General features: G+C 54.0%; 48 protein-coding genes. 25 read left to right on the forward strand and 23 right to left on the reverse strand.

Annotated features, from left to right (window positions below; translation table 11 throughout):
• Positions 1-1,047: recombinase family protein (locus tag D5066_RS21770; protein ID WP_133300925.1), on the reverse strand; the 1,047-nt coding region annotated here is incomplete at its 3' end.
• A gap of 43 nt (positions 1,048-1,090) precedes the next feature.
• Here D5066_RS21770 and rimO point away from each other — a divergent pair.
• Positions 1,091-2,398: a 30S ribosomal protein S12 methylthiotransferase RimO gene (rimO, locus tag D5066_RS21775; protein WP_119917188.1), complete on the forward strand. Its 1,308-nt coding sequence runs from the start codon at positions 1,091-1,093 to the stop codon at positions 2,396-2,398.
• 60 nt (positions 2,399-2,458) lie between these two features.
• Here rimO and gsiD read toward each other — a convergent pair whose 3' ends face one another.
• The 5 genes from gsiD to iaaA are packed head-to-tail and all read right to left on the reverse strand — an operon-like array spanning position 2,459 to position 8,681.
• Positions 2,459-3,370: a glutathione ABC transporter permease GsiD gene (gene gsiD / locus D5066_RS21780; RefSeq protein ID WP_119917189.1), complete on the reverse strand. Its 912-nt coding sequence runs from the start codon at positions 3,368-3,370 to the stop codon at positions 2,459-2,461.
• A gap of 1 nt (position 3,371) precedes the next feature.
• Positions 3,372-4,292 carry a glutathione ABC transporter permease GsiC gene (gsiC, locus tag D5066_RS21785; RefSeq protein WP_061098770.1) on the reverse strand — a complete coding sequence of 307 codons (921 nt, stop codon included), beginning with the start codon at positions 4,290-4,292 and terminating at the stop codon, positions 3,372-3,374.
• A gap of 5 nt (positions 4,293-4,297) precedes the next feature.
• Positions 4,298-5,836 (reverse strand): glutathione ABC transporter substrate-binding protein GsiB, encoded by a 1,539-nt coding sequence (gene gsiB, locus D5066_RS21790; protein ID WP_119917190.1) that lies wholly within the window; start codon positions 5,834-5,836, stop codon positions 4,298-4,300.
• 23 nt (positions 5,837-5,859) lie between these two features.
• Positions 5,860-7,731, reverse strand: coding sequence for a glutathione ABC transporter ATP-binding protein GsiA (gene gsiA / locus D5066_RS21795; protein ID WP_119917191.1), 1,872 nt, complete (start codon positions 7,729-7,731; stop codon positions 5,860-5,862).
• An 11-nt stretch (positions 7,732-7,742) separates the two neighbouring features.
• Positions 7,743-8,681 carry a beta-aspartyl-peptidase gene (gene iaaA / locus D5066_RS21800; RefSeq protein WP_119917217.1) on the reverse strand — a complete coding sequence of 313 codons (939 nt, stop codon included), beginning with the start codon at positions 8,679-8,681 and terminating at the stop codon, positions 7,743-7,745.
• 188 nt (positions 8,682-8,869) lie between these two features.
• On the opposite strand from iaaA, the gene moeA reads away from it, so the two are divergent.
• Both moeA and moeB read left to right on the forward strand, forming a co-directional pair.
• The gene (gene moeA, locus D5066_RS21805) at positions 8,870-10,102 is read left to right on the forward strand and encodes a molybdopterin molybdotransferase MoeA (protein ID WP_119917192.1); all 1,233 of its coding nucleotides are present in this window, start codon (positions 8,870-8,872) and stop codon (positions 10,100-10,102) included.
• Position 10,103: 1 nt separating this feature from the next.
• Positions 10,104-10,856 (forward strand): molybdopterin-synthase adenylyltransferase MoeB, encoded by a 753-nt coding sequence (gene moeB, locus D5066_RS21810; protein WP_119917193.1) that lies wholly within the window; start codon positions 10,104-10,106, stop codon positions 10,854-10,856.
• A gap of 85 nt (positions 10,857-10,941) precedes the next feature.
• Here the strand turns inward: moeB and fsa are convergent, their stop codons facing one another.
• The gene (fsa, locus tag D5066_RS21815) at positions 10,942-11,604 is read right to left on the reverse strand and encodes a fructose-6-phosphate aldolase (RefSeq protein WP_119917194.1); all 663 of its coding nucleotides are present in this window, start codon (positions 11,602-11,604) and stop codon (positions 10,942-10,944) included.
• 128 nt (positions 11,605-11,732) lie between these two features.
• Between fsa and D5066_RS21820 the strand changes: the two genes are divergently transcribed.
• The 4 genes from D5066_RS21820 to D5066_RS21835 all read left to right on the forward strand — a co-directional run bounded on the left by D5066_RS21820 (position 11,733) and on the right by D5066_RS21835 (position 17,456).
• Positions 11,733-12,632 carry a glycyl-radical enzyme activating protein gene (locus D5066_RS21820; RefSeq protein WP_119917195.1) on the forward strand — a complete coding sequence of 300 codons (900 nt, stop codon included), beginning with the start codon at positions 11,733-11,735 and terminating at the stop codon, positions 12,630-12,632.
• A 4-nt stretch (positions 12,633-12,636) separates the two neighbouring features.
• The gene (locus tag D5066_RS21825) at positions 12,637-15,069 is read left to right on the forward strand and encodes a formate C-acetyltransferase/glycerol dehydratase family glycyl radical enzyme (protein ID WP_119917196.1); all 2,433 of its coding nucleotides are present in this window, start codon (positions 12,637-12,639) and stop codon (positions 15,067-15,069) included.
• 165 nt (positions 15,070-15,234) lie between these two features.
• The gene (locus D5066_RS21830) at positions 15,235-16,050 is read left to right on the forward strand and encodes a Cof-type HAD-IIB family hydrolase (RefSeq protein ID WP_119917197.1); all 816 of its coding nucleotides are present in this window, start codon (positions 15,235-15,237) and stop codon (positions 16,048-16,050) included.
• 149 nt (positions 16,051-16,199) lie between these two features.
• Positions 16,200-17,456 carry a DUF1479 domain-containing protein gene (locus D5066_RS21835; RefSeq protein ID WP_119917198.1) on the forward strand — a complete coding sequence of 419 codons (1,257 nt, stop codon included), beginning with the start codon at positions 16,200-16,202 and terminating at the stop codon, positions 17,454-17,456.
• Here D5066_RS21835 and D5066_RS21840 read toward each other — a convergent pair.
• A complete protein-coding gene (locus D5066_RS21840; RefSeq protein WP_119917218.1) occupies positions 17,453-18,526 on the reverse strand; it encodes a LacI family DNA-binding transcriptional regulator in 1,074 nt (357 codons plus the stop codon). The two genes, D5066_RS21835 and D5066_RS21840, sit on opposite strands and share 4 nt — an antisense overlap.
• Before the next feature lie 288 nt (positions 18,527-18,814).
• Here D5066_RS21840 and D5066_RS21845 point away from each other — a divergent pair, with 288 nt between their 5' ends.
• Together D5066_RS21845 and D5066_RS21850 are read left to right on the forward strand one after the other, a co-directional pair.
• Positions 18,815-20,116, forward strand: a complete 1,302-nt coding sequence (locus D5066_RS21845) for an MFS transporter (protein ID WP_080327800.1) — start codon at positions 18,815-18,817, stop codon at positions 20,114-20,116.
• 17 nt (positions 20,117-20,133) lie between these two features.
• Complete coding sequence (locus D5066_RS21850) at positions 20,134-22,497, forward strand: glycoside hydrolase family 31 protein (protein WP_133300926.1); 2,364 nt, start codon at positions 20,134-20,136, stop codon at positions 22,495-22,497.
• 82 nt (positions 22,498-22,579) lie between these two features.
• Here the strand turns inward: D5066_RS21850 and D5066_RS21855 are convergent, their stop codons facing one another.
• Positions 22,580-24,175, reverse strand: a complete 1,596-nt coding sequence (locus D5066_RS21855; protein WP_119917200.1) for an ABC-F family ATPase — start codon at positions 24,173-24,175, stop codon at positions 22,580-22,582.
• A 34-nt stretch (positions 24,176-24,209) separates the two neighbouring features.
• Here D5066_RS21855 and D5066_RS21860 point away from each other — a divergent pair, with 34 nt between their 5' ends.
• The 3 genes from D5066_RS21860 to D5066_RS21870 all read left to right on the forward strand — a co-directional run bounded on the left by D5066_RS21860 (position 24,210) and on the right by D5066_RS21870 (position 27,336).
• Complete coding sequence (locus tag D5066_RS21860; RefSeq protein ID WP_119917201.1) at positions 24,210-25,706, forward strand: recombinase family protein; 1,497 nt, start codon at positions 24,210-24,212, stop codon at positions 25,704-25,706.
• Between the two features lie 94 nt (positions 25,707-25,800).
• Positions 25,801-26,103 (forward strand): hypothetical protein, encoded by a 303-nt coding sequence (locus D5066_RS21865; protein ID WP_119917202.1) that lies wholly within the window; start codon positions 25,801-25,803, stop codon positions 26,101-26,103.
• A gap of 237 nt (positions 26,104-26,340) precedes the next feature.
• On the forward strand, positions 26,341-27,336 hold the full coding sequence (locus tag D5066_RS21870; protein ID WP_119917203.1) for a hypothetical protein: 996 nt from the start codon (positions 26,341-26,343) through the stop codon (positions 27,334-27,336).
• 69 nt (positions 27,337-27,405) lie between these two features.
• On the opposite strand, the gene D5066_RS21875 is transcribed toward D5066_RS21870, so the two are convergent.
• Positions 27,406-27,711, reverse strand: a complete 306-nt coding sequence (locus tag D5066_RS21875; protein WP_032667125.1) for a helix-turn-helix domain-containing protein — start codon at positions 27,709-27,711, stop codon at positions 27,406-27,408.
• 589 nt (positions 27,712-28,300) lie between these two features.
• Between D5066_RS21875 and D5066_RS22865 the strand changes: the two genes are divergently transcribed.
• The gene (locus tag D5066_RS22865; RefSeq protein ID WP_133300927.1) at positions 28,301-28,606 is read left to right on the forward strand and encodes a hypothetical protein; all 306 of its coding nucleotides are present in this window, start codon (positions 28,301-28,303) and stop codon (positions 28,604-28,606) included.
• Positions 28,603-28,977 carry a hypothetical protein gene (locus D5066_RS22870; protein ID WP_133300928.1) on the forward strand — a complete coding sequence of 125 codons (375 nt, stop codon included), beginning with the start codon at positions 28,603-28,605 and terminating at the stop codon, positions 28,975-28,977. Before D5066_RS22865 ends, D5066_RS22870 begins: the two co-directional genes overlap by 4 nt.
• 446 nt (positions 28,978-29,423) lie before the next feature.
• Here D5066_RS22870 and D5066_RS21880 read toward each other — a convergent pair whose 3' ends face one another.
• Entirely contained in the window at positions 29,424-30,065 is a 642-nt protein-coding gene (locus D5066_RS21880) for a recombinase family protein (protein ID WP_119917204.1), read from the reverse strand.
• Between the two features lie 205 nt (positions 30,066-30,270).
• Between D5066_RS21880 and D5066_RS21885 the strand changes: the two genes are divergently transcribed.
• The gene (locus D5066_RS21885; RefSeq protein WP_119917205.1) at positions 30,271-31,587 is read left to right on the forward strand and encodes a DNA methyltransferase; all 1,317 of its coding nucleotides are present in this window, start codon (positions 30,271-30,273) and stop codon (positions 31,585-31,587) included.
• Between the two features lie 79 nt (positions 31,588-31,666).
• Here the strand turns inward: D5066_RS21885 and D5066_RS21890 are convergent, their stop codons facing one another.
• On the reverse strand, positions 31,667-32,566 hold the full coding sequence (locus D5066_RS21890; RefSeq protein WP_119917206.1) for a hypothetical protein: 900 nt from the start codon (positions 32,564-32,566) through the stop codon (positions 31,667-31,669).
• Positions 32,567-33,187: 621 nt separating this feature from the next.
• Between D5066_RS21890 and ldtB the strand changes: the two genes are divergently transcribed.
• Positions 33,188-34,108 (forward strand): L,D-transpeptidase, encoded by a 921-nt coding sequence (ldtB, locus tag D5066_RS21895; RefSeq protein ID WP_080327803.1) that lies wholly within the window; start codon positions 33,188-33,190, stop codon positions 34,106-34,108.
• Between the two features lie 42 nt (positions 34,109-34,150).
• Here ldtB and D5066_RS21900 read toward each other — a convergent pair whose 3' ends face one another.
• From D5066_RS21900 to mntR, 9 genes are all read right to left on the reverse strand, one after another.
• On the reverse strand, positions 34,151-34,867 hold the full coding sequence (locus tag D5066_RS21900; RefSeq protein WP_080327804.1) for a GntR family transcriptional regulator: 717 nt from the start codon (positions 34,865-34,867) through the stop codon (positions 34,151-34,153).
• Positions 34,868-34,882: 15 nt separating this feature from the next.
• Positions 34,883-36,205, reverse strand: a complete 1,323-nt coding sequence (locus tag D5066_RS21905; protein ID WP_119917207.1) for a PTS sugar transporter subunit IIC — start codon at positions 36,203-36,205, stop codon at positions 34,883-34,885.
• A 51-nt stretch (positions 36,206-36,256) separates the two neighbouring features.
• The gene (locus tag D5066_RS21910) at positions 36,257-37,633 is read right to left on the reverse strand and encodes a glycoside hydrolase family 1 protein (RefSeq protein WP_119917208.1); all 1,377 of its coding nucleotides are present in this window, start codon (positions 37,631-37,633) and stop codon (positions 36,257-36,259) included.
• A 148-nt stretch (positions 37,634-37,781) separates the two neighbouring features.
• The gene (locus tag D5066_RS21915; RefSeq protein WP_119917209.1) at positions 37,782-38,822 is read right to left on the reverse strand and encodes an aldo/keto reductase; all 1,041 of its coding nucleotides are present in this window, start codon (positions 38,820-38,822) and stop codon (positions 37,782-37,784) included.
• Positions 38,823-38,924: 102 nt separating this feature from the next.
• The gene (locus D5066_RS21920) at positions 38,925-40,448 is read right to left on the reverse strand and encodes an efflux transporter outer membrane subunit (RefSeq protein ID WP_119917210.1); all 1,524 of its coding nucleotides are present in this window, start codon (positions 40,446-40,448) and stop codon (positions 38,925-38,927) included.
• Positions 40,448-42,019 (reverse strand): DHA2 family efflux MFS transporter permease subunit, encoded by a 1,572-nt coding sequence (locus D5066_RS21925; protein ID WP_119917211.1) that lies wholly within the window; start codon positions 42,017-42,019, stop codon positions 40,448-40,450. Before D5066_RS21925 ends, D5066_RS21920 begins: the two co-directional genes overlap by 1 nt.
• Entirely contained in the window at positions 42,016-43,110 is a 1,095-nt protein-coding gene (locus D5066_RS21930; protein ID WP_080327810.1) for an HlyD family secretion protein, read from the reverse strand. Before D5066_RS21930 ends, D5066_RS21925 begins: the two co-directional genes overlap by 4 nt.
• Before the next feature lie 101 nt (positions 43,111-43,211).
• On the reverse strand, positions 43,212-44,321 hold the full coding sequence (locus D5066_RS21935; RefSeq protein WP_119917212.1) for an anion transporter: 1,110 nt from the start codon (positions 44,319-44,321) through the stop codon (positions 43,212-43,214).
• Positions 44,318-44,791 (reverse strand): manganese-binding transcriptional regulator MntR, encoded by a 474-nt coding sequence (gene mntR, locus D5066_RS21940; protein ID WP_023335001.1) that lies wholly within the window; start codon positions 44,789-44,791, stop codon positions 44,318-44,320. Before mntR ends, D5066_RS21935 begins: the two co-directional genes overlap by 4 nt.
• A 184-nt stretch (positions 44,792-44,975) precedes the next feature.
• Between mntR and mntS the strand changes: the two genes are divergently transcribed.
• Both mntS and D5066_RS21950 read left to right on the forward strand, forming a co-directional pair.
• On the forward strand, positions 44,976-45,104 hold the full coding sequence (gene mntS, locus D5066_RS21945; RefSeq protein ID WP_014831181.1) for a manganase accumulation protein MntS: 129 nt from the start codon (positions 44,976-44,978) through the stop codon (positions 45,102-45,104).
• Between the two features lie 279 nt (positions 45,105-45,383).
• Positions 45,384-46,967, forward strand: coding sequence for a phosphoethanolamine transferase (locus D5066_RS21950; RefSeq protein ID WP_119917213.1), 1,584 nt, complete (start codon positions 45,384-45,386; stop codon positions 46,965-46,967).
• A 117-nt stretch (positions 46,968-47,084) separates the two neighbouring features.
• On the opposite strand, the gene ompX is transcribed toward D5066_RS21950, so the two are convergent.
• On the reverse strand, positions 47,085-47,603 hold the full coding sequence (ompX, locus tag D5066_RS21955; RefSeq protein WP_028012448.1) for an outer membrane protein OmpX: 519 nt from the start codon (positions 47,601-47,603) through the stop codon (positions 47,085-47,087).
• A gap of 355 nt (positions 47,604-47,958) precedes the next feature.
• Here ompX and rhtA point away from each other — a divergent pair, with 355 nt between their 5' ends.
• From rhtA to ybiO, 6 genes are all read left to right on the forward strand, one after another.
• Positions 47,959-48,846, forward strand: coding sequence for a threonine/homoserine exporter RhtA (gene rhtA, locus D5066_RS21960; RefSeq protein WP_080327813.1), 888 nt, complete (start codon positions 47,959-47,961; stop codon positions 48,844-48,846).
• A 299-nt stretch (positions 48,847-49,145) separates the two neighbouring features.
• On the forward strand, positions 49,146-49,649 hold the full coding sequence (gene dps / locus D5066_RS21965; RefSeq protein ID WP_008501171.1) for a DNA starvation/stationary phase protection protein Dps: 504 nt from the start codon (positions 49,146-49,148) through the stop codon (positions 49,647-49,649).
• Between the two features lie 361 nt (positions 49,650-50,010).
• On the forward strand, positions 50,011-50,754 hold the full coding sequence (gene glnH, locus D5066_RS21970) for a glutamine ABC transporter substrate-binding protein GlnH (protein WP_080327814.1): 744 nt from the start codon (positions 50,011-50,013) through the stop codon (positions 50,752-50,754).
• A gap of 93 nt (positions 50,755-50,847) precedes the next feature.
• Positions 50,848-51,507 carry a glutamine ABC transporter permease GlnP gene (gene glnP, locus D5066_RS21975; protein WP_003858462.1) on the forward strand — a complete coding sequence of 220 codons (660 nt, stop codon included), beginning with the start codon at positions 50,848-50,850 and terminating at the stop codon, positions 51,505-51,507.
• Positions 51,504-52,226 (forward strand): glutamine ABC transporter ATP-binding protein GlnQ, encoded by a 723-nt coding sequence (glnQ, locus tag D5066_RS21980; RefSeq protein WP_028012446.1) that lies wholly within the window; start codon positions 51,504-51,506, stop codon positions 52,224-52,226. Before glnP ends, glnQ begins: the two co-directional genes overlap by 4 nt.
• Positions 52,227-52,351: 125 nt before the next feature.
• Positions 52,352-54,565, forward strand: a complete 2,214-nt coding sequence (gene ybiO, locus D5066_RS21985; protein ID WP_119917219.1) for a mechanosensitive channel protein — start codon at positions 52,352-52,354, stop codon at positions 54,563-54,565.
• A gap of 30 nt (positions 54,566-54,595) precedes the next feature.
• On the opposite strand, the gene rlmF is transcribed toward ybiO, so the two are convergent.
• Positions 54,596-55,507: a 23S rRNA (adenine(1618)-N(6))-methyltransferase RlmF gene (rlmF, locus tag D5066_RS21990; protein ID WP_165853367.1), complete on the reverse strand. Its 912-nt coding sequence runs from the start codon at positions 55,505-55,507 to the stop codon at positions 54,596-54,598.
• Positions 55,508-55,750: 243 nt separating this feature from the next.
• On the opposite strand from rlmF, the gene D5066_RS22000 reads away from it, so the two are divergent.
• Positions 55,751-55,984 (forward strand): YdgH/BhsA/McbA-like domain containing protein (locus D5066_RS22000; protein ID WP_119917216.1); only part of this gene is annotated, 234 nt, incomplete at its 3' end.

Below are 55,984 nucleotides of genomic sequence, written 5' to 3' on the forward strand. Positions count from 1 at the left end.
TTCAACTAATTGAGCTGATATGGACCAGCCAGAACAGTTTTTCTGTAGGTGAACCCCATTCGTACAGATGTAGCGAGCACTACCATGATTCATGAAGGAATGCATCGTTCCTCCACATTTATTACACCGTAACACCTGTAGCCCTGACAACAATTTGATTTCTTCTGCTTTGTCTTTCTTAGCTTTGTAGTTGTTTTGTTGCTTACGTTCAGCCAGCGTTAAAAACTCTGCTTCATCTTTACACAACCACGGATAGTAGTTATCAAGTTTGTAAGTAGCACCACCGACATTGATAGTCCTTTCCCCAATCAACGCACGATTATCACGCATTTTCTTTAAAACTTGATAATCCCACTCCTTACCCTTTAAACCGTTAGGATATTTTTCATCGAGATAACGCTTTACTGTATAGATGCCATTCCCATCTAAAAACATGTCTATAGCTTCGCGGGCGATACTCCAGTAAACCGGATGTTCTTTAACCGCTTCATATTGCGAACCTGAATCATCTATCCAAAACGGATGGCGACCAACTGACTTAATGTTTATTGGCAATCCTGCTTTATGACGTTCGACCAAAGCAACAACATTGCCTATAGTCCTGTTTGATTTCGTTTCTGATTCTTCATTGGCACGACTGAACAACAGTAGTGAAATCATTAATTCTGTTGGGTTTTTGTTTACAGAATCAAGTGTATATACCCGCTGATCCATGCCTGTGACGAGTGTCAAACCTAACTCTAACAATTCAATAAACAGTTTCTGTGCAGTAGTTACATTCTGTCTTGTAATGCGGTCCAGATTTTCCACGTATAGCCAGGAATCAGAGGCAATAGCTCCTTGTTTAACTGCATCTATAAAATCCCCTAATTTTCCTGTGCTGGTATTCTTGCCACGAAAAGCACTGACGCCTGGATCTTCGATCTCAACCATTTCCAGCCCAGCATCAGCCGCATATGCTTTCGCGGCTGCAAGCTGCCTGTTTCTGGTTGTCCCTTTGTCCTGGCGATCTGTTGACCACCTGATGTAGCTATAAAGTTGCGGCATCTATATAATCCCCGGCAATGTGAGCAACTGATTGTACAAAAAAATGTCTAAGATTGGATTTATATCATTAGGGTGCCCGAAAAACCTGGTGGATTCAGAACGCATCCTGACCGAACTGCGCACCGAGGGCTATGACGTGGTGCCAAGCTACGACAACGCCGATATGGTGATCGTTAACACCTGCGGGTTTATCGACAGCGCGGTTCAGGAGTCCCTGGAAGCCATCGGTGAAGCCCTGACGGAAAACGGCAAAGTGATTGTTACCGGCTGCCTGGGCGCGAAAGTGGACCAGATCCGCGAAGTGCACCCGAAGGTGCTGGAGATCACCGGCCCGCACAGCTACGAGCAGGTGCTGGAACATGTTCATCACTACGTGCCAAAACCGAAGCACAACCCGTTCCTGAGCCTGGTGCCGGAACAGGGCGTGAAGCTGACGCCGCGTCACTACGCCTACCTGAAAATTTCCGAAGGCTGCAACCATCGTTGCACCTTCTGCATCATCCCATCCATGCGTGGCGATCTGGTGAGCCGTCCGATTGGCGAAGTGCTGGCGGAAGCGAAACGTCTGGCTGACGCGGGCGTGAAGGAGCTGCTGGTCATCTCCCAGGACACCTCGGCCTATGGCGTGGACGTTAAACACCGCTCCGGTTTCCACAACGGCGAGCCGGTGAAAACCAGCATGGTGGGCCTGTGTGAGCAGCTGTCTAAGCTCGGTATCTGGACGCGTCTGCACTACGTCTACCCTTACCCGCACGTTGACGACGTGATCCCGCTGATGGCGGAAGGCAAAATTCTGCCGTACCTGGATATCCCGCTGCAGCACGCCAGCCCGCGTATCCTGAAGCTGATGAAGCGTCCTGGCTCCGTTGACCGCCAGCTGGCGCGCATCAAGCAGTGGCGTGAGATCTGCCCGGAACTGACCCTGCGCTCCACCTTCATCGTCGGCTTCCCGGGTGAAACCGAAGAAGATTTCCAGATGCTGCTCGACTTCCTGAAAGAAGCGCGTCTCGACCGCGTAGGCTGCTTCAAGTACAGCCCGGTAGAAGGTGCAACCGCCAACGAGCTGGCGGATCAGGTGCCGGAAGAGGTGAAAGAAGAGCGCTGGAACCGCTTCATGCAGCTGCAGCAGCAGATCTCTGCTGAGCGTCTGCAGGAGAAAGTGGGCCGTGAGATCATGGTTATCATCGACGAGGTGGACGAAGAAGGCGCGATTGGCCGCAGCATGGCGGACGCCCCTGAAATCGACGGCGCGGTGTACCTGAACGGCGAAACCAGCGTTAAGCCGGGTGATATTATTCGCGTGAAGGTTGAAAACGCGGATGAATATGACCTGTGGGGTAGCCGGGTTTAATCTCACCCCTCTGTTGTAGGCCGGGTAAGGCGTAGCCGCCACCCGGCACATTTCACTGCACTACCCCTTTATCCTCGGATCCAGCGCATCGCGCAGCCCGTCACCCAGCAGGTTAAACGCCAGCACGGTCAGAAAAATCGCCAGACTCGGGAAGATCGCCACGTGTGGCGCAATCACCATATCCGCCCTCGCCTCGTTCAGCATCGCGCCCCACTCCGGCGTCGGAGGCTGCGCGCCTAACCCCAGAAACGACAGGCTCGCCGCCGAAATAATCGACACGCCGATACGCATGGTGAAATAGACCACGATGGACGACACCGTACCCGGTAGAATATGGCTGAACAGAATGGTAGCGTCGCTCGCCCCCATACTGCGGGCGGATTCGATAAAGGTCTGCTGCTTCAGCACCAGCGTGTTGCCGCGCACCAGACGGGCAAACGCCGGAATCGAAAAGACCGCGACCGCAATGATGACGTTCGCCATGCCGCTGCCCATGATCGCCACCACGGCAATCGCCAGCAAAATGCCGGGGAAAGCAAACAGCACGTCACAGATGCGCATGATGATGCGGTCCCACCAGCCCTCATAATACCCGGCGACGAGCCCCAGCACGGTACCGATAGCCGCGCCGATCAGCACCGCGACGACTCCGGCGGCGAGCGAGATCTGCGCACCCACCAGCACGCGGCTAAAGATATCGCGGCCAAGCGAGTCCACGCCGAACCAGTGCAGCATTGAGGGGCCGTCGTTTAGACGGTCGTAGTCAAAATAGTTTTCCGCATCAAACGGCGCCACCCACGGCGCAATCACCGCCACCACAATCAGCAGCAGGACAAAGAGCCCCGCCGCCATCGCGACCGGCTGACGGCGAAAACGCCGCCAGAATTCAGACCACGGGGTGCGGACATGCTCCGGTTTGAGTCCCGGCATCGCGTTCAAAACGGCCTGACGCCGCCAGTTCAACAATCGCATCTTACTTATACCTGATGGCCGGGTTAATGGCGGCGTAGAGCACGTCAACCACTAAGTTGATAAGAATAAATTCCAGCGAGAATAGCAGGACTTCCGCCTGTATCACCGGGTAGTCACGCATCTCGACGGAATCGACCAGCAGGCGTCCCAGCCCCGGCCAGTTGAAGACCTTTTCCACAACGATAGAGCCGCCGAGCAGGAAGCCAAACTGCAGCCCCATCATCGTCACCACCGGGATCATCGCATTGCGGAACCCGTGCTTGAGAATGACCCACTTCTCGCTGACCCCTTTCGCCCGCGCGGTGCGAATATAATCTTCGCTCAGCACGTCAACGAACGAGGCGCGGGTAAAGCGGGCCATCACCGCCGACACGGCAGCCCCCAGCGTCATGGAAGGCAGGATGTAATGCTTCCAGGTATCGGCCCCGACGGTCGGCAGCCAGCCCAGTTCAACGGAGAAGATCTGCATCAGCAGCATCCCCAGCGCGAACGCCGGGAAGGAGATGCCGGTCACCGCCAGCGCCATGCCGAGCTTGTCCGGCCAGCGGTTGCGCCAGACGGCCGCAATAATCCCCGCGCCAAGCCCAAACACCACCGCCCAGCCCATGCTGGCAATCGTTAACCAGAACGTCGGCATAAAGCGGCTGGCAATCTCCTCCGACACTGGACGGCGCGACACCATCGAGATACCAAAATCGCCCTGCAGAACATTGCACATATAGTGCAGAAATTGCATATACAGCGGCTGGTCGAGGCCCAGCTGTTTACGCACCAGCTCAATGACGGTGGCATCCGCTTCGGGCCCTGCAACCAGGCGCGCCGGATCGCCCGGCAGCATATGGACAAATAAAAACACCAGCACCGCCACAATCAGCAGCGTCGGAATAAGCCCCAGCAGGCGTTTACAAACATAATTCAGCATGAGGTTTATTTTAGATCCGCATCGTCAAAGCTAAAGCCCGTATCCGGCATGATGTAGAACCCGGTCAGCGCTTTGTTATGGGCTGAGACCAGTTTCTCCACCACCAGCGGCACCCACGGCGACTCTTTCCAGATAATGTCCTGCGCGTCTTTGTAGAGGCGGGCTTTCTCTTCCGGTTTCGTCGTTTTCAGGGCATCGGCCAGGTCTTTGTCCACCTGCGGATTACTGTAAAATGCGGTGTTGAACAGGGTTGGCGGCCAGTTCTGCGAGGCAAACAGCGGCGACAGCGCCCAGTCGGCTTCCCCGGTCGAAGCCGTCCAGCCGGTGTAGAACATCCGCACGCCGCTCTCTTTCTGTCCTTTCCCCTCAACCTCTGCCGCACGCTGTCCGGCATCCATCGCGGTGACCTGCGCCTTAATACCGACCTGCGCCAGCTGCTGCTGGGTGAACTGCAGCACCTTCTGGGCGGTACTGTGATTATGCGACGACCACAGCGTGGTGCTGAAGCCGTTCGGGAAGCCCGCCTCTTTCAGAAGCTCGCGCGCTTTGGCCGGATCGTACGGCCACGGCTGATAGCTTTGCGCATACGCAATAGACGGCGGCAGCACGCCGGTCGCAGGAGTGGCATAGCCCGCAAAGGCGACCTTCACCAGCGCCTGACGGTTAATGGCATAGTTGATGGCCTCACGCACCTTCGGGTTATCGAACGGTTTTTGCGTAACGTTCATGCTGATGTAGCGCTGCATGATCGACGGGCTGGCGACCAGCTCCAGCTTGCTGTTTTTCTGCAATATCGCGGCCTGCTCATACGGGATCGGGAAGGCAAACTGCGCCTCGCCGGTTTGCAGCATCGCCGCGCGGGTATTGTTGTCCACCACCGGGTGCCAGGTGATGGTGTCGAGCTTCGGCAGCCCCTGCTGCCAGTAGCCAGCGAATTTCTTCACCTTCACAAAGTCGGTCTGATTCCAGGTCACCAGCTCATACGGGCCAGTACCGACCGGGTGAAAACCGATCTCTTTACCGTATTTTTTCAGCGCGGCGGGGGAAATCATCGCCGTCGCCGGATGCGCCAGAATGTTGATAAACGCCGAGAATGGCTCTTTCAGAGTAATTTTTACCGTCGCCGGATCCACCGCCTCGGTGCTGGCGATATTTTTATACAGGTTATAGCGCTTGAGGCTGTTTTGAGGATTGCTGGCACGGTCGAGGTTGACCTTCACCGCCTCCGCATTGAAATCAGTCCCGTCCTGGAACTTCACGCCGGAACGGAGCTTGATGGTATAAACCAGCCCGTCGTCGGACACGGTGTACCCCTCCGCCAGCACATTTTTCAGCTTCATCTCTCTGTCGAGACCAAACAGCCCCTGATAGAACGATTTCGCCACCGCCTGGGAGAGCGTGTCGTTGGCGTCGTACGGATCGAGCGTGGTGAAATTGGAGCCGACGGCAACCACCACATCTTTGGCAGCGAACGCGGGGGCAGCGGCCAGGGCTGCCGTCATGCTCGCGGCTAACAACCATCTACGCGCTACAAATGTAACCATTGTGTTCTCCAGCCTGTTGTAAGTTATAACCGCGAAAACGCATTGTCCTGACGCGGGGGAGCGACGAAATGACCTGGCCCGACCTCGCGCAGCGTCACGCGCTCCACGGCCTCGCCGCGTTTACGAATATTGCTCGGCATTTCATCCTGCAGCAGCACGCGCTGGCCGTGACGGTGCGCGGGATCGGCAACCGGGACCGCCGCGATCAGCTTGCGGGTGTACGGGTGCTGCGGGTTCTCAAACACCGCCCTTCGCGGGCCAATCTCCACGATTTGCCCCATAAACATCACCGCCACGCGATGGCTGATGCGTTCTACTACCGCCATATCGTGCGAGATAAACAGGAAGGCGATTCCCATATCCCGCTGTAAATCCAGCAGTAAGTTGATGATTTGCGCCCGGATAGAGACATCCAGCGCCGAGACCGACTCATCGGCAATCACCACTTTCGGGTTAAGCGCCAGCGCGCGGGCGATGCAGATACGCTGCCGCTGTCCGCCGGAAAACTCGTGCGGGTAACGCCAGGCATGTTCCGGCTTCAGGCCGACGCGCTCCAGCAGCCAGGCCACGCGGCGCTGTGCCGCTTCGCCGTCGAGCAGGTTATGCACCCGCAGCGGCTCCATGATCGAGTACCCTACCGTATGTCGCGGATCGAGGGAGGCATACGGATCCTGGAAGATAAACTGAATATCCCGGCGGACCGCCTGTAATTTATTATCCGGCAGGATGTCGATACGTTCACCGTTAAAGGTTATCGTCCCCTCCTGCGTCTCCACGAGCCTGAGCAGCGCCCGCCCGGTGGTGGATTTCCCGCAGCCGGATTCCCCTACCAGCGCCAGCGTTTCACCCGGCCAGAGATCGAAACTGACGTTTTCCACCGCATGCACTTCGCGCTTCAGGCGGTTGAAAATTCCGCTGCGCAGCGGAAAGCGGGTCACCAGATTGCGTACTTCGAGTATCGGTTTGCCCGGCACCACGGTGTCCTGCTCGCGTTCATCCTCCTGCGGCTCTGTCGCCTCCAGGGAAATCAGCGGAAAGCGGCGCGGCAAATCGCTGCCGTTCATCGCCCCAAGGCGCGGCACCGCCGCCAGCAGCGCGTTGGTGTAAGGATGCACGGGCGCGTGGAAAATCTGCTCAACCGGGCCAGTTTCCACCGCGCTGCCCTTGTGCATCACCAGCACCCGATCGGCGATATCGGCGACCACGCCCATATCGTGGGTGATGAAAATCACCCCCATCTCCATCTCCTGCTGCAGCACTTTGATGAGCTGCAGGATCTGCGCCTGAATCGTCACGTCCAGCGCCGTTGTCGGTTCATCGGCAATCAGCACCGCCGGACGGCAGGAAAGCGCCATGGCAATCATTACCCGCTGGCGCATGCCGCCGGAAAGCTGATGCGGATAGCGTCCCAGAATGGCCTGAGCCTCCGGAATGCGTACCAGCTCCAGCATTCGTCGGGCCTCTTTGAGCGCCTCATCGCCGCTCAGCCCCTGATGCAGCCGTATGGACTCGGCAATTTGCTCCCCGACCGGGAAAACCGGGTTGAGCGAGGTCATCGGCTCCTGGAAGATCATCGCAATATCCGCCCCGCGCACGCCCTGCATCTGCGCGTCACTCAGCTCGTTGACATCAATGACCTGACGGTTACGGCGGCGCAGGAGCATTTTCTCACTGCTGATTTGCCCGCCCGTCTGTTCCAGCAGGCGCATCAGCGCCAGCGCGGTGACCGATTTACCGGAACCGGACTCGCCAACAATCGCCAGCGTCTCGCCGCGCCTGAGCGAGAACGATAAATTTTGTACTGCGGGGATGAACTGCCGCTCTTCCTGAAACGCAATATTCAGTTGGTGGACAGCCAGCACTTCGCAGTTGTCCAGCTCTTCACGATGCGGCACGCGTAGCCCCCTTATTCACGATAGATGCCCGTACTCGGCTCATCACCGGCATAACCCCAGGCGCGGTACATACCTTCGCTGTTGAACGGCAGGGACACGTTGCCCTCACGATCCACCGCAATCAGCCCACCGACGCCGCCCAGCGCAGGCAGCTTCTCCATCACTACGCGCTCGCAGGCCTCGTTCAGGCTCAGTCCGCCGTAATCCATCAGCGCGGTGATGTCGTAGGCCGCGAGGGCGCGTATAAATACTTCCCCGGTGCCGGTACACGACACCGCCGCCGTGGCGTTATTGGCATAGCACCCTGCGCCAGGCAGCGGGCTGTCGCCGACGCGCCCGGGGAGCTTGTTGGTCATACCGCCCGTTGACGTCGCCGCCGCGAGGTTACCGGCTTTATCAAGCGCCACCGCGCCGACCGTGCCCATTTTGGTGGTTTCATCCAGCGGCGCAGCATGGTCAAGCTGCGTCATGCCCGCCGTGCGGTCTTCCAACAGCTGCTGATAGCGTTCTTCCGTGGAAAACAGATCCGGCGATACCGGTTCCATTCCGTGCTCAAAGGCAAATTTCTCCGCCCCGGCGCCCGCCAGCAGAACGTGCGGGCTCTCCTCCATCACCAGACGCGCCGCCAGCACCGGATTTCGCAGATGGCTCACGCCCGCCACGGCGCCCGCCTTGAGGGTGACACCGTCCATCACGCAGGCGTCCAGCTCGTGGGTTTCATCCCGGGTAAAGACCGAACCGATTCCGGCATTAAAGAGCGGACACTCTTCCAGCAGACGCACCGCTTCGGTGACCACATCCAGCGCGCTCTCGCCCGCTTCCAGCATTTTCTGGCCCGTTTCCACAATGGCGTACAGCGCGTCAATGTAGCGCTTTTCCTGCTCGGGACTGAGCTGTGCACGGGTGATTGCCCCTGCGCCGCCATGAATTGCGATTACCGCATTAACCATTCGCATCACCCGTTAGCCTGATTCGCGGCTTTTTCTATAAATATCATTATCGTCGATGAAACTTCAGATGATTTTTGAATATAGAAAGACGCAACAGTGATGTAAAGCGTACAGCCATCGGGTCATACAGTTAGCCGCACTTTTCTGCCATAATGGGCGCTTTCGTTGTTACTCCGCAGGAGCCCACCATGGATTTTACCGCCGGACTGATGCCGCTTGAGACGGCACTCTCGCAGATGCTTGACCGTATTTCTCCGCTGCATGACGTTGAGACGCTGCCGCTTGTGCGCTGTTTTGGTCGTATTGCCGCGCGCGATATCGTCTCGCCGATGAACGTGCCGGGGTTCGATAACTCCGCGATGGACGGTTACGCGGTGCGCCTGGCGGATCTCCAGACGGGTAACGCCCTGCCGGTGGCGGGTAAAGCCTTTGCGGGCCAGCCGTTTGGCGGCGAATGGCCTGCGGGCACCTGCGTGCGCATTATGACCGGCGCGCCGGTTCCGGCTGGCTGCGACGCCGTGGTGATGCAGGAAGAGACCGAACAGACCGACGACGGCGTGCGTTTTACCGCCAGCGTTAAAGCGGGGCAGAATATTCGCCGTACCGGCGAGGACATTACCCTTGGCGCAACGGTCTTTGCCGCCGGACAGAAATTGACGGTCGCTGAGCTGCCGGTGCTGGCGTCGCTCGGCATTGCCGATGTCGACGTTGTCCGCAAGGTGCGCGTGGCGGTCTTCTCTACCGGCGACGAGCTGCAGCTTCCGGGCCAGCCGCTGCAGGACGGTCAGATTTACGATACCAACCGCCTGGCGGTGCACCTGATGCTGGAGCAACTGGGCTGCGAGGTGATTAACCTGGGCATCATTCCTGACGATCCGGATAAACTGCGCGCGGCGTTTATCGAGGCGGACAAATCCGCCGACGTGGTTATCAGCTCCGGCGGCGTATCGGTTGGCGAAGCGGATTACACCAAAACCCTTCTTGAAGAGCTGGGCGAAATCGCCTTCTGGAAGCTGGCGATTAAACCGGGTAAACCGTTCGCGTTTGGCAAGCTCACACACAGCTGGTTTTGCGGCCTGCCGGGTAACCCGGTCTCTGCGGCACTCACCTTCTACCAGCTCGCGATCCCGCTGCTGGCGAAGCTTTCAGGCAACAAAGCCAGCCCGCTGCCGGAACGCCTGCGCGTGCGTGCCGCCACGCGTCTGAAAAAATCACCGGGTCGCCTCGATTTCCAGCGCGGCATTCTGGCGCGCAACGCGGACGGCGAGCTCGAAGTGAGCACCACCGGCCACCAGGGCTCGCACATTTTCAGCTCCTTCAGCCAGGGCAACTGCTTTATCGTGCTGGAGCGCGAGCGCGGCAGCGTAGAGCCGGGCGAGTGGGTTGAGGTTGAGCGCTTTAACCACCTGTTCGGAGGCTGACATGACGGTGGAGCTGAGCGACCAGGAGATGCTGCGCTACAACCGCCAGATTGTGCTGCGCGGGTTTGATTTCGAGGGCCAGGAAGCGCTTAAGGCAGCCAATGTGCTGGTTGTCGGTCTTGGCGGGCTGGGCTGCGCCGCCGCGCAGTACCTTACGGCGGCGGGCGTGGGCAGGATGACGCTGCTGGATTTCGATACCGTGTCGGTGTCCAACCTGCAGCGCCAGACGCTGCACAGCGACGCGACGGTGGGCCAGCCAAAAGTGGAATCCGCCCGCACGGCGCTGGCGCGCATCAACCCTCATTGTGAATTCACCCTGATTGACGCAATGCTGGATGACGACGCGCTGTCCGCGCAGATTGCGCAGCATGACCTGGTGCTGGACTGCACCGACAACGTGGCGATTCGTAACCAGCTGAACGCGGGCTGTTTTGCCCATAAAACCCCGCTGATTTCCGGGGCGGCGATCCGCATGGAGGGGCAAATCAGCGTCTTTACCTACGCGGAAGGTGAACCCTGCTACCGCTGCCTGAGCCGCCTGTTTGGCGAAAACGCGCTAACCTGCGTCGAGGCGGGCGTGATGGCGCCGCTCGTCGGCGTGATTGGCTCACTGCAGGCGATGGAGGCGATCAAAGTGCTGGCGCGCTACGGCACGCCAGCGGCGGGGAAAATCGTGATGTATGACGCGATGACCTGCCAGTTCCGCGAGATAAAGCTGATGCGTAACCCGGGGTGTGAGGTTTGTAGCAAATAAAAAGTCGGGTGGCGGCTCCGCCTTACCCGACCTACAACGGCTCGAACGTAGGCCGGGTAAGCGCCAGCGCCACCCGGCAACAGCATTAGATAGACTTCCGTCCAAACGCCCCCTGCCAGTCCTGCTCAAACTTCACAATCGCCGCATCCACAGCCGGAGAGGTAATAAACTGCTGCGCCACGTCCAGCGGCAGCGTGATGGACTCGCAACCTGCCAGCAGGCAGTCCAGCGCCTGACGCGGGGTTTTAAAGCTCGCGGCCAGCACCTTTGACTGCGGGGCGTGCAGCGTCAGCAGCTGTTGCAGTTCAATCACGGTCTGGATCCTGTCCCCACCCTGCGCGTCCACGCGGTTAACGTAAGGGGCGACATACTCTGCTCCCGCCAGCGCGGAGAGCATCCCCTGCGCGGCACCGTACACCGCCGTGCCCAGCGTCGGGATCCCTTCGGATTTCAGCATCTTGATCGCCGCCAGCCCTTCCGCAGTCACCGGCACTTTCACCACCAGGTCGTTAATGATGGCGCGCAGCTTGCGCGCGTCTTCCACCATCCCTTCGGCTGTGGTCGCCATCACCTGCGCGAACAGACGACCTTTGCCGCCCAGCGCGTCGTGCAGTGCGGGCAGCAACTCGTCGAGCGGCGTTTTACCTGTCGCCACAATGCTTGGGTTAGTGGTCACACCCGCCAGCGGGAAGATAGGCGCCAGCTTTTTGACTGCCACAACGTCAGATGTGTCGAGATAAAGTTCCATGATGTCACCCTCAAAATTAGCCTGCACTTACCCTATCACGACAAAACCTGCTCAGTAGTTGACCTGCATCAAGATTACTTTCATTCGAAAGTAATTTAATCTTCATATGCAAGATGAGAGGCAAAATCATGATCTTCAATATTCAGCGTTACTCTACCCACGATGGCCCCGGCATTCGAACCGTGGTGTTCCTGAAAGGATGCTCGCTGGGCTGTCGCTGGTGCCAGAACCCGGAAAGCCGCTCCCGCAGCCGGGACGTGCTGTTTGACGCGCGTCTGTGCCTGGAGGGCTGCGACCTTTGCCAGCTGGCGGCGCCGGGCTGTATCGAACGCGCGCTGAACGGGCTGGTCATTCACCGTGAGAAGCTTGATGACGCTACGCTCAACGCCCTCACCGACTGCTGTCCAACGCAGGCGCTGACCGTCTGCGGTGAAGAGAAGCAGGTGGATGAGATCATGGCCACCGTGCTGCGCGACAAACCTTTCTACGACCGCAGCGGCGGCGGGATCACCCTCTCCGGCGGCGAACCGTTTATGAACCCAAAGCTGGCGCACGCCCTGTTTAAGGCCAGCCATGAACAGGGTATCCACACCGCCGTGGAAACCTGCCTTCACGTGCCGTGGCATTATATCGAGCCGTCATTACCCTATGTCGATCTGTTCCTCGCCGACCTGAAGCATGTGGATAGCGCGGTGTTTAAACAGTGGACCGACGGCTCGGCCAGGCGGATCCTGGACAACCTGAAACGCCTTGCCGCGGCCGGGAAAAAAATCACCATCCGCGTGCCGCTGATCCAGGGCTTTAATGCGGACGAAGCGTCCATCACCGCCATTACTAACTTCGCCGCCGACGAGCTCGGCGTCGGGGATATTCATTTTCTGCCGTATCACACGCTGGGCATGAACAAATACACCCTGCTCGGCCAACCCTACTCTGCCCCTGACAAACCGCTGGATAACCCTGCCCTGCTGGACTTCGCACAGCAGTACGCCTGCCAGAAAGGGTTAACCGCGACCTTACGAGGATAAACCTATGACCACCCTGAATCTCAACACCCTCAGCGAACGTATTAAAGCGCATAAAATGGCGCTGGTGCATATCGTCAAGCCGCCGGTCTGTACCGAGCGCGCACAGCATTACACCGAAATGTACCAGCAGCACATGGACAAGCCGATCCCGGTGCGTCGCGCGCTGGCGCTGGCGCATCACCTGGCGGAACGTACCATCTGGATCAAACACGACGAGCTGATTATCGGCAACCAGGCCAGCGAAGTGCGCGCCGCGCCGATTTTCCCGGAATACACCGTCTCCTGGATTGAGAAAGAGATTGACGATCTGGCGGACCGCCCGGGCGCGGGCTTTGCGGTAAGCGAAGAGAACAAGCGCGTGCTGCATGAGATCTGCCCGTGGTGGCGCGGCCAGACGGTGCAGGATCGCTGCTACGGCATGTTCACCGACGAGCAGAAAGGCCTGCTGGAAACCGGCATTATCAAAGCCGAAGGCAACATGACCTCCGGCGACGCGCACCTGGCCGTTAACTTCCCGCTGGTGCTGGAAAAAGGCCTCGACGGCCTGCGCGCCAAAGTGGCCGAGCGCCGCTCGCGCATCAACCTGACGGTGCTGGAAGACCTGCACGGCGATCAGTTCCTGAAAGCGATTGATATCGTGCTGGAAGCCGTGAGCCTGCACATTAAACGCTTCGCCGATCTGGCACGTGAGATGGCATCTACCGAGACCCGCGAAAGCCGCCGCGACGAGCTGCTGGCGATGGCGGAAAACTGCGACGTGATTGCCCACGAGCCGCCAAAAACCTTCTGGCAGGCGCTGCAGCTGTGCTACTTCATTCAGTTGATCCTGCAGATTGAGTCCAACGGCCACTCCGTGTCGTTTGCGCGTATGGACCAGTACCTTTACCCGTTCTACCGCCGCGACGTGGAGCTGGACCAGAGTCTGGACCGCGAGCACGCCATCGAGCTGCTGCACAGCTGCTGGCTGAAGCTGCTGGAAGTGAACAAGATCCGCTCCGGCTCCCACTCCAAGGCCTCCGCCGGTAGCCCGCTGTACCAGAACGTCACCATCGGTGGTCAGAAGCTGGTCAACGGTGAGCCGATGGACGCGGTGAACCCGCTCTCCTACGCGATTCTGGAATCCTGCGGTCGTCTGCGCTCCACCCAGCCAAACCTGAGCGTGCGCTACCACGCGGGCATGAGCAACGACTTCCTCGATGCCTGCGTACAGGTGATCCGCTGCGGCTTCGGGATGCCCGCGTTCAACAATGATGAAATCGTGATCCCGGAATTCATCAAGCTCGGCGTTGAACGCGACGACGCCTACGACTACGCGGCCATCGGCTGCATTGAAACCGCCGTGGGCGGCAAGTGGGGCTACCGCTGCACCGGCATGAGCTTTATCAACTTCGCCCGCGTGATGCTGGCCGCGCTGGAAGGCGGACGCGACGCCACCAGCGGCAAAGTGTTCCTGCCGCAGGAGAAAGCGCTCTCCGCCGGTAACTTCGATAACTTCGATGAAGTGATGGCGGCGTGGGACAGCCAGATCCGCTACTACACCCGCAAATCCATCGAGATCGAGTATGTGGTAGACACCATGCTGGAGGAGAACGTCCACGATATTCTCTGCTCGGCGCTGGTGGACGACTGCATCGAACGCGCGAAAAGCATCAAGCAGGGCGGCGCGAAGTATGACTGGGTTTCCGGCCTGCAGGTGGGTATCGCCAACCTCGGCAACAGCCTGGCAGCGGTGAAAAAGCTGGTGTTTGAGCAGGGCGCTATCGGTCAGCAGCAGCTGGCGGCGGCGCTGGCGGATGACTTCGACGGGCTGACCCACGAGCAGCTGCGCCAGCGCCTGATCAACGGCGCACCGAAGTACGGCAACGACGATGACAGCGTGGACATGCTGCTGACGCGCGCCTATCAGACCTATATTGAAGAGCTGAAGCAGTACCACAATCCGCGCTACGGCCGCGGCCCGATTGGCGGTAACTACTACGCGGGCACGTCGTCTATCTCCGCGAACGTGCCGTTTGGCGCGGCAACGATGGCGACGCCGGACGGACGTAAGGCGCATACCCCGCTGGCGGAAGGGGCAAGCCCGGCTTCCGGTACCGACCACCTCGGCCCGACGGCGGTCATCGGCTCGGTCGGTAAACTGCCTACCGAGGCAATACTCGGCGGCGTGCTGCTGAACCAGAAGCTGAACCCGTCGACGCTGGAAAACGACAGCGATCGCCAGAAGCTGATGGTGCTGCTGCGCACCTTCTTCGAGGTGCATAAGGGCTGGCATATTCAGTACAACATCGTCTCCCGCGACACGCTGCTGGACGCGAAGAAACACCCGGACCAGTACCGCGACCTGGTCGTGCGTGTGGCGGGTTACTCGGCGTTCTTCACCGCCCTGTCGCCGGATGCGCAGGACGATATTATTGCGCGTACTGAGCATACGCTGTAAAAAAACGCCCGGTGGCGCTGCGCTTACCGGGCCTACAATTCTCCCCGTAGGCCGGGTAAGGCGAAGCCGCCACCCGGCTTTCTGACTTTCATTCGAAATTAAATTTGTGCTCCCCGTCACCTTGTTATTAGAATGTTTCAAAACGCAGTGACCCAGGAGCACAGTATGACCGTTAAAGTTATCGTCACCGATATGGACGGAACTTTCCTTGATGATGCCAAGCAGTACGATCGTGACCGCTTCCAGGCACAGTTTGAGCAGCTTAAATCCCGCGATATTGAATTCGTTGTCGCCAGCGGTAACCAGTATTACCAGCTCATCTCCTTCTTCCCCGAGCTGAAAGAGCAGATCTCCTTCGTGGCGGAAAACGGCGCGCTGGTGTTCGACCACGGCGAACAGATTTTCCACGGCGAGCTGACCCGCCATGAGTCGCAGATTGTTATTGGCGAACTGCTGAAAGACAAAGGGCTGAACTTTGTGGCCTGCGGGCTGGAGAGTGCCTACGTCAGCGACCAGGCCCCTGAAGCGTTCGTGGCGCTGATGTCAAAGCACTACCACCGCTTAAAGCGCATCAGCGATTACCGCGAAATTGACGACGTGCTGTTTAAGTTCTCCCTGAACCTGCCGGACAGCGATATCCCGAACCTGGTCGATAAACTGCACGTCTCCCTGGACGGCATCATGAAGCCGGTCACCAGCGGTTTCGGTTTTGTCGATTTGATTATCCCCGGCCTGCACAAGGCCAACGGCATCAGCCGCCTGCTGAAACGCTGGAAAATCTCCCCGCAGGAGTGCGTGGGCATTGGCGACAGCGGCAACGATGCCGAGATGCTGAAGCTGGTGAAATACGCCTTTGCGATGGGCAACGCAGCAGAGAGCATTAAAGACATTAGCCACTACTGCACCGACGATAACAACCATCAGGGCGCGCTGAACGTTATTCAGGCCGTGCTCGACAACCACTCTCCTTTCGACGCCTGATCCTTTCCTTGCCGGAGCCCCGCTCCGGCCTCTCACTCTTTTTCCATCCTGTGGCTTGCGTCAAGTTTTTAAACTTGCATTAACTTATTTTTAACTTAAAGTATCACTTGTAGACATTTTTACTTTCGAATGAAAGATGCGAGGCAGTTATGACCTTTACCAGTGAAACGTTGCCAGCGGATCACAAAGCGGCAATCCGTCAGTTAAAACGTGAGTTACGCGCGCAGATCGGCGACGTGCAGGCGGTGTTTAATAAGCTCAGCGATAAAATTGCCACCCGCGTGGCGGAGATCAACGCCCTTAAAAACAAAGGTGAATCCGTCTGGCCGGTGATTCCGTTTGCCGATGTGAAAAACGGCACGATGACAGAAGCACAGCGCGAAGCGGTAAAACGCCGCGGCTGCGCGGTGATTAAAGGTCACTTCCCGCGCGAGCAGGCGCTGGCGTGGGATCAGTCGATGCTCGACTACCTCGATCTGAACAAGTTTGACGAGGTCTACAAAGGGCCAGGCGATAACTTCTTCGGCACCTTAACCGCCTCCCGTCCGGAGATTTACCCGATCTACTGGTCGCAGGCGCAGATGCAGGCGCGCCAGAGCGAAGAGATGGCGCAGGTGCAGTCGTTCCTGAACCGTTTATGGACATTCGAGAGCAACGGCAAGCAGTGGTTCGACCCGGACGTGAGCGTCATTTATCCGGACCGCATCCGCCGCCGCCCGCCGGGAACGACCTCCAAAGGGCTGGGCGCGCACACCGATTCCGGCGCGCTGGAGCGCTGGCTGCTGCCGGCCTACCAGCAGGTGTTTGCCCGCGTGTTTGACGGCAACGTCGAGAAATACGATCCGTGGAACGCCGCGCACCGCACCGAAGTGGAAGAGTACACCGTGGATAACACCACCAAGTGCTCGGTGTTCCGCACCTTCCAGGGCTGGACGGCGCTGTCGGACATGATCCCCGGACAGGGCCTGTTGCATGTGGTGCCGATCCCGGAAGCGATGGCGTACATTCTGCTGCGTCCGCTGCTGGACGACGTGCCGGAAGATGAACTCTGCGGCGTCGCGCCGGGGCGCGTGCTGCCGATTTCCGAGAAGTGGCACCCGCTGCTCATCGAAGCGCTGACCAGCATTCCGGCACTCGAAGCGGGCGATTCCGTGTGGTGGCACTGCGACGTGATCCACTCCGTCGCGCCGGTGGAAAATCAACAGGGCTGGGGCAACGTGATGTACATCCCCGCCGCGCCAATGTGCGAGAAAAACCTCGCCTACGCGAAAAAGGTCAAGGAAGCGCTGGAAACCGGCGCGTCGCCGGGAGACTTCCCGCGTGAAGATTATGAAAAGAGCTGGCAGGGCCGCTTTACCGTGAACGATCTCAACATCCACGGCAAGCGCGCGCTGGGCATGGCTTAACTGTCGTACAGCCCTTCCCGCTCCACGGCGGTGCGTCGTTTCCCCTGACGTATCCGCCGTACCGATTCCCGCACGGCCAGCGTGCCGTTTAGCAGTAACGTTCCTACCGGCGCGTCCGGGCGCATCAGCCTCTGCTGGAGCATATGCACCGCTTCCGTTCCCAGCTCATCGCGGGGAACATGCACCGCCGTTAAGGGCACATCCTGAATCGCCGCCAGGTTAAAGCCGTCAATGCTCATCACCGAGACGTCCTGCGGCACGCGCAGACCGTGGTTTTGCAGCGCGCTGATGGTGCCCGCCGCCATAAAGTCACCCCCGACCAGGAACGCCGTCGGCAGGTCTTTTCCCTGCTGTTGGTTAAGCCACTCACTCACCAGCTGCTCCGTCTCTCTGGCGCTGAAGCTTGGCACTACCAGCAGGTCGCGCCTGTCGTTAAACCTGAGGTTATGGGCGTGCCACGCGTCGCGGATCCCCGCCAGGCGCAGCTCCATGGTGTAGCGACGCAGGCACAGCACGTTCATCACCTCGCGGTGCCCCATCTCGAACAGGTACTCTGCCGCCCGCTCGCCGATGGCGCGATGATCCGGCGCGACGGCAGGGAGGCGCATGTGGCGGTCCCGGCAGTTGATCAGCATGCAGGGTTTTCCCACGTCCACCGCCAGATCGTGGATATGCGGATCGTCGATACCGAGCAGAATCGCCGCCTGGGTATCGGGCTCGTTCATGCGTGCCAGAAACAGCTGGGCATCGCTGTCGTTCTCCTCCAGCGCGCAGTAGCGCAGGCGAACCTCGTGCGAGGCCAGCCCTTTGCTCACGCTCTGGATCACGCGGTAGTAAAAGATGTCGGACCGCTCGTCAAAGGCACGCTGAGGAGCAAAAACCACCAGGCTGTTAAGCAGCAAGCGCCCCGCCGCCATGCCGTCCATCACCCCCAGCTCCCTCGCGCACGCCAGTACCTTAGCCCGCGCCTTTTCACTGGTATTCGCTTTTCCCGCCAGCACGCGCGAGACGGTGCTGATGGAGAGCTGCGTCCGGGCCGCAATTTCGGTGATTTTTAGCCTTTTGTCCATTTTGTGATCTGGCTCCATTTGCGAAATGAAAAAATTTTCATAGCGTATCCATCAGGCAATAACTGACATAAAAGCCATCATGCCAGAGGGTTAAGGTCAGTTATGAGAAATTTTGCACAAAATCCGCTATTGCCTGCTCATTTTCTCCCTTAAGGTGAACTTGTCACACAACTTCCATACTAGTTGTATACCAACTTAAGTATTCTAAACGGATAGAAATCAAAGGCATAACAATCTGTGTGACACCTGAACCTCCGTCCCCTTACCGTCCGTCTTGTGGAGAGTAAAATGAGTCAGGACATTAATAACACCGTTGCGACCAGCAAAACCCGTCGCGTCATCAAGAACCTGCGCTGGTACGTGCTGGTGCTGTTCTTACTTGGCGTCACCGTTAACTACATCACCCGTAACTCGCTGGGGATCCTCGCTCCGGAACTGAAAGAGAGCCTCGGGATCACCACCGAGCAATACTCCTGGATCGTCGGCGCGTTCCAGATCGCCTACACCATTTTCCAGCCCCTGTGCGGCTGGCTGATCGACGTTATCGGCCTCAAGATTGGCTTTATGGTCTGCGCCGGGATCTGGGCGCTGATGTGTATCTTCCACGCGGGCGCCGGAAGCTGGCTGCATCTGGCGATTCTGCGCTTCTTTATGGGCGCCTCAGAGGCCGCCGCCACTCCGGCGAACGCTAAAACTATCGGCGAATGGTTTCCGAAATCGGAGCGTCCCGTTGCCGCCGGCTGGGCGGGCGTGGGCTTCTCCATCGGCGCGATGCTGGCCCCACCTATCATCTACTTCGCGCACGCCTCATTCGGCTGGCAGGGTGCGTTTATGTTCACCGGCGTGCTGGCGCTGCTGTGGGTGATCCTCTGGTGGGTGTTCTACCACAACCCGGAACAGCACCCGAACCTGAGCAAGGACGAACTGGCGTTTATTAAGCAGGATAACGAACCCGCACCGGTCAAGCTGCCCTTCCTGACGGCGCTGAAAACTGTATCGAAAAACAAACGTTTTTACGGTATCGCCATTCCGGCCTTTATGGCGGAACCGGCCTGGGCGGTGCTGAGCTTCTGGGTGCCGCTGTACCTCGCCAAAGAGCACGGCATGGATCTGAAGCAGATCGCGATGTTCGCCTGGCTGCCGTTCCTCGCCGCCGACCTCGGCAGCGTGGCAAGCGGCTACCTGACGCGCCTGTACACCCGCTGGTTCGGCTGCACCCGCGTGAACTCGGTCGTCGCAAGCTCCGTCACCGGCGCATTCCTGATGATTTCTCTCGCTGTCGTCGCCGTGACCCGCGACCCGTATATCACCATCGTGCTGATCTCCATCGGCGGCTTCGGGCACCAGATCATCTCCTGCATGCTGAGTGCCCTGGTCGTTGAGTCGTTCGACAAAGGCCAGATGGCGACCGTCAACGGCATGCGCGGCTCGGCGGCGTGGATCGCCAGCTTCCTGTTCTCGCTGTTAATCGGGGTGACCGCCGACAAAATCGGCTTTAACCCGCTCTTTATTGCCATGGGCTTCTTTGACCTGATTGGCGCTGTCTTCCTGGTAGCATTTATTGCTGAACGTCGCGCCAAGCGCGCCTGATAGTGGATGTATTGCATATGAAAACCCTGAAAAACTGGACCGTTGATACGCAGTCGGCGAACCATCTGGAACTGCTGGTGGATAACCAGCACCGCCTGTGCCTGTATGTGCTGGAAGAGAACCTGTTCCGCGTGCTGATTAAGCGCAAAGGCGAGCTGGCGCTGGACCGCACCTGGAGCATCGCGCCGGAACAAGACGTGCCGTGGGAAGGCCGCCGTCGTGACGACTTGAGCGGTTTCTCCTGCCCGGCCTGGACGCTGACGCAGCAGGACGACACATTAACCGTAGCGACTGAACAGCTGCGCGTGACCGTCCACCAGCCCCTGTGGCTGGAGTGGCACTACCGCAATGACGCAGGCGAGTGGCAGCCGCTGGTCAATGACCGTCCGACCAGCGCCTACCTGCTGAACGCCCACGGCGACGGCGTGGCGCACTACCTCAGCCGCCGTAAGGACGAGCGTTTCTACGGCCTGGGCGAGAAAGCGGGCGATCTGCAGCGCAACGGCAAACGTTACGAGATGCGCAACCTTGACGCGATGGGGTACAACGCGGCCAGCACCGACCCGCTGTACAAGCACATCCCGTTCACTATCACCCGCCGCGATGACGTGAGCTACGGCCTGTTCTACGACAACCTGAGCAGCTGCTGGCTGGATCTGGGCAACGAGATCGACAACTACCACACCGCCTACCGTCGCTGGCAGGCGGAAGCGGGTGATATTGATTACTACATCTTTACCGGCAAGCGCGTGCTGGACGTGACCAAAGCCTTCGTACGCCTGACCGGGAAAACGCTGTTTGGGCCGAAGTGGAGCCTGGGCTACAGCGGCTCGACCATGCACTACACTGACGCGCCGGATGCGCAAAACCAGCTGATGAACTTCATCCGCCTGTGCGAAGAGCACGCCATTCCGTGCGACTCGTTCCAGCTCTCGTCCGGCTATACCTCCATCAACGGCAAGCGCTACGTCTTTAAGTGGAACTACGACAAGGTGCCGCAGCCGAAGGTGATGAGCCAGGCGTTCCACGATGCGGGGCTGAAGCTTGCGGCCAACATCAAGCCGTGCCTGCTGCAGGATCATCCGCGCTATAACGAAGTGGCGGAGAGCGGCCTGTTCATTCGCGATTCAGAAACCGATGCACCCGAACGTTCCAGCTTCTGGGATGACGAAGGCTCGCACCTCGACTTTACCAACCCGCAGACGGTGCAGTGGTGGCAGAACGGCGTCACCACGCAGCTGCTGGAGATGGGTATCGACTCCACCTGGAACGACAACAACGAATATGAAGTGTGGGACGGGGAAGCCCGCTGCTTTGGCTTCGGCAAGGAGATCGCCATCAAGCACATTCGCCCGGTGATGCCGCTACTGATGATGCGCGCCTCGCTGGAAGCGCAGCAGCGTTTCGCGCCGGAAAAACGTCCGTATCTCATCTCCCGCTCCGGCTGTGCCGGGATGCAGCGCTACGTTCAGACCTGGAGTGGCGATAACCGCACTAACTGGGACACCCTGCGCTATAACATCCGCATGGGGCTGGGCATGAGCCTGTCCGGGCTTTTCAACGTCGGCCACGACGTCGGGGGTTTCTCCGGCGACAAGCCGGACGCAGAGCTGTTTGTGCGCTGGGTGCAGAACGGCGTGATGCATCCGCGCTTTACCATTCACTCGTGGAACGATGACCACACCGTGAACGAGCCGTGGATGTACCCGGGCGTCACGCCCGCCATTCGCGGCGCGATTGAGCTGCGCTACCGCCTGCTGCCGTACCTCTACACCCTGCTCTGGCAGGCGCACGCCGACGACGAGCCGATGCTGCGCCCGACCTTCCTCGACCACGAGCACGACGCGCAGACCTTCGAAGAGTGCGATGACTTCCTGCTGGGCCGCGACCTGCTGGTGGCCAGCGTCGTTGAAGCCGGGCAGCGCAAGCGCCGCGTCTGGCTGCCGGATAACGAAACCGGCTGGTACGATTTTTACACCCACGCGTGGTATGCGGGGGGCCAGTCGATCGTCCTCGATGCCCCGCTGGAACAACTTCCGCTGCTGGTGCGCGCCGGTGCCGCTCTTCCGCTCAGCGAGCGCATCCGTCACGTGAGCGCCGATAAAGACGATACCCGCGAGCTGAAGCTGTTCCCGGTGAAGGGCGTGGGGACAACCTCAGGAATGCTGTTTGAAGACGACGGCGAAAGCTGGGGCTACCAGAACGGCAATGCGCTGTGGGTGGAGTGGGAAATGGTGTGCGACGGCGCAACCATCAACCTGAAGGTCAACGCGCGCGGGGACTATCGTCCGGCGTGGAAGGCGCTGAAGGTGTCGTTGCCGGTAGGGGAAAAACGTACGCTGCTGGTGAACGGGGTTGAAGGGGGCGAGTGGGTGCTCTGAACAATGCCGGGTGGCGGCTTCGCCTTACCCGGCCTACAAACTGATCCGTAGGCCCGGTAAGCGAAGCGCCACCGGGCTTTTTTTAGCCGTCGATACCTTTACTGCGCAGGTAATCTTCGTAGTTACCGGTGAAGTCCACCACGCGCTCTGGCGTAATTTCGATCACGCGGGTCGCCAGCGAGCTGACGAACTCACGGTCGTGAGAGACAAAGATCAGGGTGCCCTGATACATCTCCAGCGCCATGTTCAGCGACTCAATAGATTCCATATCCAGGTGGTTGGTCGGTTCGTCCATCACCAGAATGTTTGGTTTTTCCATCATCAGCTTGCCGAACAGCATACGGCCCTTCTCACCACCGGAGAGCACTTTGGCTGGCTTCTTGATATCGTCCTGGCTGAACAGCAGACGCCCCAGAATGCTGCGCACCGCCTGCTCGTCGTCGCCTTCCTGCTTCCACTGGCTCATCCAGTCGAAGACGGTGAGGTCGTTTTCGAATTCGTATTCATGGTCCTGCGCGTAGTAACCAATCTGCGCGTTTTCAGACCATTTCACGGTGCCGTTATCCGGTTGCAGTTCCCCCACCAGGGTTTTCAGCATAGTGGATTTACCCACGCCGTTGGCGCCCAGAATGGCGATCTTCTCGCCCACTTCCAGCAGCAGGTTGAAGTTTTTAAACAGCGGGCCTTCATCGAAGCCTTTGGTAAGCGCTTCCACTTCCAGCGCGTTACGGAACAGCTTCTTGTCCTGCTCGAAGCGGATGAACGGGTTCTGACGGCTGGATGCTTTAACTTCTTCCAGCTTGATTTTGTCGATCTGACGGGCGCGCGACGTTGCCTGACGCGATTTTGAGGCGTTGGCGCTGAAGCGGCTGACGAAGGACTGCAGGTCCGCAATCTGCGCTTTCTTCTTGGCGTTATCCGCCAGCAGACGTTCACGCGCCTGGGTGGCCGCCGTCATGTACTCGTCGTAGTTGCCCGGATAAACGCGCAGCTCGCCGTAGTCCAGATCCGCCATGTGGGTACAGACCATGTTCAGGAAGTGACGGTCGTGCGAGATGATGATCATGGTGCTGTCACGGTCGTTCAGCGTCTGCTCCAGCCAGCGGATGGTATCGATGTCCAGGTTGTTCGTCGGTTCGTCGAGCAGCAGGATGTCCGGGTTAGAGAACAGCGCCTGAGCCAGCAGCACACGCAGCTTCCAGCCTGGCGCGACTTCGCTCATCAGGCCGTAATGCTGTTCGACCGGAATGCCCACGCCCAGCAGCAGCTCGCCCGCACGCGCTTCCGCAGAGTAACCGTCCATTTCGCCGTACTGGGTTTCCAGATCGGCCACTTTATAGCCGTCTTCTTCGCTCATTTCGGCCAGCGCGTAAATGCGATCGCGCTCCTGCTTCACTTCCCACAGCTCCGCGTGCCCCATGATCACGGTGTCGAGCACGGTGAACTCTTCGAAGGCGAACTGATCCTGACGCAGCTTACCGATGCGCTCGTTAGGGTCGAGCGACACGTTGCCGAGCGTCGGCTCCAGGTCACCGCCGAGGATCTTCATGAAGGTGGATTTTCCGCTACCGTTGGCGCCAATCAGGCCGTAACGGTTGCCGCCGCCAAATTTGACGGAAATGTTTTCGAACAGCGGCTTACTGCCAAACTGCATAGTGATATTGTTGCAAAGAAGCAAAATTGATACTCTCTTGTAAGTTACTGAGGTGTATATGAAACAAAACGGAAAAGCATACTCTTACATAAGATTTTCATCAAAGAAGCAGGAACAAGGCGACTCTGTAAGGCGCCAAATCGAACTTGCAGAACAGTATGCACATGCTAATAGTCTAATTCTATCAGATAAGAACTTCCAAGATCTCGGAATCTCAGCATTCAAAGAGGGAAACAGGCCTTCGCTTGGAGATATGCTCGAAGCAATTGAGAATGGTCAAATTGAGCAAGGCTCGACTATCATCATTGAATCGCTGGACCGTCTGAGCCGTCGAGGTATCGACGTAACCCAACAAATCATTAAGTCAATTCTGCAAAACAACGTCTTCATCGCTTCGTTGGTTGATGGCTTATTACTAAATCGAGAATCCGTCAATGATCTAGTAAGTGTCATTAGGATAGCTCTGGCTGCCGATCTTGCGCATAAAGAGTCTGAGAAAAAGTCTCAACGTTTACGTGAGACGAAAGCACAACAGCGCAAACGAGCCTTAAACGGTGAAGTCATCAATAAAGTCCTCCCTTTCTGGTTAGAACGAAAACAAGATAAGTTTGTTTTTAGTGAAAGGCTTGACACAGTTAAACGGATCATCGAGTTAAGACGAAAAGGATATGGAACACATAAAATAGCCAAGATCTTAAACAACGAATGTCATAAACCATTACGTTCTACTGGGTGGAATCATACGACTGTTGGGAAAACGATTAATTCCGTTGCACTTTACGGAGCATATCAAACTTCAGAAACAACTAAGAATCGAGAAGTGATTCTTCTTGATATTGTTGAGAACTATTACCCTTCGGTTATCAGCAAAGAAGAATTCATGCTTTTGCAAGCTGATCATAAAAAGAATAAATCCGGATATAAATCTGAAAATAATCCTTTTACAGGGTTATTAAAACACTCGTGTGGTGGAGCACTCGTAAGAAAATTCCACATTGCTTCTGGGAAAACATATCAATATCATGTTTGCGCTAACGCAAGAGATGGTAATTGTAATGTCACAAGAAATTTTAAAAACATAGAAATAGCACTCTATCGGATAATGAAAGAACTCAGAATGGAGAAAAAAACCAGTTTTGACAAATCATTATTAGCGGAAAAAGAAACAATAAAAACAAAGATTCAAGAGTTAAACAACATGCTTCTCAATCTATCAAAAATTCCTATGAGTGTAATACAAACAATAAGTAACCTTGAGGATAAACTACAAATAACAGAAGAAAAAATTAATCAACAAAACAGTATTGTCGTTTCTGAAAAGGCATTTAACTTTAACCTATTGCAGGAGATCAAAGATCCTCAGGAACTGAACATGATGTTAAAACGCGTTATTGAAAAAATCATCATATTTAATTCTGGTGAAAAATGGAGAATAAAGGTTTTGTACAGAAACAGACACTCACAGAATTTCCTTTGGGACGGAGAAAATATTAGTTTTAGATCTGATACAAATAAACTTTTAGAATTTACTAAATCTCTAGCGAATGAAGATTAATCACTCTAAACATATTGTTATCAGCCTTAACATCATATAACATATAGGGCTTCGCGCTAAAACATTTATTATTTATAAAATAAAGACATTCCTAATGAGTACTAATAAAATCACTCAAGACAGATACGAAATGGTTTATATTAAACAAAACAATGTTGTTATAGTCCATAGAGAGCCTTATACGATTTCAGTACTAACAAGGGAACAGGCAGAAGAATTCGGGTACGATATTTCTAAAATGAAGGAATATGAAATTATCAGTATTAATGGGATACCAGAGGATGGATATGAATTGGTCGAGTATTATGATGATTATCAGGAACCAGACATAACAAGAGGGGAAATTAACCATGACAACCCTGAACTGGATAAAATAATATCTGATTTATTTAAATAACCTATAGGGTTTTACATAATTGTATATGGAGTAAATATTTACTCCATATTTAATACTTAAGAGCATATTTAACCTGACGCTATATTGCTCATATGTTTTTGTTAAGACCATTACACTTATAAATCAACATTGCCTTCTTATAATAAACAATTATTTTCTTTATTAAAACTCTTTTCGTTTTTAATTCCTAATGTTAAAATGAAGAAACGCTTAACCTCATCTGGAGTTCTATCAAAAATGAGCATTATACTTAAGAAAAAAACAGTCCTGTTTTGCTCAATTATTGGAGTGGCAATGACCATTTTAATTACTTTTGTAGTTTTTCATTATAGAGAATATACTTCTTACACAGACAGTATAGAAACCAATGGCAAGACTGGATTAGAAAAAAAACTAGGGAAATACTTTATTGATAACAACATAAATGAGTTAGAGAAGGAAAAAGAAAATTTATCAAAGCAATTAATTATGTGGCAAGGTAAACCAGAGTCTCCACAAAAGATAAGAGAAACCCAAATAAAAACAGATATCCTTTCAAAAAACAAGGACTTTGATTATGACGCATATAAGTATGAATATCTTGGGAACAAAAGAATAATAACATATATAAATATCGAATCAGAAAACCAGTCAATTTATAAAATGCTTTATCCAACTATTGATTGTTTAGGAAAAACATTCGTACCAACATTTGAAGGAGATAAACCTAAATCAAAAATTGAATGTGAAAAAGAAGTTAAAGAAACATATGCGTTAGCTTCTAAAAACCAAAGTGATATAATTGAAAAAATAAACAACATTGATAAACATATAATTGACACAATTAAACCACTGCAAGAAGAAGTGAAGAACAATGGTGGATATGTCCAAAGATGGATGGCAGGTCCGACTTATAATACATGTTCTGAACACATAGCTATAGCATCAGATAATACACCGGGAGCATTCAAAACAAAAATAGAATGCGTAGACGACATTACTAAAAAAATACAATTAGTCGATGAGAAAAACATAATGAGGGAAAAAATATCTTCATACATCCCTTTCGCAATTATAATAGCATTGATACTTTTCGTGCCTGTTTTGTTGAAGTTACTTTTACTAATTTTTAAAGTAATTTGGTCTGCATGGCTTTTGTTTATTGAAAAAACTTTCGAATCAGCAAACCGAACTGAGAAAAAAATAAAGATTGATGCTAATGTCAAGATAAAAGACAGCAAAGATAAAGAATGACAAATTAGGGACTGATTTCTAGTCCCCAAAAAAACAGAACCAAATACATATAGTGAATTTAGATTATCACTATCCCTCATATTTCAATAACCTATTGATATGGTTAATTATTTCTTTCTTATCATTACCGCTTAGTTTATTAAACTTCAATACCAATTCAGCCATAACATCATCAATAGTATAGAAATAATTCTCCGGCACTTTCAATATTTTCGCAAGTTTGCACATCATATCAAAATCTGGAGTATGTTTTCCTCTCTCATATTGATTCATCCTAGCACTAGCTGAGGCCTCATCAATACCTGCAAGTACACCAAGTTTTTCTTGTGAAATCCCAGCCCTAAGACGAGCTTCCTTCAACCTTTTTATAAGCATATAAACCTCAGCCAAGTTCTTTGGCTAAGATTTTCTTAGTTTTAAATCGCAAATTTACTAAGGATTACTTAGCAAGTGGGTTTTATATAGTTATTAACTGCTAATAAACTCCCTTAACCGTAAAAATACATGATTGTTAGGCCGACTTACCCGTAGATGCAGATGATTACCGACTATGGTTTTATACGAATTTCATCAAGTAAATTATAGTTTCTTTCAGCTTCTCTAAAACAGACTAATGCATTGATTTAAATTAATTTTAATGATTCTTCCCGTAGTTTTTCTTGATAAACAACTGTAGTCAATCTAGGTATGGTTACACTAAGTAAATCTTAGTTTATAATGCATCCATAACTAAGACTTACTTAGTTAGATGGTGGCAGAAGGAAAATCCATACCTGTTACCCATGTCTATCGACTACCACCAGTTACTCGGTAGACAAATCCTTAACACAGCAGACTTGGGAGGCTAAAAAATGTCCAGCACCACATCTACGTGGTCGGGTGTCCAGAAGCGAGGATGTCGAACGTGAGATCGACGAAGCCTCAAAGCTCAATTCTAATTAGCAAAACATTATTTAGGTCAAAAATGTTAAAAACTTCTATTTTACCTCTGGCAGTAATTTTTTCCGTTGTAATGCTTACCGGTTGTAATAAGGAGCCAATTCCAGATTTTGAATGTTCTTATAAACAATCCGGCACAGGTGTAACTGACACGCATAAGTTTAAAAGCCGTAAACTGTCTGATGATGAGAAATACTTCATCTACGAATCAGATGACCAAGGATATAAAATTAAACTTGAAGTAGATCGTCGAACACTATCAGCAACAATGATAATGACAGAAAACAAGACCAATGAGGTCTTATCTTACTTAACAGGGAGTTGCAAATGAAACGATTAGTTTTAGCTTCTTTATTAGCGTTCTCGTTTGGTGCTTCTGCATATTCTGTAAATATGGAAGAACTCACTAACTTCGGAAATCAAATGCGAGATCGATTTTCTCCACCAAGTGAAATACAAAAAGCTAATAACGCACCAACTTGTTTCGCTATCGTGTCTAATGAAAAAACAGGTAAAATAACTCGTACCAAGTTGGAATTGGTTGGCGAGCATTCACAAAAAGGAACACAGCATACCTACCATGAAGAAGATAATACTGGTAGCACTACAGTCTGGTTCGATAGTCGTACTGGCAAAGGGCAGATATCAATAATGGACAGTCAGGAAGTTATTGCTAGTGGAACAGTGAGTAATTGTAAGTAAATTATCCTATTTCATTAAACCTACTATCAGTAAAGATACGATCTGTGGAATTATACATGATCGTATCTATAATGCATCTTCGATGCAGTGGCAAAGCCACATTCTATCTTCTCAGGCTTAGTTAGTAATAATAACTAATAGAAAACCTGTAGAACCATTATAACATTCATTTTTTAAAGCAAATAATAAATGCATTCGTTAATGATAATCATGCATCTTCGATGCATGTGGCAAAGCCACATTCTATCTTCTTAGGCTTAGTTAGTAGTAGTAAATAATAGATAACTTCTAGAACCATTATAACACTCAATTTTTAAAGCAAATAACAAATGCTTCATTTTTCTTGTCAGATATAAGTGGTCGTAAAGGCATTATACTTACGATACCACAGTTTTCGTGAAGCAAATTGAACGTATTTTGAGCAGTAAATTCTGTATCGCTACTAGCTACTTTCCAAGAGCATTACGCAATGTTGTGCGAGAAACAGGTTGGCCTAACATTCTCAAATGAGCCAACATTTGAGCCTCAGTAGCGTTCTGAGCGATTAACTCACTCAGATTTGTACGAATCATGTCATAACGTTCTAAAGCTTCCTGGCGCCGTTTAGACGACCTTATTGCTACCGAGCGATGTACAGCTTCCAGCTTATAACCATAACTTTTACCCTGTTTACGACCATTTGCAAAACCATCTTTGATACGTTCAGCGATCCGCTTGCGTTCAAAAGTTGCCACTGAAGCCATAATGGTCAAAATCATTTCACCAATCGGGGTAGATACGTCAAGCGCAATATCAAGAATTCTTAACGTGACATTTCGTTTTTGAAGCCACTTAACGGTGTTTAGACAATCAGCTGTATCACGGAATCCACGATCAAGTTTAGCAATAATGATCGTATCGCCGTCCTTTAACTCGCTAATTAACTTCTGCGCTTCTGGCCGTAGAGAGAAAAGAATTGAGCCTGAAACGTTCACATCTGAAAATATTTTAAAAACTTGAGCGTGTGATTTTATTTGAGTAATTTGGTTGTCCGTAGTACCATTTTCAGTATCAGCTTTAGAAACTCGTGTATATGCGTAAATTGTCATACTGCCTCCTTTAGTATAAAATTATAACCAGTAACGATCGATATGTACATCTGCCCAACTGGTTATTAATTATTGGCGTCCCTGAGATTCATTTATCTTCATATAAATTAACGCACATACAATAACCACCATTAAAACACTGTACAAATAAACAGTTTCAAGATATAATGTTTACAACTATTCTATTCTAGTGGATTAAGTGAGTATGGCTACTGGCATTAATAAATCAGAGCAATTATCAATGGATTCATTGTTGGCAGATTCAGCTAAAAGTGAGCCGTTTGCTTTGCCAACAAATGATCAAAGTATTTGCTTTGTTTATCCTAATAAAATCCCCAAAGATGAATTATTAAAACCTGTAAAACAAAAATATATTGCTTTTGAAAAAAACAGTAAAAAATATATCAATTCAATCCCTACCGATAGCTTGATTTTAGCGGATAACTATTTTGGATTGAAAAAATTACTTGAAACTTACACTTCAAAGGTTAAGTTAATTTATCTTGACCCTCCATATGGTACCGGTATGGATTTTCAATCCAGAGATCTCAAACATGCTTATCGTGATGTAATGGGAACAGCTCCTTGGCTGGAATTTATTCGTCGTCGATTGATTTTTATGCGTGAACTTCTTGCCAATGATGGTAGCATTTATATTCATATTGGTCATCAGATGCTTTTCCATCTAAAAGTCATCATGGATGAGGTTTTTGGAGAGGATAATTTCAGAAACTTAATTGTTAGGAAAAAATGTAGTTCCAAAAACTATACTAAAAATCAGTATCCAAACATTAACGATTATATTTTATTTTACAGTAAATCAAAAAATATGGCATTTGATAACCCAGGAATGCCAGCAGAGCTAGATTGGATTTCAAAAGAATATAATAAAAAAGATGAAAAAGGTCTTTTTAAATTAGTTCCCATACATGCTCCAGGTACGCGTAATGGTGAAACAGGAAAACCTTGGAGAGGTATGAATCCACCTCCAGGAAAGCACTGGCAGATGTCACCTGAAAAATTAGAGGAGTTAGCTAATAAGGGCGAGATTCATTGGTCTAAAACAGGAAACCCAAGAAGAAAAGTTTATCTTTCACAAGATAAGAAATTACCTTTGACAGATTATTGGGACAAGTTTAGAGATGCGCATCATCAAAGTATAAAAATTACTGGTTATCCAACGGAAAAAAACTTTGACATGTTGAAAAAGATCATTGAAGCAAGTACTGTAGCTGGCGATCTAGTGTTAGACCCATTTTGCGGTTCAGGGACAACATTACACGCAGCTCAAGAATTAGATAGGAAATGGTTGGGCATAGATCAATCTTTCCAAGCAATAGTAACTTCTATTCGTAGATTAAACTTCGGTTTAGAACCTATGGGGGATTTTGTTAATACAAAACCCACAGTAAAAAATGAAGTTCTTAAATTATCTGACAAAGAATTTAATTTCGTTGTTGATGATGACGTTTATACAAAACATACAAAAGAAATTGAGTTACTGCTTAATGAGTTTAATTAACTGATTTTTAGTTAAGTGTATGAAGACAACTGTATTACACTGATTGTCTTCATATCACTTCTGTTATAATTACAAATCATTAATGATTTAATAACCACTTTTCAGTTATTCTATCATCTGCTGTTTTTAACGTTGTAACTCTAACATTACCTTCCCATTGACCATCAAGATAACAGGTTTCATACCAAGTATCATTGTGAGTAAGTCCCGGCCCATCCGAAAGAAATACTATTTTAAAGTTCTCACCAGACTGGAGACTAAACTGCATTGCTTTATTAACTTTATCATTATTTCCTCCGGTTCTGTCATCAGATTGCGATCCTCCACGGGTGCTATCATACCGAGCAAAGCCTATAGCCCTTACTTGATTAGCAAATAAATCCTTAATAATGAAATCGCACGGACATGAACCAATAAATTGAGGGAAGATTGTGTTTAACTCAATATCGCGACCAGCCCCTCGTGGACCGTCAATTGAGAAATATGAACCTAATTTTTCTTCAAACCAATCAAAAAACATGTCTGTCAGCACATAACCTTGCTGTCCGCGGTCATCGTACTCTCCTAACAAAGATGCTAATGAGCAAATCTCTTCATTGGTGATATTTGAAAATTGCGCCTGTAATGTTGTTATATCTTTAAACAATTCACCAAAAGCATTATATAAATCGCTAGTAGCTATTTTAGTAATCTTTTTTGTGGCCTCTGTATCTAATACAGTGCATACACATCGTCTAAAAATCTTTAATAAAGACATACGCACATCAGCGCTAAAAGCGCCCGGATTGCGGATTTTAAATAACACGTCATAACTACTTTGAGAAGTCATTACAATTTCTCTAAACAACTGAATCATTGGCGTATAATTACTAACTCTCTGAGGAAGAAATTCCGGAAAAGTTCTAGAGTTTGGGATAGCAGTAACAACATCCAATCGATTTTGAATCATTGCAAAATAACTGTTAATATTAAAAGTCATATCAAAATCCTTTTAAAATATTTTGATATACAATACTCTTATTCCATCTAAATCTCAAGTTGTTGATATAGCTCGATTTGAAAGACCACTGTGTTTTTATATAGTATACTTATACTCTTTTAGGCCAAACTGAGCCAGTTTCGAGTGGGGGAGAAATTATATAATTATAAAATATAAGCAATATCACCTATATGCCATTTTTGCATAACAAACAACTTTTCATGATAACGGATGGTTCTTTAATCTGAACATTGATAGCTATTCCAACTTTAACACTGTAGATCTTCTTAACTCCCTTCAGTTGGCACAGTCATCCATCAACCATCAACCATCTTCAAACACAAAACATACGTTTTTTTCACTTTGAAACTACATTGTGACGTTGCTGGTAACTAACACGGGGAGATTCCTGCGAAAAGTGTGATAAACACGGCATTATGCCACAATTCCGAATTGAGATCCCGTGTTGCGGCGATCCACTAAACTTTAACAAAATCGAAAAAAATGTGATTTCGTACACATCTGAATTCCCTGTTAGCGGGAATGCACATATAATGCGCTCCCATCACAGATTCAGACTTATCAACTCATCGCCAGAATGGCTTAGATACCTCGCACAACATGAACATGAAATTAACAACGCTTTTTGCGGCGGCGTTAGCCGTAGTAGGTTTTTGTAAGACCGCGTCTGCGGTGACGTATCCCCTGCCGACAGACGGAAGCCGTCTGGTGGGTCAAAACCAGGTGGTGACGGTGCCTGAGGGTAACACGCAGCCGCTGGAGTACTATGCTGCGCAGTATCAGCTGGGCCTGTCCAACATGCTGGAAGCCAACCCGGGCGTTGATCCGTATCTGCCGAAAGCGGGTACCGTGCTGAACATCCCTCAGCAGCTGATCCTGCCGGATACCGTTCATGAAGGCATCGTGATCAACAGCGCCGAAATGCGTCTGTACTACTATCCGAAAGGTACTAACACCGTTATCGTGCTGCCAATCGGTATCGGCCAGTTGGGCAAAGACACCCCGCTGAACTGGACCACCAAAGTTGAGCGTAAGAAAGCGGGCCCAACCTGGACGCCGACCGCGAAAATGCACGCGGAATACATCGCTGCTGGCGAACCGCTGCCCGCCGTTGTGCCGGCAGGTCCGGATAACCCTATGGGCCTGTACGCACTGTATATTGGCCGCCTGTACGCCATCCACGGGACCAACGCCAACTTCGGTATCGGCCTGCGCGTAAGCCACGGCTGCGTGCGTCTGCGTAACGACGACATTAAGTTCCTGTTCGAAAACGTGCCGGTCGGTACGCGCGTGCAGTTCATCAACGAACCGGTGAAAGCAACGTCTGAGCCAGACGGCAGCCGTTATATTGAGGTGCACAACCCGCTGTCCACCAGCGAAGACCAGATCAACAACAACGAGATCGTGCCAATTTCGCTGAACAGCGCGGTGCAGTCCGTGACCTCTCAGGCTGACGTGGAAACGACCATCGTTGACCAGGCGATTCAAAACCGTTCCGGTATGCCGGTTCGTTTGAACTGATAGAGCAACATTAAAAAAGCGGGCTTCGATGCCCGCTTTTTTTTATCCGTTATTGACGATCACAATCCCGCCGTGGTCGTAGCGATAGTGGCAATGGGCGTACTCCAGCGCTGTGCCGTCCTCCAGGTAAATCACCTGCTCCACCTCCAGCACCGGATCGGTCTGCTCACAGATTAAGTGCTGCATATCCAGCGCGTTTGGCTTCAGCGCGCGCACGACGCGATACGACCCCATAATTTTCAGCCCCAGCGTCTCCTGCACGTACTGGAACACCGAACCTTCAAGATGGCTTTTCGTCAGGCCGGGAACCAGATTCATCGGCATTATCGTTGAATCCAGCGACATGGGTTCCCCGTTCAGCAAACGCAGACGAATAAAGTCATAAACAGGCGCATCGGCGTTAATCATCAGCGACGCCTGCTCTTTTTCGTTCGGGAAGCGCAGTTCAAAATGCACCACCTGGCTGGTGACCGTACCCAGATGTTCCCAGGTTTTGGTGGCGCCGAAGTAGTCGCTGCCGGAGAGATCCCACCGGGAAAGCTGAAGGAAATTCTTGCGGATAAACGTTCCCTGCCCCTGACGGGTATAGACCAGCCCTTCGACGATAAGCTGGCGCATGGCCTGCTGAATGGTCATCCGGCTGGTGCTGAACTCCGCCGCCAGCGCAAACTGGTCCGGCAGGGGTTCATTGGCGGCGTACTGCTGGGTGATGATACGTTTCTTAATTTCCCGCGCTATGGTGATGTACTTCGCCGCCATCGTCCTTCCTTACCGTTAGTTTTCTATCCCGCTGTTTTTCAACGCCACTCGCTCGGCAATCTTGAGGAAAGGCAGGTAGAAGAATACACCAAATACGATGATTGCCAACTGCACCACCACCGCCCGCCAGTCCCCCGCCGTCGCCAGCCAGGCGCTGAGGATCGGCGGCGTGGTCCACGGGATCATCACCACGCAGCGGGACATTAACCCCAGCGTGGTGCAGAGCCAGGCAAAGTAAATGCCAATGGCGGGCAGCAGCACAAACGGGATCATCAGCGGCAGGTTAAAGACGATCGGCAGGCCGAAAATGACCGGCTCGTTGATGTTGAACAGGCCCGGCGCCAGCGACAGACGCGCCACCTGTTTCGCCGATTGTTGCCGCGAGAAGATAAAAATGGCGATCAGCAGCGAGATCGTGCTGCCGGTACCGCCCACCATGCCGAACGTCGGCACGAAGATATTGTTGATGATGTGCGGGATGGGCTGTCCGTTGGCGAAGGCCAGCATGTTCTCGTTGGTGTTAATCAGCAGGAACGGCTCCAGCACCACGCTGTTGACCACCGACTGATGAATACCCAGCGTGAACAGGAAGTTACCGAAGCTGTAGATGAAAATCGTCCCCGGCAGGCTGGTATTGATCAGCCGCAGCGGCTGCTGGATAAAGGTCGTAATGAGGTGGATCAGATCCGTGTGCAGCACATTCGTCAGCAGCGCCGCCAGCACGGCGAACACTGACAGGGTAAGAATGGTTGGGATCAGCGCGGTAAAGGATTGGCTGACCGCCGGGGGCACGTTCTCCCCCAGCGAAATGTGCAGCGCCTTCAGCCGCGAAATGGCGATAAACAGCTCCGTTGAGAGTAGCCCGATCAGCACCCCGGCGAAAATCCCGGTAGAGCCGATATTGGCGAACGTCAGCACCTGCGTGACGTTCACCGCGGCGTCGCTGCCGACGGGCGTAATCTGTAAGCGCATCGGCATCATGATGATAAAACTGCTGACGGCGATAACCACTGCCGAGACCGGGTTGCCGAAATCTTTGTTGCGCGCCAGCGACCAGGCAATCATCGGCGCCAGCAGCAGCGCGGCAATGTTCAGCGTGCCGTTGACGATCGCCTCGCCCCAAACCTTAAACTGCGCGAGCGTGTCGCCCTCAAAAATCCACGGGAACACCACGTTGTTCACCAGCACCGCCAGACCGGCGAGGATGAAAATCGGCATCACCGTGGCGAAGGCGTCGCGCAGGGAGCGCAGGTGCACCTGGTTTGCCAGGCGCGCCGAGAACTCAACAAATTTATCGACAAAAGACTGCATGTGCGGTGTTATTTTTGCTTCAGACATAGCGGATAATTCCCATCAATCAGTCACAAAAACGGCCCGGCAGCGTACGGCTTACATCTCGCGTCCGTTGGTATGGATAACCTGTTTTAACCACGCGTAGCTTTTCTTCGGCACACGCTTCAGGTCTTTCAGGTCGTGGTTTTCCCGGTTGACGTACACCACGCCGTAGCGCTTACGCATGTCGCCCTGGGAGCTGAGAATGTCGATTAACCCCCAGCCGAGGTAGCCGATCACCTCTGCCCCGTCCTCGAACATCGCGTCCTTCATGGCGTTGATATGTGCCCGGTGGTAGTCGATGCGGTAGATGTCGTCGATTGGATTTACGCCGTCCCAGGACTCAATCACCCCAATACCGTTTTCAATCGGGAAGACCGGCATCCGCCAGTCGTTGGCGTAGCGGGTGATGATGGTGCGAAAGCCCAGCGGATCGATCTGCCAGTTCCACTCGGTGGCTTTCAGGTACGGGTTGTTTTTCTCGCCGTGCAGCAGGTAATAGTTCACCGGCGTGCCTTCCGGGATCGCATCGCTGTCCAGCGTTTTGCTGGCGTAATAGCTGAAGGCCATAAAGTCGTTTTTAGTGCGCGCCAGCAGCGCTAAATCCTCGGCGCGATAGATATCGCCAAAGCCTTCCTGCTCGACCACCGCCATCACCGCCGGGCTGTAGCCCTGCCCTGCGAAGACGCGCAGCAGGTTCTGGTTGAGGAACTCGTCATACTGCTGGGCGCAGAAGATATCGCGCGGTTTGCAGGTGGCCGGGTAGATCAGCTGGTGCGCCAGCATGCCGCCCATCAGCTGTCCCGGTTTGGTCTGGTGCAGGTACTCGGTCAGCGACATGTGCGCCACCATCGCATGGTGCTGCAGCTCGTACAGCTCGCGCAGGGTTTGCTCCCCTTTCATGTAGCCTGAAATGCGGAACGCTTCCGGCATATGGAAGATGTTCTGCTCGTTGAAGGTCAGCCAGTACTTCACGCGGTCGCCGAAGCAGTCGATCATCTTTTTGCCGTAGCGGATAAAGGCGTCCATCACGCGGCGGTCGTTGAAGCCGTTGTGCTCCTGCGCCAGCGCCAGCGGCATGTCGAAGTGGTACAGGCAGACCATCGGCTCGATGCCGCGTGCGATCAGATCGTCAATAAAGCGGTCGTAAAACGCGATGCCTTCGTCGTTGAACGCGCCGTCGCCCTGCGGACAGACGCGGCTCCAGGATATCTGGAAGCGGTAGCAGTTCATGCCCAGATCCTGCATCAGGTCGAAATCTTCCCGGTAGCGGTGGTAGGAGTCGGTCGCGACTTTCCAGTCGGAGATGTTTTCTCCGGCTTCGCGAATGTCGTAGACCGACATCCCCTTCCCACCCTCGTTCCATGCGCCTTCCGTCTGCATGCTGGACACCGAGTTGCCCCATAAAAAGTTGGCTGGCAGCGAATTGTTCATGCTCTTTCCCTATATGACTAGTCATTTAATATTTAATGACTAGTCATATAGGCGAAGATGAAATGAGGATCAAAGAGAAGGATCGTTTTTTGTGAGCAGTGCGGGAAAAAAAGCCCCGGCAGGCGAAACGCCGCCGGGGCAAGGAAGGTTATTTTTGCGCAAGCTGATTGCGGCGATATTCCCCCTGACGCTCCAGCATCCAGCCCGGATATTCGCGCGGCATTGCACTGACGGCATCCAACTGCTTAAGCTCGTCTTCGCTTAAGCGGATCCCGGTGGCGGCAATGTTGTCGTCCAGCTGATCGACGCGTTTCGCACCAATAATGACGCTGGTCACCGCTTTCTGGTGCAGCAGCCACGCCAGGGCGATTTGCGCGACGGAGACGCCCTTGCTCTCGGCAATCGTGCGCATCACGTCCACGCAGTCGAAAGCGCGATCTTTATTCACCGGCGGGAAGTCAAATTCCAGACGGCGGCTACCGGCCTCGCTCGTCCCGTCGCGGCCATATTTTCCGCTCAGCAGGCCGCCCGCCAGCGGGCTCCAGACCATCAGCCCGACGCCTTCGCTCTGCATCATCGGCACCAGCTCGCGCTCAAGGTCACGCCCGGCGATGGTGTAATACGCCTGCAGCGACGCGAAACGCGCCAGCCCGAGGCGTTCAGAGATACCGAGCGCTTTGGCAATCTGCCATGCCGCCCAGTTAGAAACGCCGATGTAGCGCACGTGGCCGTGCTGGACCAGGTTATCCAGCGCATAAAGCGTCTCTTCAATCGGCGTTGCCGGGTCGAAACCGTGCAGCTGATAGAGATCGATATGATCCAGCTGCAGGCGGCGCAGGCTCTCCTTCACGCTGCTGATAATGTGATAGCGCGAGCTGCCGCGCGAGTTCACTCCCGCGGTGCCGGTTTCACCGAACACCTTGGTGGCAACCACCACATTTTCGCGCGGGACGTTGAGGTTTTTCAGCGCCTGCCCGAGAATTGCCTCCGAGCGCCCTTCCGAGTAAACGTCGGCGGTGTCGATAAAGTTGATCCCGGCATCCAGCGCGCGGCCCACCAGCTGCTCGGCCTCGTTTTGCTGAAGCTGACCAATCTTGCCCCACATGCCGCCTTCACCGCCGAAGGTCATGGTGCCGAGGCAGAGTTCAGAAACAAACAGTCCGGTATTGCCCAGTTTTTGATAACGCATAACGCATTCCTCGCATGTCGATTGGGTGTCTGTTAGTTATACCCGCCCTCCAGCCATCGCGAATGTGGCGTTCCTGTCCGTTTCTTGCCCAATCCTCTGAATTTATCCGCGCGGGGCGTCGCCAAAGACGCTGTAATCCGGAAGCTGCACCTGCTGATACGGCTCCCAGCCGCCGCCGAGGGCCTTGTAGAGCGCCACCAGATCGAGCGCGCTCTGGACCTGCGCCTGCGCCCGCTGCTGCTCGGCCTGCGCCAGCTGCCGCTGGGCGTCCAGCACGTCGATAAAGCTGGCGATCCCCTGACGGTAGCTGTCGCTGGCGAGATCAAAGGCGTTTTGCAGCGCGTCGATGGTTTTCGCGAGGCCCGCTTCACGCTGCTGGTCGGTGCGATAGCTCACCAGCGCATTTTCCACGTCCCCGAGCGCCGTCAGGACCGTCTGGCGATAGTCCAGCACTGCCGCCCCCTGCTGCGCGCGCGCCACCTTGACGCTGGAGACCAGTCGACCGCCCTGGAAGATGGGAATGGAGACCTGCGGACCGAAGCTGTAAAAGTGGCTGCTCCAGTCGGTCAGCCAGTTGGTTTCGCTGTTGCGCAGGCCAAACTGACCCGAGAGGGTAAAGCTCGGGAACAGTTCCGCCACCGAGACGCCGATTTGCGCCGTGGCGGCATGAAGGTTCGCCTCCGCTTCGCGCACGTCCGGGCGACGGCGCGCCAGCGTGGACGGAATGCCGGTCTGCACGATATCCGGCAGTGCGGGCATTGGCTGCACAGACTGAAGTTCGCCATCCAGCGCACCCGGCGGCTTGCCGAGCAATATAGCCAGGCCGTTCATCGCCTGTCGTTCCTGCGCCTGATACTGCGGCAGCTGCGCTTCAAGATTGCCCAGCTGCGCCCGGGCGTTTTCCACGTCCATCTGCGGTGACAGCCCGCCGCGCTGGCGGCTTTCGGTGAGATCCAGCGTCTGCTGGGCGCTTTTAATCTGGGTGTTCAGAGTGGCGATAATGCTCTGCGCCCCGCGCAGCTGGAGCCACGCGCGCGCCACTTCTGCTTCCAGCGACACCAGCGCGTCGTTGCGCTGCTCGATGGCCGCTTTCTGCTGCGCCTCGGCGGCTTCCACCTGACGGCGCACCTTGCCCCAGAGGTCGATTTCCCACCGGGCGTCGAAGCTGCCCTGATAAAGGTTAATTGGCTGCGTCAGCGGGCCTAGCGCGCCCCGCAGTTCAGGATCGACATTATCCAGCTGGTCATACACACCGTGGGATTTCAGCTCCCCTTCCAGCCCGAGCTGCTGGCGCGTCGCCTGCAGATTGCCGTTCACCGACGGGAAAAACGCCCCGCCCGCCTGGTTAATCTGCTCACGCGCTCCTGCGATGCGCAGCACCGTTTGCTGCAGCGTCAGGTTCCCGGCGATGGCGCGCTCGACCAGGCTGTCGAGCTGCGGCGAACCAAAGGTCTTCCACCAGCGCGGGTTGGTCGCGGCGGAGGTGGTTTGCGATTTCACCGCGCTGTCGCCCTTATCGTTCCAGTGCGTAACGACGGGCGGCGCGGGCTGCTGATAGTCCGGCCCAACGGCGCAGCCCACCAGCAGCATCATAATCATCAGGGGGTGTAAACGTCTGTGTATCATCAGTGTGCTCCTGCACTCCCCTCGCTCTTAACCGGCGAGAGCAACAAACAAAACGGAATCAGTAATAAGGCCACCGCGCTCAGAATGGTGAAGACGTCGATGTAGGCCAGAAAGCGCGACTGCTCGATCATGGTCTGGTACATCCGTCCGGTGGCAATCCCGGTCGGGTCACCCACCTGGGTGGTGAAGTTTTGGATCGCCTGAGCGCTTTCGCGTATCGCCTGCTGGAACTGCTCGTTAAACGGCGAGGCGTGGTACGCCAGATGGGCGCTGTGCGCCTGCGAGCGCTCGGTAATGGCGGCCGTCGAGAGCGAAATCCCAATTGAGCCCGCCACGTTGCGGAACATGGTAAACAGCGCCGCCGCGTCGGCGTTGAGCCGCCTCGGTATCGAGATAAAGGCGATGGTAGTCAGCGGCACAAACAGGAACCCCAGACCAATCGACTGGGCGCTGCGGAACAGCACCAGCGTTTCGAAGTCTATATCCGGCGTCAGCGTGCGCGACCAGAAGAACGACACCGCCAGGCAGGTAAAGCCAAAGGCGATGATCCAGCGCGTCTGCACCACCGGCATCAGCTTCAGCACCAGCGGGATGGTCAGCACAATCAGCACCGCGCCGGGCGACAGCACCAGCCCGGACCAGGTGGCGGTATAGCCCAAATCCTGCTGCGCCAGCTGCGGAATCACCACCGAGCTGCCGTAGAGGATCATCGCCATCCCCGCCATCAGCAGGCTGGAGATGGCGAAGTTGCGGTCTTTCATGCAGTGCAGATCCACCACCGGCTTTCTGGCATACACCAGCCAGTAGATTGCGCCGATAATGCCGATAAGCGTCAGCACCCCGAAGGTGCGGATAAAGTTCGAGTAGAACCAGTCTTCATCTTCCCCCCGGTCGAGCATCACCTGCAAACAACCGAGCCCTAAGGCGATCAGGCCGATCCCGGTCCAGTCGATCGTCAGCTTCTCTTTTGATTTGCTCTCCCAGGGCGGATCTTCCAGCAGCTGGTAGATCGCCAGCACCGTGACAATCCCCACCGGGATGTTGATAAAGAACACCCAGCGCCAGGAGTAGTTGTCGGTGATCCAACCGCCCAGCGTCGGGCCGAGGACCGGCGCAACGATAATCGCAATGGAGGAAAGCCCAAACGCTTTGCCCCTGTCTTCAGGCTTGAAGTAGTCGAGCAGCACCGACTGCTGCGTGGGCTGCAGCCCGCCGCCAAAGAAGCCCTGCAACACGCGGAACAGGATGATCTGCCACAGTTCGGTGGCAATCCCGCACAGGAACGAGCAGACGGTAAACATCACGATGCAGATCAGAAAGAACTGCTTGCGGCCAAACACCCGGCTCAAAAACGCCGAGATGGGCAGTACAATGCCGTTCGCCACCAGATAGCTGGTTAACACCCAGGTGGATTCGTCATAGCTGGACGAGAGTGACCCCGCCACGTGCGGCAGCGCCACGTTGACGATGGTGGTGTCCAGAATTTCCATAAACACCGCCAGGGTGACGACAATCGCCACCGCCCACGGGTTACTGGCGGGCTTCCAGTTATCGTGGCTGTGATCCGTCATTCCACTGTCACCTTCGGTGCAACCGACAGCCCCAGCGGCAGCGGTTTATTCTGATCGAGTCCCTTATCAATCACGATTTTCACCGGCACGCGCTGCACAATTTTGACGAAGTTACCGGTGGCATTTTCTGCCGGGAAGGCGGAGAAGCGCGAGCCGCTGCCCTGCTGGATGCTGTCGACGTGGCCCTCAAGCTCCATATCCGGCCACGCATCCACGGAGACGGTAACCTTATCGCCGGGCTTCATGCGCTCGAGCTGGGACTCTTTAAAGTTCGCCACTATCCACACGTTCGGGGAAACCAGCGAGAACAGGGCCGTGCCCGCCTGCACCAGCGTGCCGGGCTGCACGTTGCGTTTGGTGACAAAGCCGTCGAACGGGGCGCGGACTTCGGTGTATGAGAGGTTCAGGTTCGCAGTTTCCAGCTGCGCTTTAGCCTGGTCGACCTGACGCTCGCGGGCTTCGACGTTGGTCTCCTGCTGGCGGATTTGCAGCTGTACCTGCTCCGCCACTTCCAGCTGCGCCTGCGCGCTGGCAAGGCCAGCCTGGGCGCTGCGCAGCTGAGCGTTCGCGGAATCAATACTTTGCTGGGTGGTCGCCCGCGGGTCGACGCCGCGCTGGCGACGGTACTCCGCCTGGGCGTTCGCCAGATCGGCCTGCGCTTTCAGCACCTGCGCTTTGGCTTCGTCACGCTGGGCGGGATATTGCACCTTCGAGAGCGCCAGCTGCGCCTGGGCCTGATGCAGCTGCGCGATAGCCAGCCCAAGCTGAGCCTGAGCCTGATCGCGCTGGGCGGTGGTATCGCGCGGATCGATGACCACCAGCAGATCGCCCTTTTTCACGCGCTGGTTATCGCGCACCCGCAGCTCGGTAACGTAGCCCGCCGTTTTGGGGGCAATCGTCACCACGTCGCCGTCGGTAAAGGCGTCGTCAGTCGTCTCTTCGTTACGGGTTAAAAACCACCAGACCAGCGCCACGACGACCATTACCACCACGACAATGCCGAGGATAATTAACGGTTTTTTGCCCGGGCGCTTACGCTCATTATTGTTTTTGTCCTGCTCGTCAGCAGGTGGGTTTTGATCTTCAGCCATAGTTCAGCAACGGTCCTGTCAGTGAGCGGCATCACACTATGCCGTTCACTAAAGCTAGGACGTTGCTATACGTTTGCCAGGAAAAACTGACAAATTGCGCACTATATGAGAAGGAATAGTCCGAAACCGATCGCCGCTGCCCAGAACAGCATCGGAATTGACCAGAGATGAAAGCGCCACCAGATGCGACGGTCGTTGGCCATACGCAGGGCGATCAGGTTTGCCAGCGAGCCGGGCAGCAGCCCAAACCCGCCGATGTTCACCGCCCAGGCCAGAAGGGTGTCCGGTGGAACGTAGTTAAGCAGCAGAATGGTGGAAGGCACGTTGCTGATAAACTGAGACAGGCCAATCGCCGTCAGCCACAGTCCCGGCTGCGACAGCGTGCTGACGCTGTGCAGAACGTTTTGCAGCACCGGAAGCTGAATCAGGAGATGCACATCAATAAACATCGCCATAAAGACCAGCAGCAGCGTCCAGTCCACGCTCACCAGCACGCGCCGCGCCAGCACGACAAAGCCCGCGGCAACGAGCAGCACGCCCGCCAGTTCATACTTCAGCTCCAGCGCGAACAGAAAGACGATGTATAACCCGAGGCAGCTCCAGACCAGCCGCGGCTGCCACTGCGGGCCCGTGGTCCCGCTATGGTATTGCAGCTTTTTATCCGGGAACGCGAACCAGCAGACCGCCAGCAGGGACAGCATCATCACCAGCGCCAGAGGCGCCATCTGCCAGGTAAAGGCGGCGAACGACAGGCCGGAACGTCCCCAGAGAAGAATATTTTGCGGGTTACCGATGGGCGTCAACAGTGAGCCGGCGTTAACCGCGAGCGCTTCAAAGATAATCAGACGGCTGACCGGGATCTCGCAAAGCTTACGCAGGGTGAGCGTGAGGGGCACAATGATAAACAGCGCCACATCATTGGTCAGAAACGTCGACAGCACCGCGGCGGAGAACACCATAAACAGGGCCAGCCTGCGCTCGGTGGCAAAACGGCGCACCATTTTACGCCCCAGCACGTCAAAATAGCCGCTCAGCTCGACACCTTTGGTGAGCATCATCAGGCCGCTCAGGGTAATGATAGTGCGCCAGTCAATGGCTGCGGGCCAGGCGTGGGGGGCAAATGGCACAAAGAGGCTTAACCCTGCGCCAGTGATTAATAAAAGATGGAAGAAACGATCGCGTGACAGGGCCTGCAGTCCAGGGATTTTCATTCAGCGGAGGGACCATATTTAAGGGTAAACTCGCGAAACTTCACCAGCGTCTCTTCGCTCACGTGGTGCTCCATTCCTTCCGCATCCCGGCGGGCAATCTCCGGGCTGACGCCCAGCACCAGCAGAAAGTTCTCGACAAGCTGGTGGCGCTCGCGGCTCTCCTGCGCAAGCTTCTCCCCTTCCGGCGTCAGAAATACGCCGCGCCAGGGGATCATTTCGATCAGGCCTACCGAGGCCAGACGTTTTAACATTTTCGCGACAGTCGGTTGCGAAACGCCCAGTCTGGCGGCCATATCGACCTGACGCGCTTCCCCAACCTCGCGAATCAAATCGGAAATCAGCTCAACATAATCATCAATCAGTTCACGTCGGTGTGCTTCACGAACCTGGCGAAAACCTTCGACATGTTCTTCAACGTTCACCAGTTGCGTCGTTTTCCTCATTGTTGGCTTACCTGCACGACGGTTCATTGTACTTCCTCAGTGGGGGTGACGCTTCCAGCGCCCGGTATCGAGAGCGCACATTGTAAACCATAGCTCTGCAAGCACAAAAAATTAACGAAATAGCCATAGCTATACAATATAGCCTGTGCTATATCTGTATGTAATGCAGTCACCCTTCACGGATCGAAGGGATCAAACATCAGGAGGTCTTATGAACGAATTCAAGAGGTGTATGACCGTGTTTACCCACTCTCCTTTTAAAGTGCGCTTAATGCTGTTGAACATGCTGTGCGATATGTTTAACAACAAACCGCATCAGGACGACAAACCTTCCCACTAAGCGGCGTTGCGGTACGCCGCTTCATTTTTCCGTCACACTTCCGCTGTACACTGGCTTTCTGCCGCGCTATTCCCGATCTTTTTTACGGATTTGCAGCCCCCTTCGCAAAACATCTGCTTAGCAACTGTTGACCTTATTACTCGCTCGCTCTATCTTCTTGCAGCCCTGCACAAATTGCGGCTCGCTGAAGCGGACCCTCATTCCCTCTCCACGCACTGTCAGGCAGGTTTTGACCCTTGGCGCCAGGGTGAGCACATGGCGTTTTCATGATAGTGATCTATGAACTTAACCCTGAAAGAAACACTTGTTACCCGCAGCCGGGCCTTAAGCCCGTGGACGGGATTCTACTTTCTGCAATCGCTGCTGATTAACTTTGCGCTTGGCTACCCGTTTAGCCTTCTCTACGCCGTGGCGTTCACCTGCGTGCTCCACGTACTGTGGCGGAGTGCCCCGCGCGTGCAGAAAGCGCTGGTGGGGGTCTGTTCGCTGATTGCTGCGATGTATTTCCCGTTTGGCCAGGCCTATGGCGCGCCAAACTTCAACACCCTGCTGGCGCTGCACTCCACCAATATGGAAGAGTCGACGGAGATCCTGACGATCTTCCCGTGGTACAGCTACGTCGTCGGCCTCTTTATCTTTGCGCTTGGCGTCATCGCGGTTCGCCGTAAAGCAGAAGCCAAAAAAGCATGGGGAAAAATAGAATATTTGTGCCTGGCGTTCAGCGTGGGGACGTTTTTCGTTGCGCCGGTGCAAAACCTGGCCTGGGGCGGCGTATTCAAGCTGAAGGATACTGGCTACCCGGTATTCCGTTTCGTGAAAGACGTCGTGGTGAACAATAAAGAGGTTCTCGACGAACAGGCGCGCATGGCTGAGCTTTCCACGATGAAAGACACCTGGAACGTGCTGGCGGTTAAGCCGAAATACCATACCTACGTGGTGGTGATTGGCGAGAGCGCGCGTCGCGACGCGCTGGGCGCCTTCGGCGGGCACTGGAATAACACCCCGTTTGCCAGCTCCGTCAATGGCACTCTGTTTACCGACTATATTGCGGCCAGCGGCTCGACGCAGAAATCGCTCGGTCTGACGCTTAACCGTGTGGTGGATGGTAAACCCCAGTATCAGGATAATTTTGTCACCCTGGCCAACCGCGCCGGTTTTCAGACATGGTGGTTCTCCAATCAGGGACAAATTGGCGAGTACGACACGGCCATCGCCAGTATCGCTAAGCGTGCTGACGAAGTGCAGTTCCTCAAGAGCGGCGATTTTGAAGCCGACAAAAATACCAAAGACGAGGCGCTGCTGAAGATGACGGCCCAGGTCTTTGCTACTCCGCGCACTCAGCCTCAGCTGATTGTCCTGCACCTGATGGGATCGCATCCGCAGGCCTGCGATCGCACTGGCGGTAAATACGCGGAGTTTGTGCAGTCGAAAGAGACCTCTTGCTATCTCCACACCATGACGCAAACCGACGAGCTGCTCAGCAAGCTGTACGATCAGCTGCGCAATACGGGCGACAGCTTCTCGATGGTCTACTTCTCAGATCACGGGTTGGCGTTTAAAGAGCGTGGGAAAGAAGTGCAGTATCTGGCGCACGACGACACGTTCCAGCAGAACTTCCAGGTGCCGTTTATGGTGCTGTCGAGCGATGATAAAACGCATCGCATTATTAAAGCGCGGCGCTCGGCGAATGATTTCCTGCAGTTCTTTTCGCAGTGGACGGGGATTAAGGCCAAAGAGATAAAAAATGATTACCCGTTTATCTCCGGGAAAAAGGGGCCGGCAGTCTACATTACTAACTTCAAGTTACAGAAAGTTGACTATAACCACCTGGGTACGGATATTTTTGATATTAAGAGTAAGTAGTTTCTGCCGTCTCGTGCGGTCTGATGCCCTCACCCTGGCCCTCTCCTGTCGGGAGAGGGTACAAACAAAAAAAAATCCGCCACATTGGGCGGATTTTTTATTAGCTCACCGAAGTGATTAGAAGCGGTAACCTACGCCCGCGATCCAGGTGCCAACGTCAACGTTGCGGATACGGCTCTGCTCATAGGAGAAGTCCAGAGCAACGTCCTGGATTGGGTTGAACTGCAGGCCTGCGCCATAGGAGAAGCCGTAGTCGCTGTTGCTTGCAGTGCGGTTCAGACCCTGGTTTTCGGTCTGCTGGAATTTACCGTAGCCAACACCTACAACACCGTAGATGCTCGCCCAGTCGTTCAGACGGTAAGCTGGACCCGCAGTGATCCCGTAGTACTGGCCTTTGTTATATGCGCCGTTTTCAGTACGATCTTTCTCGGTGTAGGTGAAAGAACCGATCACGCCCAGCGGGTTGTTATCCTGCTCGTAACGATACTTCAGGTTGAAACCGTTAGTTTTGTTCATCACGCCCTGCATATCGCTCTGAGCGTAACCACCAGTTACAGTTGAAGTTGCCGCTACAGCGGTACCTGCAGAAACAGCCAGAACGGCTGCCAGTGCTGAAAGACATGCAATTTTTTTCATAACCACCTCAAATGTGCTTCAAGTAAGTCCGTAAGTTTTAAATATATCAAAAAAATTTGCGAAACTCTTTGCGATTCGTGATGTCTAATGAGGCTTTTCCTGTAACTAAACGTTTCCAGCCTCAGCTATCCCTTTCAAATCACATGCAATTTTCCCTACTAAATGCTCATAGTGCGCGTGTGCGCTGTTACATTCATCCAGATTATTCCTAATCTTTCAGGCGATAAATCCACCAGCGCTTAACCATTTTACGGATTTCATGAGGCTTTTTTTTCAACGGAGTCTCAACCGCTGCCGTATATTTCCTTTACACTGCAACCTTTACTTCATTTGACATAAGCTGACAGGAGAAAGGATGCCTGGGTTATCCCGCACGTCGTCGGTCTGGTTGCCGGTAGCAGTCATACTTATTGCCATGTTGTCCATTCAGAGCGGTGCTTCGCTTGCAAAATCGCTTTTCCCACTGGTGGGCGCGCCCGGGGTGACAGCGCTGCGTATCGTGCTGGGAACGGCGATACTGGTTGCCATTTTCAAACCCTGGCGTCTGCGCTTCAAAAAGGAGCAGCGTCTCCCCCTTCTGTTTTATGGTCTCTCTCTTGGGGCGATGAACTATATGTTCTACCTCTCCATCCAGACCATCCCGCTGGGGATTGCCGTCGCGCTGGAGTTTACCGGTCCGCTGGCGGTGGCGCTTTTCTCTTCCCGTCGTGCGGTGGATTTTATCTGGGTCGTGTTAGCCGTGCTGGGATTATGGTTCCTGCTGCCGCTCGGCCAGAATGTCTCTGAGATTGATCTCACGGGCGCAGCGCTGGCGCTGGGGGCAGGTGCCTGCTGGGCTGTTTACATCCTCACCGGGCAGCGCGCGGGAGAGGAACATGGCCCGGCAACGGTGGCCCTGGGTTCGGTGATTGCGGCTATCGTTTTTGTGCCGATCGGGATGGCGCAGGCCACGGAGTCTATCTGGCAATGGTCAGTCATGCCCATCGGCCTGGCGGTCGCTGTTCTCTCAACGGCTCTCCCCTACTCTCTGGAGATGATCGCCCTGACGCGTCTGCCGACGCGCATATTTGGCACCCTTATGAGTATGGAGCCTGCTCTCGCCGCAATCTCCGGAATGGTGTTCCTGGGCGAAACGCTGACATTCACCCAGACGCTGGCGCTCTGCTCGATTATTGCGGCGTCGATGGGCTCAACGCTCACCATGCGTCCTGAACCCAAAGTCGAGAAAGTCGACATCCGCTAAAGCCATATATTCTGCATGGCTTCACGGCCATGCAGAATAAAGGCCAGAACATCATCCGTTATAATTTCTTACATAGTTTGTCATATTATCGAAATATCCTTCCCCACCCACTCCCCTCCAGGGGAATTAAGATTGATCTGTATCAATTTTAAAATTATCAATTAATTTCAATTAATTAAATTATCAACATCCTTCTTGCTATTAAACCGATAGGCACAGCCAGACCGCAGAGAAAAAATCCGGTGCTATACTTAGTTCCGTAATTACCTGGGACATAAACATCAAGAGGATATGAGATTATGAGTACCGCTAAACTGGTGAAAACGAAAGCGTCTAATCTGCTTTATACCCGTAACGATGTATCGGATAGCGACAAAAAAGCGACCATTGAGTTGCTGAATCGCCAGGTGATCCAGTTCATCGATCTTTCGCTGATCACCAAACAGGCCCACTGGAATATGCGCGGTGCAAACTTTATTGCCGTCCATGAAATGCTGGATGGTTTCCGCACAGCACTGGTGACACACCTTGATACGATGGCTGAACGTGCCGTACAGTTGGGCGGTGTTGCTTTGGGGACCACGCAGGTCATCAACAGCAAAACGCCATTGAAAAGCTACCCGCTGGATATCCACACCGTTCAGGATCACCTGAAAGAGCTGGCAGACCGTTACGCGATTGTGGCTAATGACGTGCGTAAAGCGATTAGCGAAGCCAAAGATGAAGATACCGCAGACATCTTCACCGCCGCGTCCCGCGACCTTGATCAGTTCCTGTGGTTTATCGAATCCAACATCGAATAATCCATACGACTTTTCTATCAAACCCTCGCCTCCGGTGAGGGTTTTGCACATCTGTGGTGCACACTTTTTGCCTGAGACGGTGCAAAAGTGAAAAAATTGTAATAATCACCTCACACAACCGTTAACGGAAGATTGTTTTTTCGTCAGAATGGACGCTAAATATCTCCCCGTCAGTTGAGCCAAACGAAGCGCACCAAAATGGTGCTCCATCCTGGTGCAACACGACATCATTGCCCCGTTTTTTGTGCAATGCATGATTCCATCCCCTTTGCAAAACAACAGCTTGTAAAGTTGGCACGATTTTTTCATTGTGCCACTCGTTCTCGCAGGGGATCGCCCCGTGGATATAAAAGGAAATGCTATGAAGTCTGTATTAAAAGTTTCACTGGCTGCACTTACCCTGGCTTTTGCGGTGTCCTCTCAGGCTGCCGACAAACTGGTTGTGGCGACCGACACGGCGTTCGTTCCGTTTGAATTCAAACAGGGTGATAAATACGTTGGTTTTGATGTGGATCTGTGGGCCGCTATCGCCAAAGAACTCAAACTGGATTACACCCTGAAGCCGATGGACTTCAGCGGCATCATCCCGGCGCTGCAAACCAAAAACGTTGATCTGGCCCTGGCGGGTATCACCATTACCGACGAACGAAAAAAAGCGATCGACTTCTCTGACGGCTACTACAAAAGCGGTCTGCTGGTGATGGTGAAAGCGGATAATAACGACGTCAAAAGCGTGAAAGATCTCGACGGTAAAGTGGTGGCAGTGAAGAGCGGCACCGGTTCTGTGGATTACGCGAAAGCGAACATCAAAACCAAAGACCTGCGCCAGTTCCCGAACATCGACAACGCGTACATGGAGCTCGGCACCAACCGTGCTGACGCCGTTCTGCACGACACCCCGAACATCCTGTACTTCATCAAAACGGCCGGTAACGGCAAGTTCAAAGCCGTAGGCGACTCTCTGGAAGCGCAGCAGTATGGTATCGCGTTCCCGAAAGGCAGCGACGACCTGCGCACGAAAGTTAACGGCGCGCTGAAAACGCTGAAAGAGAACGGTACTTACAACGAAATCTACAAAAAATGGTTCGGTACTGAGCCTAAATAATTTTACCTGAATTCAGGTTTGTAACGCCCGGCGACGCTCACGCTTGCCGGGCCTACGTTTTTCGTTTTTCACCACGGTATACAGGAATACATCATGCAGTTTGACTGGAGCGCCATCTGGCCTGCCATTCCACTCTTGCTTGAAGGCGCTAAAATGACCCTGTGGATTTCGGTCCTGGGTCTGGTAGGTGGGTTGATTATCGGTCTTGTCGCCGGTTTCGCCCGTACCTACGGTGGCTGGATTGCAAACCACATCGCACTGGTTTTCATCGAAGTGATCCGCGGCACCCCGATTGTCGTGCAGGTCATGTTTATCTACTTCGCCCTGCCAATGGCCTTCACCGACCTGCGCATCGATCCGTTCAGCGCGGCCGTGGTTACCATTATGATCAACTCGGGCGCCTACATCGCGGAAATCACCCGCGGTGCGGTGCTGTCGATTCATAAAGGTTTCAGCGAAGCCGGTCTGGCATTAGGTCTTTCTCGTCGCGAAACGATCCGCCACGTTATACTTCCGCTGGCGCTGCGCCGCATGCTGCCGCCGCTGGGTAACCAGTGGATCATCAGCATCAAAGATACGTCGCTGTTCATCGTTATCGGCGTGGCCGAGCTGACCCGTCAGGGTCAGGAGATTATTGCGGGCAACTTCCGCGCGCTGGAAATCTGGAGTGCGGTCGCCGTTGTTTATCTGATCATTACGCTGGTACTGAGCTTTGTTCTGCGCCGTCTTGAAAGAAGGATGAAAATCCTGTGATTGAATTTAAAAACGTTTCCAAGCACTTTGGCCCAACCCAGGTGCTGCACAATATCGATCTGAACATTAAGCAGGGTGAAGTGGTGGTGATTATCGGGCCGTCCGGCTCCGGTAAATCCACCCTGCTGCGCTGCATCAACAAGCTGGAAGAGATCACCAGCGGCGATCTGATCGTCGACGGCCTGAAGGTTAACGATCCGAAAGTGGACGAGCGTCTGATTCGCCAGGAAGCGGGCATGGTGTTCCAGCAGTTCTACCTGTTCCCGCACCTGACGGCGCTGGAAAACGTGATGTTTGGTCCACTGCGCGTGCGCGGTGCCAACAAAGCGGCGGCGGAAGCGCTGGCAAAAGATCTGCTGGCGAAGGTGGGCCTGGCGGAGCGTGCACACCACTACCCTTCCGAGCTCTCCGGTGGCCAGCAGCAGCGCGTGGCGATTGCGCGCGCGCTGGCGGTGAAACCGAAGATGATGCTGTTTGATGAGCCAACGTCCGCACTCGACCCGGAGCTGCGCCACGAGGTGCTGAAAGTCATGCAGGATCTGGCAGAAGAAGGGATGACGATGGTGATCGTGACCCACGAAATCGGCTTTGCCGAGAAAGTGGCCTCCCGCCTGATCTTTATTGATAAGGGCCGCATCGCGGAAGACGGTAACCCGCAGGAATTGATCGCGAATCCGCCGAGCCAGCGTTTGCAGGAGTTCCTGCAGCACGTCTCCTGATCACTCGCTTCGTACAGAGCCGGGCTTGCCCGGCTTTTTTACGCCAGATTGTTCCCAAAAACTCCCCTCCGCCTCTCGCCCTCTATACTTATCATTTTGCACGATATTTTTTGTCGGAGGACGCCGTGCCGTGGATCCTGCTGCTGTTGATAAGCCTGTTTAGTGCGCCATCGCTCGCCGTGGCGATCCCCGGCGTCACCACCGGAACAACTGCTACTCAGCAAAATACGCCGCCTCCGGAGCCGGATGCAGAACAAAAAAAAGCGGCCTATAGCGCCCTTGCCGATGTTCTGGAGAACGACGCCTCACGCAAAGAGCTCATCGAGCAGCTGCGCAAAGCCGCCGCCACGCCGCCGCAGGAGTCTGCTCCTACCCTCACCCCGCCGCAGGTGGAGGAGCAAAAAACGGTGCTGGAAAACGTCACCGACGTAAGCCGCCACTATGGTGAAGCGCTCTCCTCACGCTTTGCCCAGCTCTACCGCAACCTGATGGGATCGCCGCATAAGGCATTCAATCCGCAAACCTTTACCGCGGCTGCCACCCAGTTTTTGATGCTGGCCGCTGCCGTTTTTATTTTTTACTGGCTGGTGCGCCTGTGCGCCTGGCCCCTGTACCGCAGGATGGGCCTGTGGGGACGAAAAAAGAACCAGCATAAAAGCAGCTGGCTGCATCTCCCGGCCATGATTACCGGGGCGTTTTTCATCGATTTACTGCTGCTGGCACTGACGCTGTTTGTCGGTCAGGTCGTGGCCGATCGCCTCAACACGGGCAACAAAACCATTGCCTTTCAGCAGGCGCTCTTCCTGAATGCGTTTGCGCTCATCGAATTTTTTAAAGCGGTGCTGCGCGTCATCTTTTGCCCGCGCGTGCCTGAACTTCGTCCTTTCAATATCACCGACGACAGCGCGAAATACTGGGCCGTGCGGCTAAGCGTGCTCAGCGGCCTGATAGGCTACGGCCTGCTGGTTGCCGTGCCGATTATCTCCAACCAGGTCAACGTGCAGTTTGGCGCGCTGGCGAACGTGATGATCATGCTCTGTATAACCGTCTGGTCCCTTTACCTTATCTTTCACAACAAAAAGGCGATCACCGAAAGTCTGCTGCATCTGGCCGACCGTACCCTCTCTTTCTTCAGCCTGTTTATCCGCGCCTTCGCGCTGGTCTGGCACTCGCTGGCGAGCGCGTACTTTATCGTGCTGTGCTTCTTCTCGCTGTTCGACCCGGGAAACAGCCTGAAATTTATGATGGGGGCGACGTTCAAAAGCCTGGCGATTATCGGCATCGCGGCGTTTGTGTCCGGGCTGCTTTCGCGCTGGCTCTCGAAAACCATCACCCTGTCGCCGCAGGTGCAGCGTAACTACCCGGAGCTGCAAAAGCGGGTGAACGGCTGGATGTCGGTGTCGCTCAAGGTGGCGCGCATTCTGACCGTCTGCGTGGCGATCATGCTGCTGCTGAATGCGTGGAGCCTGTTTGATTTCTGGAACTGGCTGCACAACGGCGCAGGTGAGAAAACCGTCGATATTTTAATTCGCATCGCGCTGATTCTGTTCTTCTCCGCCGTCGGCTGGACGCTGCTGGCGAGCCTTATCGAGAACCGTCTGGTATCCGATATTCACGGCAGACCACTCCCCAGCGCCCGCGCGCGCACGCTGTTAACGCTGTTCCGTAACGCGCTGGCGGTGATTATCAGCACCATCACCATCATGATTGTGCTCTCTGAAATCGGGGTGAATATCGCCCCGCTGCTGGCGGGTGCCGGTGCCCTGGGGCTGGCGATCTCCTTCGGTTCACAAACGCTGGTAAAGGATATTATTACCGGCATCTTTATCCAGTTTGAGAACGGGATGAACACCGGCGATCTGGTGACCATCGGGCCGTTGACCGGCACGGTCGAACGGATGTCGATTCGTTCCGTCGGGGTGCGCCAGGATACCGGGGCGTACCACATTATTCCGTGGTCATCGATCACCACCTTCGCCAACTTTGTGCGCGGGATTGGCTCCGTTGTGGCCAACTACGATGTGGATCGTCACGAGGATGCGGATAAAGCGAAGCAGGCGCTGCGGGATGCGGTCAGCGAACTGATGGAGATGGAGGATATTCGCGGGCTGGTGATTGGTGAACCGTCGTTTGCCGGCATCGTTGGGCTGACCAACACGGCGTTCACCCTGCGCGTGTCGTTCACCACGCAGCCGCTGAAGCAGTGGACGGTGCGTTTCGCCCTCGACAGCATGGTGAAAAAACACTTTGATCTGGCGAACGTGCGGATGCCGGTGCAGACGTATCAGGTGTTACCGCCGCCCACCTCGCCACTCCCTCCGCAGGAGCCGACGCTGTAACCGAGCCGGGTGGCGGCTTACGACGGGGTGCTATTTGCGACGTTTGTTATCGTCCATAAACGACCAGGCGATGAAGCGGCTCTGCTTCTGGCCCTGGGCCATCTCTTTTTTTACTACTTTTACGGCACCCGCTTCGGTCAGCGCGCGGTAGAGCGGTGGCAGGTTATCCCCCCGGGAAACCAGCGTCGTGAACCACTTCACCTGACGGCCGAACTGTTTGCTTTCTGCAATCATGCGCAGGATAAAAGCGACTTCCCCACCCTCGCACCACAGCTCCTGCTGCTGCCCACCGAAGTTCAGCGCGGCATCTTCCGCCTGACCGAGGTTGCGGCGTTTGCGCTCGCTGCCTGCGCGGGCTGCCGCTGCAGAATCATGGAACGGCGGGTTGCACATCGTGGCGTCATAGCTTTCGTTTTTATGAATAATGCCGTTGAAGATCGACGCCGCCTCTTTCTGACGGCGCAGACGAATGGCGCGGCTCAGGCCGGGGTTAGCGCTGACGATCGCCTGCGCGCTGGCAAAGGCCTCGGCGCCGATTTCGCTCCCGGTAAAGCGCCAGCAATACTCATGCACGCCAATCAGCGGGTAAATCAGGTTTGCCCCGGTGCCAATATCCAGAATAGAAGCCTGCTGCGGTACAGCGCCGTCACGATCTTCGGCAAGCAGATCGGCAAGGTGATGAACGTAATCAGCACGGCCCGGCACGGGCGGGCAGAGAAAGCCTTCCGGAATATCCCAGTGCGCCACACCGTAGAAATGGGCCAGCAGCGCTTTGTTCAGCGTTTTTACCGCCAGCGGGTCAGCAAAGTTGACCGACGGCTCCCCGGCAGGCGTCTGGACAATATAGTCCTGCAGCGGAGGGCAGCTCTGGCACAGGGCGTTCATGTCGTAGCGGCTGCGGTGGCGATTTCGTGGGTGCAATCCCGGCTTGTGGGAAGTCATGGCGTTCTCCTTTAAACAGCGGCGTAAGATACCCTGTGCTGGCTCAGCGGTAAATCTTTCTCTGCGTCGCTTAAAAACTCGTCATAAATCAAACACCTTTATCTCTATAATCTGTCAGCAGATTGTCAATTTTTATCGTTCAAAAAATAAGCAGATCATCATCAAATATTTGCGCTAAGTCACACTCGGCAGGCTTCTAAACTTAAAGGGAATCACCTGTTGTTTCCTCATGAGGATGTGATTATGAAAAAGTATCTGACCCTTGCTGTTATCGCTGGCGTTCTGGCGACCGCTTCATTTTCTGCAATGGCCGTCCAGTCGCTTACCCAAAGTAACGATACCAGCCAGCTGCGACCTGCGGGCACCGTCTCGGTAAGCCGCGCGAGTAACCTCGACGATCTGCAAAACAAACTGGCCGAGAAAGCCCGCCAGGAAGGTGCGAAAGGCTTCGAGGTGAACTCCGCAGGCGGAGATAAC

Origin of the sequence: Enterobacter chuandaensis (genome assembly GCF_003594915.1) — a bacterium.
Classification (GTDB): domain Bacteria; phylum Pseudomonadota; class Gammaproteobacteria; order Enterobacterales; family Enterobacteriaceae; genus Enterobacter; species Enterobacter chuandaensis.

Coding starts and splice junctions, on each gene's coding strand:
- D5066_RS21925 (WP_119917211.1), bottom strand. CDS start 42,019: ATGACGGATCACAGCCACGATAACTGGAAGCCCGCCAGTAACCCGTGG.
- D5066_RS21910 (WP_119917208.1), bottom strand. CDS start 37,633: ATGAACAATTCGCTGCCAGCCAACTTTTTATGGGGCAACTCGGTGTCC.
- gsiC (WP_061098770.1), bottom strand. CDS start 4,292: ATGCTGAATTATGTTTGTAAACGCCTGCTGGGGCTTATTCCGACGCTG.
- D5066_RS21880 (WP_119917204.1), bottom strand. CDS start 30,065: ATGACAATTTACGCATATACACGAGTTTCTAAAGCTGATACTGAAAAT.
- D5066_RS21935 (WP_119917212.1), bottom strand. CDS start 44,321: ATGAAAATCCCTGGACTGCAGGCCCTGTCACGCGATCGTTTCTTCCAT.
- D5066_RS22870 (WP_133300928.1), top strand. CDS start 28,603: ATGAAACGATTAGTTTTAGCTTCTTTATTAGCGTTCTCGTTTGGTGCT.
- D5066_RS21825 (WP_119917196.1), top strand. CDS start 12,637: ATGACCACCCTGAATCTCAACACCCTCAGCGAACGTATTAAAGCGCAT.
- D5066_RS21850 (WP_133300926.1), top strand. CDS start 20,134: ATGAAAACCCTGAAAAACTGGACCGTTGATACGCAGTCGGCGAACCAT.
- rhtA (WP_080327813.1), top strand. CDS start 47,959: ATGCCTGGGTTATCCCGCACGTCGTCGGTCTGGTTGCCGGTAGCAGTC.
- iaaA (WP_119917217.1), bottom strand. CDS start 8,681: ATGGTTAATGCGGTAATCGCAATTCATGGCGGCGCAGGGGCAATCACC.
- gsiB (WP_119917190.1), bottom strand. CDS start 5,836: ATGGTTACATTTGTAGCGCGTAGATGGTTGTTAGCCGCGAGCATGACG.
- D5066_RS21870 (WP_119917203.1), top strand. CDS start 26,341: ATGAGCATTATACTTAAGAAAAAAACAGTCCTGTTTTGCTCAATTATT.
- moeA (WP_119917192.1), top strand. CDS start 8,870: ATGGATTTTACCGCCGGACTGATGCCGCTTGAGACGGCACTCTCGCAG.
- rlmF (WP_165853367.1), bottom strand. CDS start 55,507: ATGACTTCCCACAAGCCGGGATTGCACCCACGAAATCGCCACCGCAGC.
- D5066_RS21885 (WP_119917205.1), top strand. CDS start 30,271: ATGGCTACTGGCATTAATAAATCAGAGCAATTATCAATGGATTCATTG.
- D5066_RS21875 (WP_032667125.1), bottom strand. CDS start 27,711: ATGCTTATAAAAAGGTTGAAGGAAGCTCGTCTTAGGGCTGGGATTTCA.
- fsa (WP_119917194.1), bottom strand. CDS start 11,604: ATGGAACTTTATCTCGACACATCTGACGTTGTGGCAGTCAAAAAGCTG.
- ompX (WP_028012448.1), bottom strand. CDS start 47,603: ATGAAAAAAATTGCATGTCTTTCAGCACTGGCAGCCGTTCTGGCTGTT.
- glnP (WP_003858462.1), top strand. CDS start 50,848: ATGCAGTTTGACTGGAGCGCCATCTGGCCTGCCATTCCACTCTTGCTT.
- glnH (WP_080327814.1), top strand. CDS start 50,011: ATGAAGTCTGTATTAAAAGTTTCACTGGCTGCACTTACCCTGGCTTTT.
- D5066_RS21860 (WP_119917201.1), top strand. CDS start 24,210: ATGAAACAAAACGGAAAAGCATACTCTTACATAAGATTTTCATCAAAG.
- D5066_RS21950 (WP_119917213.1), top strand. CDS start 45,384: ATGAACTTAACCCTGAAAGAAACACTTGTTACCCGCAGCCGGGCCTTA.
- ldtB (WP_080327803.1), top strand. CDS start 33,188: ATGAACATGAAATTAACAACGCTTTTTGCGGCGGCGTTAGCCGTAGTA.
- D5066_RS21840 (WP_119917218.1), bottom strand. CDS start 18,526: ATGGACAAAAGGCTAAAAATCACCGAAATTGCGGCCCGGACGCAGCTC.
- moeB (WP_119917193.1), top strand. CDS start 10,104: ATGACGGTGGAGCTGAGCGACCAGGAGATGCTGCGCTACAACCGCCAG.
- D5066_RS21930 (WP_080327810.1), bottom strand. CDS start 43,110: ATGGCTGAAGATCAAAACCCACCTGCTGACGAGCAGGACAAAAACAAT.
- D5066_RS21890 (WP_119917206.1), bottom strand. CDS start 32,566: ATGACTTTTAATATTAACAGTTATTTTGCAATGATTCAAAATCGATTG.
- gsiD (WP_119917189.1), bottom strand. CDS start 3,370: ATGCGATTGTTGAACTGGCGGCGTCAGGCCGTTTTGAACGCGATGCCG.
- D5066_RS21900 (WP_080327804.1), bottom strand. CDS start 34,867: ATGGCGGCGAAGTACATCACCATAGCGCGGGAAATTAAGAAACGTATC.
- D5066_RS21915 (WP_119917209.1), bottom strand. CDS start 38,822: ATGCGTTATCAAAAACTGGGCAATACCGGACTGTTTGTTTCTGAACTC.
- D5066_RS21920 (WP_119917210.1), bottom strand. CDS start 40,448: ATGATACACAGACGTTTACACCCCCTGATGATTATGATGCTGCTGGTG.
- D5066_RS21905 (WP_119917207.1), bottom strand. CDS start 36,205: ATGTCTGAAGCAAAAATAACACCGCACATGCAGTCTTTTGTCGATAAA.
- D5066_RS21820 (WP_119917195.1), top strand. CDS start 11,733: ATGATCTTCAATATTCAGCGTTACTCTACCCACGATGGCCCCGGCATT.
- D5066_RS21865 (WP_119917202.1), top strand. CDS start 25,801: ATGAGTACTAATAAAATCACTCAAGACAGATACGAAATGGTTTATATT.
- D5066_RS21830 (WP_119917197.1), top strand. CDS start 15,235: ATGACCGTTAAAGTTATCGTCACCGATATGGACGGAACTTTCCTTGAT.
- D5066_RS21835 (WP_119917198.1), top strand. CDS start 16,200: ATGACCTTTACCAGTGAAACGTTGCCAGCGGATCACAAAGCGGCAATC.
- dps (WP_008501171.1), top strand. CDS start 49,146: ATGAGTACCGCTAAACTGGTGAAAACGAAAGCGTCTAATCTGCTTTAT.
- D5066_RS21845 (WP_080327800.1), top strand. CDS start 18,815: ATGAGTCAGGACATTAATAACACCGTTGCGACCAGCAAAACCCGTCGC.
- rimO (WP_119917188.1), top strand. CDS start 1,091: ATGTCTAAGATTGGATTTATATCATTAGGGTGCCCGAAAAACCTGGTG.
- mntS (WP_014831181.1), top strand. CDS start 44,976: ATGAACGAATTCAAGAGGTGTATGACCGTGTTTACCCACTCTCCTTTT.
- D5066_RS22865 (WP_133300927.1), top strand. CDS start 28,301: ATGTTAAAAACTTCTATTTTACCTCTGGCAGTAATTTTTTCCGTTGTA.
- mntR (WP_023335001.1), bottom strand. CDS start 44,791: ATGAACCGTCGTGCAGGTAAGCCAACAATGAGGAAAACGACGCAACTG.